50 protein-coding genes and 1 riboswitch (2 of these 51 running past the window's edge) are annotated in these 57671 nt (G+C 59.3%); of the genes, 37 read left to right on the top strand and 13 right to left on the bottom strand.

The features are described from left to right. Both JK621_RS22685 and JK621_RS22680 read left to right on the top strand, forming a co-directional pair. Positions 1 to 466 carry the 3' portion of an E3 ubiquitin--protein ligase gene (locus JK621_RS22685; protein WP_212557746.1) on the top strand. 50 nt of this gene lie to the left of the window's left edge, so only the last 466 of its 516 coding nucleotides appear in the window; its start codon lies off the left edge, out of view; its stop codon occupies positions 464 to 466. A gap of 38 nt (positions 467 to 504) precedes the next feature. Continuing rightward, positions 505 to 753, top strand: a complete 249-nt coding sequence (locus tag JK621_RS22680) for a GlsB/YeaQ/YmgE family stress response membrane protein (RefSeq protein ID WP_004941647.1) — start codon at positions 505 to 507, stop codon at positions 751 to 753. A 49-nt stretch (positions 754 to 802) separates the two neighbouring features. Here the strand turns inward: JK621_RS22680 and uraA are convergent, their stop codons facing one another. Both uraA and upp read right to left on the bottom strand, forming a co-directional pair. Beyond that, positions 803 to 2092 carry a uracil permease gene (gene uraA, locus JK621_RS22675; RefSeq protein ID WP_212557745.1) on the bottom strand — a complete coding sequence of 430 codons (1290 nt, stop codon included), beginning with the start codon at positions 2090 to 2092 and terminating at the stop codon, positions 803 to 805. 193 nt (positions 2093 to 2285) lie between these two features. Next, positions 2286 to 2912 (bottom strand): uracil phosphoribosyltransferase, encoded by a 627-nt coding sequence (upp, locus tag JK621_RS22670; protein WP_212560270.1) that lies wholly within the window; start codon positions 2910 to 2912, stop codon positions 2286 to 2288. Between the two features lie 263 nt (positions 2913 to 3175). Between upp and purM the strand changes: the two genes are divergently transcribed. The 4 genes from purM to JK621_RS22650 all read left to right on the top strand — a co-directional run bounded on the left by purM (position 3176) and on the right by JK621_RS22650 (position 5921). Further along, a complete protein-coding gene (gene purM / locus JK621_RS22665) occupies positions 3176 to 4213 on the top strand; it encodes a phosphoribosylformylglycinamidine cyclo-ligase (RefSeq protein ID WP_006316901.1) in 1038 nt (345 codons plus the stop codon). Beyond that, positions 4213 to 4851, top strand: a complete 639-nt coding sequence (gene purN / locus JK621_RS22660; RefSeq protein ID WP_006327217.1) for a phosphoribosylglycinamide formyltransferase — start codon at positions 4213 to 4215, stop codon at positions 4849 to 4851. The genes purM and purN overlap by 1 nt, the downstream gene beginning before the upstream one ends. A 114-nt stretch (positions 4852 to 4965) precedes the next feature. Beyond that, complete coding sequence (gene speG, locus JK621_RS22655; protein WP_212557744.1) at positions 4966 to 5517, top strand: spermidine N1-acetyltransferase; 552 nt, start codon at positions 4966 to 4968, stop codon at positions 5515 to 5517. A 188-nt stretch (positions 5518 to 5705) separates the two neighbouring features. After that, on the top strand, positions 5706 to 5921 hold the full coding sequence (locus JK621_RS22650) for a hypothetical protein (protein ID WP_212557743.1): 216 nt from the start codon (positions 5706 to 5708) through the stop codon (positions 5919 to 5921). 29 nt (positions 5922 to 5950) lie between these two features. Here JK621_RS22650 and JK621_RS22645 read toward each other — a convergent pair whose 3' ends face one another. From JK621_RS22645 to JK621_RS22630, 4 genes are all read right to left on the bottom strand, one after another. Beyond that, positions 5951 to 6553 (bottom strand): hypothetical protein, encoded by a 603-nt coding sequence (locus JK621_RS22645; protein WP_212557742.1) that lies wholly within the window; start codon positions 6551 to 6553, stop codon positions 5951 to 5953. Between the two features lie 469 nt (positions 6554 to 7022). Then, positions 7023 to 7835 (bottom strand): phosphate ABC transporter ATP-binding protein PstB, encoded by an 813-nt coding sequence (pstB, locus tag JK621_RS22640; protein ID WP_006316912.1) that lies wholly within the window; start codon positions 7833 to 7835, stop codon positions 7023 to 7025. Positions 7836 to 7863: 28 nt separating this feature from the next. Then, positions 7864 to 9516: a phosphate ABC transporter permease PstA gene (gene pstA / locus JK621_RS22635; protein ID WP_212557741.1), complete on the bottom strand. Its 1653-nt coding sequence runs from the start codon at positions 9514 to 9516 to the stop codon at positions 7864 to 7866. Next, positions 9513 to 11687, bottom strand: a complete 2175-nt coding sequence (locus JK621_RS22630; protein WP_212557740.1) for an ABC transporter permease subunit — start codon at positions 11685 to 11687, stop codon at positions 9513 to 9515. Before JK621_RS22630 ends, pstA begins: the two co-directional genes overlap by 4 nt. Positions 11688 to 12188: 501 nt before the next feature. On the opposite strand from JK621_RS22630, the gene ppk1 reads away from it, so the two are divergent. From ppk1 to JK621_RS22600, 6 genes are all read left to right on the top strand, one after another. Further along, the gene (gene ppk1 / locus JK621_RS22625; protein WP_212557739.1) at positions 12189 to 14252 is read left to right on the top strand and encodes a polyphosphate kinase 1; all 2064 of its coding nucleotides are present in this window, start codon (positions 12189 to 12191) and stop codon (positions 14250 to 14252) included. 10 nt (positions 14253 to 14262) lie between these two features. Next, positions 14263 to 15813 (top strand): exopolyphosphatase, encoded by a 1551-nt coding sequence (gene ppx / locus JK621_RS22620; protein WP_212557738.1) that lies wholly within the window; start codon positions 14263 to 14265, stop codon positions 15811 to 15813. Between the two features lie 188 nt (positions 15814 to 16001). Next, a complete protein-coding gene (locus JK621_RS22615) occupies positions 16002 to 16181 on the top strand; it encodes a YfgG family protein (protein ID WP_212557737.1) in 180 nt (59 codons plus the stop codon). A gap of 200 nt (positions 16182 to 16381) precedes the next feature. Next, positions 16382 to 17815, top strand: coding sequence for a magnesium transporter (gene mgtE / locus JK621_RS22610; RefSeq protein WP_212557736.1), 1434 nt, complete (start codon positions 16382 to 16384; stop codon positions 17813 to 17815). 164 nt (positions 17816 to 17979) lie between these two features. Continuing rightward, positions 17980 to 21318 (top strand): diguanylate cyclase, encoded by a 3339-nt coding sequence (locus tag JK621_RS22605; RefSeq protein WP_212557735.1) that lies wholly within the window; start codon positions 17980 to 17982, stop codon positions 21316 to 21318. A gap of 206 nt (positions 21319 to 21524) precedes the next feature. Then, on the top strand, positions 21525 to 21875 hold the full coding sequence (locus JK621_RS22600; RefSeq protein WP_212557734.1) for a DNA-binding protein: 351 nt from the start codon (positions 21525 to 21527) through the stop codon (positions 21873 to 21875). Positions 21876 to 21880: 5 nt separating this feature from the next. Here the strand turns inward: JK621_RS22600 and alkA are convergent, their stop codons facing one another. Then, a complete protein-coding gene (gene alkA, locus JK621_RS22595; protein WP_212557733.1) occupies positions 21881 to 23377 on the bottom strand; it encodes a DNA-3-methyladenine glycosylase 2 in 1497 nt (498 codons plus the stop codon). 180 nt (positions 23378 to 23557) lie between these two features. Here alkA and yegD point away from each other — a divergent pair, with 180 nt between their 5' ends. Genes yegD through JK621_RS22580 form a run of 3 tightly spaced genes read left to right on the top strand, consistent with a single transcriptional unit; the run spans position 23558 to position 26024 of the window. Then, on the top strand, positions 23558 to 24910 hold the full coding sequence (gene yegD / locus JK621_RS22590) for a molecular chaperone (RefSeq protein ID WP_212557732.1): 1353 nt from the start codon (positions 23558 to 23560) through the stop codon (positions 24908 to 24910). A gap of 47 nt (positions 24911 to 24957) precedes the next feature. Continuing rightward, entirely contained in the window at positions 24958 to 25521 is a 564-nt protein-coding gene (locus tag JK621_RS22585; RefSeq protein WP_212557731.1) for a GNAT family N-acetyltransferase, read from the top strand. Next, the gene (locus JK621_RS22580; protein WP_249337112.1) at positions 25515 to 26024 is read left to right on the top strand and encodes an AAA family ATPase; all 510 of its coding nucleotides are present in this window, start codon (positions 25515 to 25517) and stop codon (positions 26022 to 26024) included. Before JK621_RS22585 ends, JK621_RS22580 begins: the two co-directional genes overlap by 7 nt. Here the strand turns inward: JK621_RS22580 and JK621_RS22575 are convergent. Next, complete coding sequence (locus tag JK621_RS22575; RefSeq protein WP_212557729.1) at positions 26021 to 26638, bottom strand: pyridoxamine 5'-phosphate oxidase family protein; 618 nt, start codon at positions 26636 to 26638, stop codon at positions 26021 to 26023. The two genes, JK621_RS22580 and JK621_RS22575, sit on opposite strands and share 4 nt — an antisense overlap. Positions 26639 to 26706: 68 nt before the next feature. After that, a complete protein-coding gene (locus JK621_RS22570) occupies positions 26707 to 27660 on the bottom strand; it encodes an aldo/keto reductase (RefSeq protein ID WP_212557728.1) in 954 nt (317 codons plus the stop codon). A gap of 269 nt (positions 27661 to 27929) precedes the next feature. Between JK621_RS22570 and JK621_RS22565 the strand changes: the two genes are divergently transcribed. The 6 genes from JK621_RS22565 to baeR are packed head-to-tail and all read left to right on the top strand — an operon-like array spanning position 27930 to position 38903. Then, entirely contained in the window at positions 27930 to 29159 is a 1230-nt protein-coding gene (locus JK621_RS22565) for an MdtA/MuxA family multidrug efflux RND transporter periplasmic adaptor subunit (RefSeq protein WP_212557727.1), read from the top strand. Continuing rightward, positions 29159 to 32278 carry an MdtB/MuxB family multidrug efflux RND transporter permease subunit gene (locus tag JK621_RS22560; protein WP_212557726.1) on the top strand — a complete coding sequence of 1040 codons (3120 nt, stop codon included), beginning with the start codon at positions 29159 to 29161 and terminating at the stop codon, positions 32276 to 32278. The genes JK621_RS22565 and JK621_RS22560 overlap by 1 nt, the downstream gene beginning before the upstream one ends. Further along, a complete protein-coding gene (gene mdtC / locus JK621_RS22555; protein WP_212557725.1) occupies positions 32275 to 35355 on the top strand; it encodes a multidrug efflux RND transporter permease subunit MdtC in 3081 nt (1026 codons plus the stop codon). The genes JK621_RS22560 and mdtC overlap by 4 nt, the downstream gene beginning before the upstream one ends. A gap of 19 nt (positions 35356 to 35374) precedes the next feature. Then, the gene (locus tag JK621_RS22550) at positions 35375 to 36808 is read left to right on the top strand and encodes an MFS transporter (RefSeq protein ID WP_212557724.1); all 1434 of its coding nucleotides are present in this window, start codon (positions 35375 to 35377) and stop codon (positions 36806 to 36808) included. Further along, positions 36805 to 38187, top strand: coding sequence for a two-component system sensor histidine kinase BaeS (baeS, locus tag JK621_RS22545; RefSeq protein WP_212557723.1), 1383 nt, complete (start codon positions 36805 to 36807; stop codon positions 38185 to 38187). The genes JK621_RS22550 and baeS overlap by 4 nt, the downstream gene beginning before the upstream one ends. After that, positions 38187 to 38903 carry a two-component system response regulator BaeR gene (gene baeR, locus JK621_RS22540; protein ID WP_004951961.1) on the top strand — a complete coding sequence of 239 codons (717 nt, stop codon included), beginning with the start codon at positions 38187 to 38189 and terminating at the stop codon, positions 38901 to 38903. Before baeS ends, baeR begins: the two co-directional genes overlap by 1 nt. Positions 38904 to 38909: 6 nt before the next feature. Here the strand turns inward: baeR and JK621_RS22535 are convergent, their stop codons facing one another. After that, entirely contained in the window at positions 38910 to 39083 is a 174-nt protein-coding gene (locus JK621_RS22535; protein ID WP_212557722.1) for a hypothetical protein, read from the bottom strand. 351 nt (positions 39084 to 39434) lie between these two features. Between JK621_RS22535 and JK621_RS22530 the strand changes: the two genes are divergently transcribed. The 16 genes from JK621_RS22530 to gutQ all read left to right on the top strand — a co-directional run bounded on the left by JK621_RS22530 (position 39435) and on the right by gutQ (position 55439). After that, positions 39435 to 39773, top strand: a complete 339-nt coding sequence (locus tag JK621_RS22530) for a YegP family protein (RefSeq protein ID WP_126484534.1) — start codon at positions 39435 to 39437, stop codon at positions 39771 to 39773. Positions 39774 to 40062: 289 nt separating this feature from the next. Beyond that, positions 40063 to 41415 (top strand): tRNA 5-hydroxyuridine modification protein YegQ, encoded by a 1353-nt coding sequence (gene yegQ / locus JK621_RS22525; protein WP_212557721.1) that lies wholly within the window; start codon positions 40063 to 40065, stop codon positions 41413 to 41415. A gap of 491 nt (positions 41416 to 41906) precedes the next feature. Continuing rightward, entirely contained in the window at positions 41907 to 42806 is a 900-nt protein-coding gene (yegS, locus tag JK621_RS22520; RefSeq protein ID WP_212557720.1) for a lipid kinase YegS, read from the top strand. A 194-nt stretch (positions 42807 to 43000) separates the two neighbouring features. Further along, entirely contained in the window at positions 43001 to 44215 is a 1215-nt protein-coding gene (manD, locus tag JK621_RS22515; RefSeq protein WP_212557719.1) for a D-mannonate dehydratase ManD, read from the top strand. Between the two features lie 14 nt (positions 44216 to 44229). Next, positions 44230 to 45246, top strand: a complete 1017-nt coding sequence (locus JK621_RS22510) for a Zn-dependent oxidoreductase (RefSeq protein ID WP_212560269.1) — start codon at positions 44230 to 44232, stop codon at positions 45244 to 45246. Between the two features lie 84 nt (positions 45247 to 45330). Then, positions 45331 to 46620, top strand: coding sequence for an MFS transporter (locus JK621_RS22505; RefSeq protein WP_212557718.1), 1290 nt, complete (start codon positions 45331 to 45333; stop codon positions 46618 to 46620). Positions 46621 to 46666: 46 nt separating this feature from the next. Then, complete coding sequence (locus JK621_RS22500) at positions 46667 to 48139, top strand: mannitol dehydrogenase family protein (RefSeq protein ID WP_212557717.1); 1473 nt, start codon at positions 46667 to 46669, stop codon at positions 48137 to 48139. Between the two features lie 109 nt (positions 48140 to 48248). Further along, a complete protein-coding gene (locus JK621_RS22495; RefSeq protein ID WP_006327242.1) occupies positions 48249 to 48935 on the top strand; it encodes a GntR family transcriptional regulator in 687 nt (228 codons plus the stop codon). A 276-nt stretch (positions 48936 to 49211) separates the two neighbouring features. After that, complete coding sequence (fbaB, locus tag JK621_RS22490) at positions 49212 to 50261, top strand: class I fructose-bisphosphate aldolase (RefSeq protein ID WP_212557716.1); 1050 nt, start codon at positions 49212 to 49214, stop codon at positions 50259 to 50261. A gap of 234 nt (positions 50262 to 50495) precedes the next feature. Continuing rightward, positions 50496 to 51044 carry a PTS glucitol/sorbitol transporter subunit IIC gene (srlA, locus tag JK621_RS22485; RefSeq protein WP_004941528.1) on the top strand — a complete coding sequence of 183 codons (549 nt, stop codon included), beginning with the start codon at positions 50496 to 50498 and terminating at the stop codon, positions 51042 to 51044. A 15-nt stretch (positions 51045 to 51059) separates the two neighbouring features. After that, entirely contained in the window at positions 51060 to 52040 is a 981-nt protein-coding gene (srlE, locus tag JK621_RS22480) for a PTS glucitol/sorbitol transporter subunit IIB (protein ID WP_212557715.1), read from the top strand. Positions 52041 to 52063: 23 nt separating this feature from the next. Then, positions 52064 to 52426, top strand: a complete 363-nt coding sequence (gene srlB / locus JK621_RS22475; RefSeq protein WP_212557714.1) for a PTS glucitol/sorbitol transporter subunit IIA — start codon at positions 52064 to 52066, stop codon at positions 52424 to 52426. A gap of 10 nt (positions 52427 to 52436) precedes the next feature. Further along, on the top strand, positions 52437 to 53216 hold the full coding sequence (gene srlD / locus JK621_RS22470; protein ID WP_212557713.1) for a sorbitol-6-phosphate dehydrogenase: 780 nt from the start codon (positions 52437 to 52439) through the stop codon (positions 53214 to 53216). 45 nt (positions 53217 to 53261) lie between these two features. Continuing rightward, a complete protein-coding gene (gene gutM, locus JK621_RS22465) occupies positions 53262 to 53618 on the top strand; it encodes a transcriptional regulator GutM (protein ID WP_212557712.1) in 357 nt (118 codons plus the stop codon). An 83-nt stretch (positions 53619 to 53701) separates the two neighbouring features. Further along, complete coding sequence (gene srlR / locus JK621_RS22460; protein ID WP_004951988.1) at positions 53702 to 54475, top strand: glucitol operon DNA-binding transcriptional repressor SrlR; 774 nt, start codon at positions 53702 to 53704, stop codon at positions 54473 to 54475. Next, positions 54468 to 55439 carry an arabinose-5-phosphate isomerase GutQ gene (gutQ, locus tag JK621_RS22455; protein ID WP_212557711.1) on the top strand — a complete coding sequence of 324 codons (972 nt, stop codon included), beginning with the start codon at positions 54468 to 54470 and terminating at the stop codon, positions 55437 to 55439. Before srlR ends, gutQ begins: the two co-directional genes overlap by 8 nt. A 42-nt stretch (positions 55440 to 55481) precedes the next feature. On the opposite strand, the gene JK621_RS22450 is transcribed toward gutQ, so the two are convergent. From JK621_RS22450 to thiM, 3 genes are all read right to left on the bottom strand, one after another. Continuing rightward, positions 55482 to 55940 carry an inhibitor of vertebrate lysozyme family protein gene (locus JK621_RS22450; protein ID WP_212557710.1) on the bottom strand — a complete coding sequence of 153 codons (459 nt, stop codon included), beginning with the start codon at positions 55938 to 55940 and terminating at the stop codon, positions 55482 to 55484. Between the two features lie 86 nt (positions 55941 to 56026). Then, entirely contained in the window at positions 56027 to 56827 is an 801-nt protein-coding gene (gene thiD, locus JK621_RS22445) for a bifunctional hydroxymethylpyrimidine kinase/phosphomethylpyrimidine kinase (protein ID WP_212557709.1), read from the bottom strand. After that, the gene (gene thiM, locus JK621_RS22440) at positions 56824 to 57618 is read right to left on the bottom strand and encodes a hydroxyethylthiazole kinase (RefSeq protein ID WP_212557708.1); all 795 of its coding nucleotides are present in this window, start codon (positions 57616 to 57618) and stop codon (positions 56824 to 56826) included. The genes thiD and thiM overlap by 4 nt, the downstream gene beginning before the upstream one ends. 36 nt (positions 57619 to 57654) lie before the next feature. After that, a riboswitch (TPP riboswitch) is annotated at positions 57655 to 57671 on the bottom strand; it runs 75 nt beyond the window's last position.

Below are 57671 nucleotides of genomic sequence, written 5' to 3'. Positions count from 1 at the left end.
TGCCGGTTGTGATGATTCATCCAAAGTCGACGCCAATCTTGAGAAAGCTAAAGACGGCGCAGAGCAGATGAAAGACGCCGCGCAGAAAAAAGCGGACGATCTGACCGATAAAGCGGAAGCTACCGCCAAGGAAATCAAAAAAGAGGCCGCCACTCAGGCTGACCAGCTTAAAGACAAGGCTTCGGCCATTAAAGACGACGCCTCCAGACAGGCGGAAGCGATCACCAATGATGCCAAGGCCAAGGCCGACGCCATCAAGAATGACGCCACCCAACAAAGCCAACAGTTGGTCGATCAGGCTAAATCCATTAAAAACGATGCCATCAGTGGCGCCAAGGATCTGACCGCAGAAGCCAAAGCGAAAACCGAAGCGATTAAAAACAGCGCTGAGAAAAAAGCGGAAGAATTAAAAAATGATACCAACGCTGCCGGGACGCAAAACACCCCGCCAGCCAAACAGCAGTAATAAAAATCGAGTCTCAAAAGCAAAGTAAGGAGCAGTAAATGGGGATTATTTCCTGGATTATCTTCGGCCTCATCGCCGGTATTTTAGCCAAGTGGATCATGCCAGGCAAAGACGGCGGCGGTTTTATTCTGACCGTCGTGTTGGGTATTGTCGGCGCCGTGGTCGGTGGCTACATCAGCACCTTCTTTGGTTATGGCAAAGTTGACGGTTTCAACTTCGGCAGCTTCGTCGTGGCGGTGATCGGCGCTATCGTAGTGCTGTTCGTTTACCGTAAAATCCGCAGTTAACGGATAACGCATTAACGAAACGGGCAGCCCTTTGGCTGCCCGTTTTTATTTACTTCCGTGGTGCCGACTCGTCCGGCGCGTCGATCACCTCTTCTTCCTTGCGGTACAGGCTGATGACCTTGAACAGCAAGCTGAGGCCGATACCGACGATAGTCGCCAGCGCCATGCCCTTCAACTCCGCCGCGCCGATATGCACCTTGGCGCCGCTAACGCCGATAATCAGGATCACCGAAGTCAGGATCAGGTTCTGCGCCTTGTTGTAATCCACTTTGGATTCAATCAGCACGCGAATGCCGGAAGCCCCGATCACCCCGTACAGCAGCAGTGAAACGCCGCCCATCACCGGCACGGGCACCGCCTGAATGGCCGCCGCCAGCTTGCCGACGCAGGAAAGCAGAATCGCCAGAATGGCCGCGCCGCCGATCACCCAGGTACTGTAAACCTTGGTGATGGCCATCACGCCGATATTCTCGCCGTAGGTGGTGTTCGGCGTTGAACCGAAGAAACCGGAAATCACCGTCGAGATGCCGTTGGCAAACATCGAGCGATGCAGGCCCGGATCGCGGAGCAGATCTTTCTTCACGATATTTGCGGTCACGACCAGGTGCCCAACGTGCTCGGCGATCACCACCAGCGCCGCCGGCAAGATGGTGAAGATGGCGAACCATTCAAAACGCGGGGTGTAGAAGGTCGGCAGCGCAAACCAGTGCGCCTCGCGGATTGGCGTCAAATCCACCACGCCCATAAAGAACGACAGCGCATACCCGACCAACACGCCAATCAGGATCGGGATTATCGCCAGAAAACCACGGAACAGCACCGAACCCAGGATGGTCACGCCCAATGTCACCAGTGAAATGGTCACGGTAGTGGTATCCGCATTGGTGCCGTCGGCCGGCAGCAGGCCCGCCATATTGGCCGCCACGCCCGCCAGCTCCAGGCCGATAACCGCGACAATCGCCCCCATCGCCGCCGGCGGGAATATCACGTCCAGCCAGCCGGTGCCGGCTTTTTTGACGAGCAGCGCCACCAGGCAAAACAGCACGCCGCACATGATGAAACCGCCCAGCGCCACCTCATAACCCAGCGGCAACAGCAGCAGCACCGGTGAGATAAACGCAAAGCTGGACCCGAGATAGGCCGGGATCTTGCCCTTGCAGATAAACAGATACAGCAGCGTGCCGACGCCGTTGAACAGCAGCACCGTCGCCGGGTTGATCTTGAACAGGATGGGCACCAGCACAGTAGCGCCAAACATGGCGAAAAGGTGCTGGAAGCTGAGTGGAATGGTCTGCAGTAACGGTGGGCGTTCGCTGACGCCTATCACACGACGGGTCATGGATGTTTTTCCTCTGCTATCCCCGTCATACTTGCCGCTGCCTCTGCGTTGGCTACGCTCAATCACCCGAATCACTTACCTAAGTAAGCTCATCGGGATTCTGTCGCTTGCCGCCTTGATGCAACATCAATTATTTGGGGGATAGATATATTTTATGCAAAAAAAACCGACTGATTAAAGTCGGCTTATTTTTTTATTTGGTACCAAATATCTTGTCGCCGGCATCACCCAGGCCCGGCACGATGTACCCTTTATCGTTAAGACATTGGTCGATGGAGGCGGTGTACAACTCGACGTCCGGATGCGCTTTCTCCAGCGCGGCAATCCCTTCCGGCGCCGCAACCAGCACCAGCACCTTGATGCTGTTGCAGCCGGCTTTCTTCAGCAGATCGATAGTGGCGATCATCGAACCGCCGGTAGCCAGCATCGGGTCAACCACCAGCGCCAAACGCTCTTCGATATTGGAAACCAGCTTTTGGAAATACGGCACCGGCTCCAGGGTTTCTTCGTCACGGTAAACGCCAACCACGCTGATACGCGCGCTCGGGACGTGCTCCAGCACCCCTTCCATCATGCCCAGACCTGCGCGCAGGATCGGCACAACGGTAATTTTTTTCCCTTTAATCTGGTCTATCTCAACCGGCCCGCACCAGCCTTCGATGGTGACTTTTTCCGTCTCCAGATCGGCGGTCGCTTCATAGGTCAGCAAACTACCCACTTCTGATGCCAGCTCACGGAAGCGTTTGGTGCTGATGTCATTTTCACGCATCAGACCAAGCTTGTGTTTCACCAGCGGGTGTTTCACCTCAACGATCTTCATCATTTTTCTCCTATTAAGGTGGTTGACGGCCAAAAAAATCGCGGGATTATAACTCCTTTTACCGGCCGCGCCACCCACAATAGCCCGATCGGGATCAACTAAAGTCCGAATATTTGAATAACAGTATAGATGACGAAAAAACGGAGCCGGTTCACAAGCCACTCGCAAACGTTTGCCTGCGCTGTTAGAATTGCCGCGCCTTAATCCGGTATCAACGCCGGATGCACCGTATTCAAACCGCAAACCGTCGTGGGGATCGCGCAGTGACCGACAAAACCTCTCTCAGCTATAAAGACGCAGGTGTCGATATCGATGCTGGCAATGCATTGGTAGACCGCATCAAAGGTGTAGTTAAACAGACCCGCCGCCCGGAAGTGATGGGTGGTCTGGGCGGTTTTGGCGCCCTATGTGCGTTGCCGCAGAAATACCGCGAGCCGATCCTGGTTTCCGGTACCGACGGCGTAGGCACCAAGCTGCGTCTGGCGATGGACCTGAAACGCCACGACACCATCGGCATCGATCTGGTCGCAATGTGTGTGAACGACCTGGTGGTACAGGGCGCTGAGCCGCTGTTCTTCCTGGATTACTTTGCCACCGGCAAACTGGACGTGGACACCGCGGCCAGCGTCATCACCGGCATTGCCGAGGGCTGCAAGCAGTCCGGCTGTGCGCTGGTGGGCGGTGAAACCGCCGAAATGCCGGGTATGTACCACGGCGAAGATTACGATGTAGCCGGCTTTTGCGTCGGCGTGGTCGAGAAATCCGAAATCATCGACGGCAGCAAAGTGCAGTCCGGTGACGCGCTGATCGCGCTGGGCGCTTCCGGCCCGCACTCCAACGGCTACTCGCTGGTGCGCAAAATCCTGGAAGTCAGCAACACCGATCCGACCACCACCGACCTGGAAGGTAAACCGCTGGCTGACCACCTGCTGGAGCCGACCAAGATTTACGTGAAATCGGTACTGGAACTGATCGAGAAAATCGACGTGCACGCCATCGCTCACCTGACCGGCGGCGGCTTCTGGGAAAATATCCCGCGCGTGCTGCCGGAAGGCATGCAGGCGGTGATCGACGAATCAAGCTGGCAGTGGCCGGCGGTATTCAGCTGGCTGCAGCAGGCCGGTAACGTCAGCCGCCACGAAATGTACCGCACCTTTAACTGTGGCGTGGGCATGGTAATCGCACTGCCGGAAGAATCCGTTGAACAAGCCATCGCATTGTTGACCGCAGCCGGTGAAAAAGCGTGGAAGATCGGTAAACTGACCGCATCTTCCGACGAACAACAAGTGGTCATCAACTGATGAAAAAGATCGTGGTGTTGGTCTCCGGCCAGGGGAGCAATCTCCAGGCGCTGATTGACGCCTGCCAGCAGGGCCGGATTGCCGCCGAAATTGTGGCGGTGTTCAGCAACAAGGCGCAGGCTTACGGCCTGCAACGCGCAGAAGCGGCAGGCATTGCCGCCCATGCGCTGGATGCCAAGGCCTTTGCCGACCGCGCGGCGTTTGACGCTGCGCTGGCGGACGCCATCGACCGGTACCAGCCGGATCTGGTGGTGCTGGCCGGCTATATGCGCATTCTCAGCCCGCAGTTCGTGCAGCGCTATGCAGGCCGCATGCTGAATATCCACCCTTCCCTGCTGCCGAAATACCCTGGGCTGCATACTCACCGCCAGGCCATCGACAACGGTGACAGCGAACACGGCACCTCGGTGCACTTCGTGACCGAACAGCTCGACGGCGGCCCGGTGATCCTGCAAGCCAAGGTACCGATTTTCCCCGGCGACGAGGAAGATGAGGTGGTTGAACGGGTGCAGACCCAGGAACATACCATTTACCCGCTGGTGGTGAACTGGTTTGCCGAAGGCCGGTTGGCGATGCGTGATAACGCCGCCTGGCTGGACGGCGAACGCCTGCCGGAACAGGGCCACGCCGCCGATTAAAACGGCGCAGTCTGAACCTTGCCTAAACGGTGCCCATGCGGCGCCGTTTTTTTTCGCCGCCATTCATTCTCTGACGTTATACTTTGCACAATTTCACGACATAGAGGAACACACATGTCCAGCACTACCAGCGTCAGGCTGCGCCCATTGGAACGGGATGATCTGGCGTTCGTCCACCAGATGGACAACAACGCCAGCGTGATGCGCTATTGGTTTGAAGAACCTTACGAAGCCTTTGTCGAGCTTTCCGATCTCTACGACAAACACATCCACGATCAGAGCGAACGGCGTTTTATCATCGCCCACGAAGGCGCCAAGGTCGGGCTGGTGGAACTGGTGGAGATTGATCACATCCACCGCCGCGCAGAATTCCAGATCATCATAGATCCGGCCCATCAGGGCAAAGGCTACGCCAGCACCGCCGCCAAGCTGGCGATGGATTACGGCTTCTCGGTACTGAACCTGTACAAGCTGTACCTGATCGTCGACAAAGAAAACCCGAAGGCGATCCACATCTACAGCAAGCTGGGCTTCGAAGTAGAGGGCGAGCTGATCGACGAATTCTTCGTCAACGGCGAATACCGCACCGTGCTGCGCATGTGCATCTTCCAGCCGCAGTATCTGGCCAAGTTCAAAACCCCGAATGATAAGCCGCTGGTGAAGTGACGCTTACCGAGAAAAAAGAGAAAACCCGCACAGGCGGGTTTTTTATTGGGGTGACTGTATTAATGTGTTCACCCTGCATAACAAAAAATGACATATGAAATAAGTTTAGTGCTATAACGAGATACCCCATCATATTTTTCTATAGTCAGATTTAAACATGGAAATAACAAAACAAGAGGGATGAATACATGGGTAAAATATCAAGCCTGCTTATTTTTATCGGTCTGATTCTTTTCGCGATTGCTTTTTCCCTGAATCTTTACGGCAGTTATGCCGCCAACCATGCAAACGGCGCTCCCGTGTTTTCTGCACATTGGTGGGCGCGCTGGTTTCCGCTTTACGCCTCGGGAGCCGCTTTGCTGTTTATTGGGTTGGTATTGCGGCTGAGCGGTAACGCTCGTTAAGGGCCATATGCTGCTCTGGCCCGTACCGGTTATTTATCTTTCTTGCCCAGCATGCGCGTCAACCACCCACGCTGCGGCTTTTTGGCCGGCGGCAAATCGACCACGGTCTGCAAGGCGGTATCAGGTGCGCTCTCCTGCGCCGCCACGTTCCGCTCATGCCGGCAACGCGCCTCATACGCCGCTTCGCTTTGGCACAGGTGGGGCTGCCAGCTCAGCCAGAAAGCCTTGACGCGCAGCAGGGATTCCCATTCATTAATCGTCCAGGCCACGACGAACAACGCCATTATCAAATAGGCGAAAAAGAAGAATAAAAACCAAAAGGTGTTACTGGCAGTGGCTGCGCTTTCCCCTAACGGGGGCACGGTGATGGAAAAACCGTAGACGATAGCCAACGCACTGGCTATCAGGAAAAACAGCACAGAAAGGTGCTGATGGCGCAGCCGGCGGTCATCCAGGGTAAATGTTTCGTCCCTGATCGCGGTGAGTGAAGTGCGGCGCAAGAAGCAGTTCAGCGCAAGGTCGCTCAATGCCACCGGCGCGCGGCCCAGATAGTCCACCAGTTGATGCGCCACCCATACCGGCAAGCGGATCCCGATGCTTTCATACAGCGCCTTGATTTGCAGCAGCGTCATTCCATCCTGCGGCCTATCCCGAAGCGCCTGGATGCGGGACAGAACCGACAGGCGTTTCACGTCGCTGACCCGGTCAAACCGGCCATTTCTCCGGGCGTCATATCTCTTTAACCAACGAGAAAACCACCATGCCACCGCAGAAATCAGCATTGGCAATAACAAGAGAGATATTTCTTTAATATAATTACCATCAATATTCATGCTTATACCTTCCTTATATAAATAGGCATCCATTTATCGACCACGAAAATTAAATTATAATAAAAATCAATGATTGACGTGATAGGCAACAAAAAAACATATATATAGCACACCAGGAACCCGAGTCTTGGTAAGCACCAACTGTATAACATTAATAAAGCAGAGGCCGGAAGAAATATAAAAAATATTTTTATTCAGATGGCGAATCATGCCTGCTGAGTTTTATCGTAGTCAGCGGCGAAAACCAACCGATTTTCGCCGCCGAGCCTCAACCATACCGCCCGGTAATATAATCCTCGGTGCGGCGCTGGCGCGGTGAAGTAAAGATATCGTCGGTCGCGTTGTATTCCACAAGTTGCCCCTGGTGAATAAAGGCAGTGTAGTCGGACACGCGCGCCGCCTGCTGCATGTTGTGGGTCACCAGCACCACGCTGTACTGCTGTTTCAGCGCGGAGATCAGCTCTTCGATGGTCAGGGTAGAGATGGGATCCAGCGCCGAAGTCGGCTCATCGAGCAACAGCACTTCCGGCTCAATGGCTATCGCCCGCGCAATCACCAGTCTCTGCTGCTGGCCGCTGGACAGGCGGAAGGCGTTTTCGCGCAGCCGGTCCTTCACCTCATGCCACAGCGCTGCGGCGCGCAGCGAACGCTCCACCGCCTCGTCCAGGATCCGGCGGTCGCGCACGCCCTGTAGCCGCAGGCCATAGACCACGTTTTCATAAATCGACTTCGGGAACGGATTAGGGCGCTGGAACACCATACCAACCCGCCGCCGCAGCGCCGCTACGTCGATCTGCGTGCCGGAGATGCCCTGCCCGTTGAGTTGCAGCTCACCCTCGATCCGGCAGTTATCCACCAAATCGTTCATACGATTAAAACAGCGCAGCAGCGTCGATTTACCGCAGCCGGAAGGGCCAATCAGCGCCGTAACGCGGTGCTTTGGAATACGCAGCGAAATATTGTGCAGTACCTGCTTCTCGCCATAAAACAGGTTAAGGCCGTTCACCGCCAGCGCGGTATGTTCATCATCAAGATGCTGGACATCCAGCCGGGGCAAACTGCCTGGCGTCATCAAACCCATTACGCACTCCCCAGAAATAACGTCATTGTTACTGCGACCATGCTCTGTACCGCTCCCTCAGCGAATGGCGGATACCCATCGCCGCCAGATTCAACCCCACCACAATCGCCACCAGCAGAAACGCCGTGGCGAACACCAGCGGCCGGGCGGCTTCCACGCTCGGGCTCTGGAACGCCATATCGTAAATCTGGAAGCTCAGATGCATAAACTTCCGCTCCAGATGCAGATACGGGAAAATATCATCCACCGGCAGCACCGGCACGGATTTCACCACACCCACCAGCATCAGCGGCGCCGTTTCCCCGGCGGCGCGCGCCACGGCCAGGATCAGACCGGTCATCATCGCCGGGGCGGCCATCGGCAAAACGATACGCCACAGCGTTTCCGCACGGCTGGCGCCTAATGCCAACGATCCCTGGCGCAGCGCAGCGGGAATGCGCGACAGCCCCTCCTCGGTAGCCACGATCACCACCGGCAGCGTCAACAACGCCAGCGTCAACGCCGCCCACAGCACGCCGGGCGTACCGAAGGTCGGGTTGGGCAGCGACTCCGGGTAAAACAGCTGATCCAGGGTACCGCCAATCATATAAACGAAGAAACCCAGGCCAAACACGCCGTAAACAATCGAGGGCACGCCGGCCAGATTGACCACCGCAATGCGGATCAGCCGCGTAAGCCAATTATTGCCGGCATACTCGTGCAGATAAACGGCGGCGATCACGCCAAACGGCATCACCACCATCGACATCAGGATCACCATCAGCACGGTGCCGAAAATCGCCGGGAACACGCCGCCTTCGGTATTGGCCTCACGCGGGCTGTCGCTGAGGAATTTCTTCACCTGTTCGGCCCAATGCGTCAGCTTTTGAGTGGTGTTCATCGCATTGGGATACCAGGCATCACGCACCTGGCTGAGCGCAATGGTATGAACCTGCCCGTGCATGTCGCGCAGCAACAGCGCATCGCGCTGGCGATCGCGGTTCAACCCTTCCAGCCGCTCGGACAACTGCCGATACTGGCGTTGCAACTCCAGCCTTTCAGCCCTGATGGATGCCTGCGAACGAGCGTCCAGTTTGTCATCGCGTTGCAGGCGCTTTTCGCGCAGGCGCAGCGTATCGAACCTTTGGTTGATGCGCGCCATATCGCGAAATTGAATGTCATGCGCCTGCCGCGAAAGCGCGGCAATCTGCGGCAAACGCTGCTGCAGCGCCTGGTTGATGTTGCGCCCGGTCAAGGGTTGGCCATCTTCCAGCATCCCCGCCAAATAGCCATAAGCGGTGCCGTTGCTGTTGCGCTCCAGCACCAGCAGATCGCGCGGCGTGCTCTGCCGCAGGATGTCGCTGGCCAGCAGCGTGCGGAAATCCTGCCCTTCGCTCTCGCGGTTGCCGACTTTGATCAGATAGCGTTCGACGTTCTGCGCATTCCCCTGCGGCAGCGCAACGCCGGACTCCTGCAACTGGCGGCGGGAAATGCTTTGTTGTTGGTACAGCTCGCCGATCATCATTACCGGGCCGGCCGCGCTCTGATTCAGCTCAAACTGGTACACCGGGCTGGGCCAGAAATAGCGCATCCCCTGCCCGGCCAGCAGCAGCATGATGCCGATCAGCGCCAGCAGGCTGAGGGCCACCGAACCGGCGGTCAGCCAGATCCACGGCGAGCCGCTCCTCACCCAGCGCTTCATGGCGCCTCCTGATTCAGGGTGTAGCGTTTACGCAGGCGCAGACGCACCGCCTCCGCCAACGTATTGAACACGAAAGTGAAAATAAACAACACCAGCGCGGTAAGGAACAGCACCCGGTAATGGCTGCTGCCGGCTACCGCCTCGGGCATTTCTATCGCGATATTGGCCGCCAGCGCGCGCAGGCCCTGGAACAGGCTGCCGTCGATAATCGGCGTATTGCCGGTGGCCATCAGCACAATCATGGTCTCGCCCACCGCCCGACCAAAACCGATCATCAGCGCGGAGAAAATACCGGCGCTGGCCGAAGGCAACACCACCCGCATCACGGTTTGCCACTGGGTCGCCCCCAACGCCAGCGAGCCCTGGCCGAGGGTAGCCGGTACGCTGAACAAGGCGTCTTCCGCCAGTGAGAAGATAATCGGCACCAGCGCAAACCCCATCGCCACACCGACCACCAGCGCGTTGCGCTGGTCATAATCGTCACCCAACCAGAAATGCAGCGGTTCGCCGAACAGTTTAACTTCCAGCCACGGCCCAACGCTGAACGCCAGCCAGATAACCAACAGCATCAACGGCAGCAGGATCAACAGATCGAAACCTGGCGGTAACCGCCGCGGCGCAAAGCGGTTCACCCCTGCGCCACAGGCCAACACCGCTACCGCCAGCAGCACCGGCAGCGACAGCACCGCCAGCAAATAATGTTCAATCACCGGTGCCAGCCAGATGCCGGCCACCAACCCGATAACCACCGTCGGCAATGCGCCCATCACCTCGATAGCCGGCTTGATCACCCGCCGCAGCCCGGGCGACATGAAATAAGCGGTGTAAATCGCCCCGGCCAAGGCCAGCGGGATAGCGAACAGCATCGCGTAGCTCGCCGCCTTGAAGGTGCCAAAAATCACCGGCATCAGGCTGAATTTGGCCTGATAGCTGTCCTCACCGGAGGTCGATTGCCACACGTAGGCCGGCTCAGGGTAATTCTCATACCACACCTTGTGCCACAGCGAACGCCAGGTCACGTCAGGGTAAGGGTTATCAATCGCATAATGCTGCCAGCCCTGCGCCGTTTCCAGCAGCAGGCCATCGCCGCTCGGGGCGAACGCCAACTGCTGAACGCCGCTGCTCAGCCTGCCGTTGAGCAGCGGCTGCGGCTGAATGCTGGAAAACAGCGAGAAACCGCCATCGGGCCGCAGGGTAGCGAATACCCGGCGATAAGGCTCGGCCACCAGCAAATCTTGCGGTTCGGCACTGTGTTCGAAATGCTGCACCGGCGTCAATTGCCAGCGCTGGTTCTTTTCCACGTCGAACCATTCGCGCACGCTGCCGTCGGCCGCTGCAATCAACAGCGCACTGCCGCCGGGCAACGCCGTCAGCCGATAAGGGGAATGCTCGCCGAGGGTACGGGTTTCTTTCAGTTGCAGCTGGGTGTCGTTAATCTGGTAGCGAGCCAGGCGGTTGCCCGCCAGCAGGTACAGCTGGCGGCCGTCCGGAGTCAGTACGATCTGCTGCGGCGCGCTCTCCAGCACGTTTTCGCTCAACTGCGGCGGGTGGTCGTTACCGAAACGGCCAAACACCAACCGGTTATCGTCGGTGACGCCGGCCAGCAAGTACTGGCCCCGCCGCGCCTCAGAGAGCGTCAGCAGCGTCAGCGGGCGGCCCCGTTGATCCAGCGCCTGCGGCCGCTGCCCGAGTGGAAACGCCCACTGCGGCACCGCCGTTCCCGCAGCCGCGAAGTCCGCGCTGGCGACAATAAACCGGCCATCGGCCTGCGCCAAAGCAAACAGGTCGCGTTCGCCCGCAGCCTGGGTGAGCAACGTCGGCCTGGCCAGCAGCGGTTGTTGCGCCAGCGGTTCGCCGGCCTTCGCGCCCTCTTGCGGCGTCAGGCGGTAAAACTGGCCCGCGCCCTGCGCGTCAATGCGATAACCGATGCGCTGTTGCACGTCCATGCCCAACGCCAGCGCCGGTGCCGTAGCAGCGATCGTCAGCGGCTGCGCCTTGCTCATCGCTGCGGGTTTGAACAGCGGCAGCACCGCAAACAGCAGGTAAACGAAGATCAGCATGAGCGTCATCAGCACCAGCAGCCCGCTGACGGTTACCGCCGCCTGCACGCTATGGTCGATGCGCGCGCGCAGGCGATCCCGGGGATGTTGGTTTACCGTAGTCTGTGCCATGTCTCTCGCTGTCGCTGATATGATCAGGCTTGCGCCATAGAATAACCGGGCATCTTATGTCAGTTTTATGACGTTTGCATGACAAAGTTACCCATCAATCAATTGGATTCTTCCTCTACCAATTCCCACTATATACTCCCTATATTGCTGAAAAATTATGGCAATACTGGTCATATAGCAAAGAATCACACCCCATAATCGCGATTTTATATCGGGCAACATTGCCCCGCGGCTTCACCGCCACAAAAATATTTTTTATACCGCAAAATGCCCCGCGCCAACGCAATGGATATGTTGGACTTTCCTGTCAATCTCTCGCAATAATGATCAAGGACAATAGGTTGTGTCCCGAAATAGGTCGTGGCAACGTCGCAGACCCAAAAACCCGTAATCGAGACGGGGGGACTGAACATAACGGACCTACGTTCAAGCCCGGCAACGCAGAGCACGGGCTTCTGGGGCACGTCTCGGGTCCTTTTCTAAAATTGAACTGGAGTGGCAATGGGTCAGGAAAAGCTCTACATCGAAAAAGAATTAAGCTGGTTATCCTTTAATGAACGCGTGTTGCAGGAAGCCGCAGATAAGAGCAATCCCCTGATTGAGCGCATGCGTTTTCTGGGCATTTATTCCAATAACCTCGACGAGTTCTATAAGGTCCGCTTTGCCGATCTCAAACGACGCATCCTGATCAGCGAAGAGCAAGGGTCTGGCGGCGCCTCACGCCATTTACTGAAGAAGATCCAGGCCAAGGTATTAAAAACCGATCAGGAATTCGACAGCCTGTATAACGATCTGCTGCTGGAAATGGCGCGCAACCAGATCTTCCTGATCAACGAACGTCAGGTGTCGGAGAACCAGCAGACCTGGCTGCGCCAATACTTCAAGCAGCATCTTCGCCAACACATCACTCCGATCCTGATCAACCACGACACCAATCTGGTGCAGTTCCTGAAAGACGATTACACCTATCTGGCGGTAGAGATTATCCGCAGTGCGCGCATCGAATATGCGCTGCTGGAGATCCCGTCCGATAAAGTGCCGCGCTTCGTCAACCTGCCGCCGGAAGCGCCGCGCCGCCGCAAGCCGATGATCTTGCTGGACAACATTTTGCGTTACTGCCTGGACGATATCTTCAAGGGCTTCTTCGACTACGATGCGCTCAACGCCTATTCGATGAAAATGACGCGCGACGCCGAATATGACCTGGTGACAGAAATGGAATCCAGCCTGCTGGAACTGATGTCCTCCAGCCTGAAACAGCGCCTCACCGCCGAACCGGTGCGCTTCGTTTATCAGCGCGACATGCCGAACGAAATGGTGGAACTGCTGCGCGGCAAGCTCGGCATCTCCAACTATGATTCGGTGATCGCCGGCGGCCGTTACCATAACTTTAAAGATTTCATCAGTTTCCCGAATGTCGGTAAGGCCAACCTGGTCAATAAGCCACTGCCGCGCCTGCGCCATATCTGGTTCGATAAATTCCGCAACGGCTTTGACGCCATCCGCGAACAGGACGTGCTACTCTACTACCCATACCATACCTTTGAGCACGTGCTGGAGCTGGTGCGCCAGGCATCGTTTGACCCCAGCGTGCTGGCGATCAAAATCAATATTTACCGCGTCGCGAAAGACTCGCGCATTATCGAGTCGATGATCCACGCCGCGCACAACGGCAAAAAGGTCACGGTGGTGGTGGAACTGCAGGCGCGCTTTGACGAAGAGGCCAATATTCACTGGGCCAAACGCCTGACCGAAGCCGGCGTGCACGTTATCTTCTCTGCGCCAGGGCTGAAAATTCACGCCAAACTGTTCCTGATCTCGCGCCGTGAAGGCGACGATATTGTGCGCTATGCTCATATCGGCACCGGTAACTTTAACGAGAAAACCGCGCGCATTTACACCGACTATTCACTGCTGACCGCCGACTCGCGCATCACCAATGAAGTGCGCCGGGTGTTCAACTTTATCGAGAACCCATACCGGCCGGTGACCTTCGACAATCTGATGGTATCGCCGCAAAACTCGCGCCTGAAACTGTACGAATTGATCGACCAGGAAATCGCCAACGCCCAGGCCGGGCATTCGGCCGGCATTATGCTGAAAATCAACAATCTGGTGGATAAAGGCCTGGTAGATCGGTTATATACCGCCTCCGGCGCCGGCGTAAAAATCCGCCTGTTGGTCCGGGGTATGTGTTCTTTGATTCCCAACCTGCCGGGGATCAGTGACAATATTCAGATAATCAGCATCGTCGACCGCTATCTGGAACACGATCGGGTTTACGTTTTCGACAACAAAGGTGACAAACTGGTCTATCTGTCCTCTGCCGACTGGATGACCCGTAACATAGATTACCGTATAGAAGTGGCGGTCTCGCTGTTGGATCCAACGCTGAAACAACGGGTTCTGGATATTCTGGAAATCCTGTTCAGCGACACGGTCAAGGCCCGTTACCTCGATAAAGAACTGAGCAACCAGTACGTGCCGCGCGGCAATCGCCGTAAAGTGCGCGCTCAGGTTGCCATTTATGAGTATTTAAAAGCTCTGGAACAACCAGGACAGTAGGCCAGCCACTATGCCGCTAAAAAGCACTGCAACGAACAAACCGCAGGAAATCGCCGCCATCGACCTTGGGTCGAACAGTTTCCACATGGTGATCGCCCGCGTCGTCAACGGCGCCTTACAGGTGTTGGGCCGTTTAAAACAGCGGGTCCACCTCGCCGATGGATTGGACAGCAACAATGTGCTCAGTGAAGAGGCAATAGAACGCGGCCTTGCCTGCCTGGCGCTGTTCGCCGAACGGCTGCAAGGCTTCCCGGCGGATAACGTCACCATCGTCGGCACCCATACCTTGCGCCAGGCGATTAACGCGGAAGTGTTCCTCAAACGCGCGGCCAAAGTGATCCCCTATCCGATTGAAATCATCGCCGGGCAGGAAGAGGCGCGTCTGATCTTTATGGGCGTGGAGCACACGCAGCCGGAAAAAGGCCGCAAGCTGGTGATCGACATCGGCGGCGGCTCCACCGAGTTGGTGATCGGCGAAGACTTTGAGCCGCTGCTGGCGGAAAGCCGCCGCATGGGCTGCGTCAGCTTCGCTCAGCTGTTCTTCCCCGGCGGCGAAATCAGCAAGAACAACTTCAAGCGCGCACGCCTGGCGGCGGCGCAAAAGCTCGAGACCCTGGCCTGGCAATACCGCATTCAGGGCTGGCAGTATGCACTTGGCGCGTCCGGCACCATCAAGGCCGCCCATGAAGTGCTGGTGGAGATGGGCGAAAAAGACGGCCTGATCACCCTGGATCGGCTGGATATGCTGGCGGAACAGGTGCTGCAGTTTAAAAACTTCAGCGCACTGAGCCTGCCGGGGTTATCCGAAGACCGTCAGTCGGTGTTTGTGCCGGGTCTGGCGATCTTGTGCGGCGTGTTCGATGCGCTGGCGATCCGCGATCTGCGCCTTTCCGACGGCGCGCTGCGCGAAGGCGTGCTGTACGAAATGGAAGGCCGTTTCCGCCATCAGGATATTCGTAGCCGCACCGCCAAAAGCCTGGCCGATCACTACAATATTGACCGTGAACAGGCTAAACGGGTGCTGGAAACCACCGAGCTGCTGTATGCGCAGTGGACGGCGCAAAACCCCAAGCTGGCGAATCCGCAGTTGGAAGCGCTGTTGAAATGGGCCGCGATGTTGCATGAAGTGGGGTTGAGCATCAACCATAGCGGCATGCATCGTCACTCGGCCTATATTCTGCAGAACACCAACCTGCCGGGTTTCCATCAGGAACAGCAATTGCTGCTGGCGGCGCTGGTGCGTTTCCACCGCAAGGCTATCAAGCTCGAAGAGCTGCCGCGCCTGAACCTGTTCAAGAAAAAGTATTATCTGCCGCTGATCCAGTTGCTGCGCCTGAGCACCCTGCTCAACAACCAGCGCCAGTCGACCACTACGCCGGAGACGTTGCGCCTCAGCACCGACGATAACCACTGGACGCTGCGCTTCCCGGCCGGCTATCTGGCGCAGAATAACCTGGTACAGCTGGATTTCGAACGTGAGCAGGCCTACTGGAACGACGTCGTGGGCTGGAAACTGATGATTGAAGAAGAAGGCTCGCAGGACGAGAAACGCTCAGCCTGAGTCCGTCGCCCCCCCCTGCGGTGGGGGCGCGTTAAACGCCGAAGCGGCGCCCCCCTATCCTAAACGACGATGAAATGCCCGGCGGCTTACGCCGGAAATAAATGGACAACTTTTGTCATACCCTCCTAAAATTCCGGTTACAATTTCCAACACCAGATGGCACAGGAAACCGGCATGCCGGGTGATATATGCGTAAAAAAACCACCGGACAAATGACAAAGATAGTGCTGTTGATCAGCTTTATCATTTTAGTCGGCCGATTGCTGTATGCCGCCGTGGTTGCGGTGCCCCATCATCAGGAAAAAAAGCTCGCCCCCGTTCAGAGCGCCACGGAGATCCGCGAAGAAAACCGGGACGGCTCCCCCTGAAACGACAAGATGCCATCAACACTCAGGCCAACCGAATAGTTAAGCAGCCTGCCGCCGGCCAACGCCCGTTAGGTATGCCAGGCCCCTTACTTATTCCTCAGCGCCTGCATCCATTTCATAAAAATGACGCCTGCATTCACTATGCTCTATCTTGGGTAGAGATTGTCCGTGAGGAGCTCTGAGTGCCAGTAAGGAATACCATGTCAGTCGCAACGCATAACGTTAAAAAAGTCGCTGAATATCGCCAGCGCATTCTTTCACTGCTGCTAAACAATAAAGACCTGATCGATGGCATTCTGGGTCGGCCGGGGGATGAAAATGCGCTCAGCAAAACCGAATTGCTGAACCAGACCGCCGAAATCACCGCCCTGCTGGACGATATGCACGCCGCTGACCTGGCGGATCTGCTGGAAGCCCTGCCGCAGGACGAACGCCTGGCGCTGTGGCGGTTGGTAGGCAACGGCAAGCGCGGCCAGACGCTGGTGGAAGTGGCCGAACCTGTGTGGGACAGCCTGATCGAAGAGATGAGCGATAAAGACCTGCTCAAGGCGATCAAAACGCTGGACGTCGATGAGCAGGCCTATCTGGCGCAGTATCTGCCGCGTAACCTGATGGGCCGCCTGTTGACCTCGCTCGAGCCGGATCAGCGTGCGCAGGTGCGTGAGATGATCCACTACGGCAAGGACACCGTAGGCTGGATGATGGATTTTGAGCTGGTCACGGTGCGCCCGGACGTCACGCTCGGGGCAGTGCATCGTTTCCTGCGTCTGCGTAAAACCATCCCGGCGGCTACCGACAAACTCTTTGTCACCGATCGCAAGAATACCCTGCTGGGCGAGTTGCCGCTGACCGCCGTGCTGCTGAACGACCCGGAAACCCCGGTGCAGGCAGTGATGGACAGCGATCCCACCCGTTTCCTGCCGGAAGACAAGGCCGAGGCGGCGGCCGGCGCGTTCGAACGTTATGACCTGATCAGCGCCCCGGTGGTCGACGCCAAGGGCAAGCTGATGGGCCGCCTGACCATTGAAGAGATCGTTGACGTGGTCAACGAGGAAAGCGACACCACCCTGCGCCGCATGGGGGGCTTGAGCCCGGATGAGGACGTCTTTGCCCCGGTCAGTAAAGCGGTAAAAACGCGCTGGGCGTGGCTGGCCATCAATCTGTGCACCGCGTTTATCGCCTCACGCGTCATCGGCATGTTTGAACACACCATTTCGCAGTTGGTGGCGCTGGCGGCGTTGATGCCGATCGTCGCCGGTATCGGCGGTAACACCGGCAACCAGACCATCACCATGATCGTCCGCGCGCTGGCGCTGCACCAGATCGAGGTTGGCAATATCTCCCGCCTGATGTTGAGGGAGCTGGGGGTGGCGATTATCAACGGTGTGGTCTGGGGCGGCATTATGGGGGTGGTCACCTGGCTGCTGTACGGTGACTGGGCGATGGGCGGCGTGATGACGCTGGCGATGATCCTCAACCTGCTGGTAGCGGCGCTGATGGGGGTGGTGATACCGATGACCATGATCAAGCTGGGCCGCGATCCGGCAGTGGGTTCCAGCGTCTTGATCACCGCGCTGACCGACACCGGCGGCTTCTTTATCTTCCTTGGCCTGGCGACGCTGTTCCTGCTTTGACCCTTTATCGCCGGCGCCTGCGCCGGCTTTTGCGTTCGCTCACTAAAGCCGTATGATTCGGTAGGTTTTATTGCCGAGCTGTACTACCCTTTGCCAATAAATCGTCTCATTCTATCCGCGTCATGACCTCGCTCAGTGACAGAGATGCCGCGAAAAGGTTATCTATGGATATTAGCTCACCCAATCACGTCACCCCGCGTAAAGGCACCTGGCTGACACAGACGCTGCTGGCGACGCTGGCGGTTTTTGTCCTGGCGCTGCTGAGCTTGTTGCTGTCCCGCGAATCCAGCCATTTTACCCCGCTGTGGTTCCCGACCGCCGCCATTATCGTTGCACTCTACCGGCAACCGACGGCGCAGTGGGGATTGTCGCTGTTGGCATTTTGGGTGGCCATCGTCGCCGCCAGCATTATTTTGTTCGGCTACAGTTGGCTGCCGGTCAAACTGGCGCTGCTCAACCTGCTGGAAGCCGTGGTCAGCACATTGCTGCTGCGCCGCCTGCTGCTGGCGGACGACCCGCTGAACGGCCTGGTCAGTTGGCTTAAATTCGTGGTCTGCGCGGTGATTTTCACCCCCTTGTTCAGTGCCCTGCTGGCAGCCTGGTGGGCACCTGAACCCGGACAACCGTTCTGGTACCCATTCAGTACCTGGTTTATTTCGGAAGCGGTTGGCGTGCTGTCGCTGACGCCGATTGGGCTGGTGTATCGCCGCCGCATGCTGGAAACGCTTAACCTGTTCTCGCTGTTGCTGGCGCTGATGATGACGCTGGCCTTCAACTATCTGGCGCTGAGCTATCTGCCCTTTCCCTTCACCTTCGTTATTCTGCCGCTGTTGTGGGCGGCAATCGCGCTGCTGCGGCTGGAAACCTTCATCATCTGTTTTTGCACCACGCTGCTGGTCACAGTGATGATTACGTTCGGGTTGCTGCAAGCCCATACGTCCGTAATCCCCCTCAGCAACATAGATATTTACCTGCCGATTTTGCTGATCTTGATCCCGGCGCATTCGATGGCGATGGTGATGCACGCCTTCCGCGAGGAAAAACGGCATATCGTCGAAAGCGAAACCCGTTTTCGCAATGCGCTGGAGTATTCCGCCATCGGCATGGCGTTGGTTTCCCCGCAGGGGAACTGGTTGCAGGTCAACCAGGCGCTGTGCAAACTGCTGGGTTACACGCCAGAGGCGCTGCAACGGCTGACGTTCCAGGAAATCACCCACCCGGACGATCTGGACGCCGATCTGTCCCAGGTGCGCGATCTGCTCGACGGCCATATCAGCAGCTATACCCTGGAGAAACGCTATATTCGCAGCGACGGCGAACTCGTCTGGGCGCTGCTGGCCGTATCGCTGGTACGCGATCCCGAAGGTCTGCCGCTGTATTTTATTTCTCAGGTGGAAGACATCAGCGAACTGAAGCACACCGCAGCGGAAAACCACCGGTTGGTGGAACGCATCACGCTGGCCAATCAGGTGGGTGGCGTCGGCGTTTGGGAATGGATGATGAACGACGACGTCCTTACCTGGGATAAGCGGATGTACGAGCTGTATGACCTCAGCCCGGACCAGACGCCGACGCTGTCGCTGTGGCGCACGCTGCTGCTGCCGGAGGACCGCGAACGCACCGACCTTGAGATGGCCTCCTTGCTGGAACACCCGCGGCCGTTCATTCTGGAATTCCGGCTGCTCACTCGCCAGGGGAAAGTGCGCCACATTCGTGGCCAGGGCAACGTCATTCTGGACGAACAAGGCCGCCCCTTGCGCATGATCGGCACCAACATCGACATGACGGAAGTCAGAAACCTCACAGGAGCGCTGCACGAAGAGAAAGAGCGCCTGCACATTACGCTCGACGCCATTGGCGAAGGCGTGATCTCCACCGACGACGAAATGCGTATCACCTTTATGAACCCGGTGGCCGAACAAATGTGCGGCTGGTCGCTGAGCCTGGCGATCGGCATGCCTATCGCCGGCGTGGTGCGCCTGACCAACGGCAAAGACGGCGAAGAAGTGGAAAACCCGATCCAGTGCTGCCTGCAGGAAAACCGGCCGCTTTCGGCGGATTATGCCCTGGTGCTGCACAGCCGTGACGGGCGCCATTTCGACATTCAGCAGTCGGTATCGCCGCTGAAAACGGTGGACGGCGAAGTAATGGGCGCAGTGATTGTCTTGCAAGACGTCACCGCCTCCCGCGAACTGATGAAAAAACTGAGTTACAGCGCATCGCACGATGCGCTGACCGGCTTGCCAAACCGCGCCAACTTCGAGAAACGCCTGAAAGCCACCCTCGCCGGAACCGGTGAAAAACAGCAGCATGCGCTGGTATTTCTCGATCTCGACCGCTTCAAGGCGGTCAATGACAGTGCCGGCCATGCCGCAGGCGACGAGCTGTTAAGAGAGATCGCTCAGTTGATGCTGCACCATCTGCGCAACAGCGACTGCCTGGCTCGGCTCGGCGGCGACGAGTTCGGATTGATCCTGTTTGACTGCGCGCGGGAACAGGCCAAATCACTGACGCAGCAACTGATTAACCACATCAGCCAATACCCGTTTTTTTGGGAAGGGAAGATTTATCACGTCGGCGCCAGTGCGGGCATCACCCGCATCGATGCCGCCGGCGGCAAAAGCGGCGAACTGCTGGCGCAGGCGGATATCGCCTGTTATACCGCCAAACATCGCGGCCGCGGCCAGGTTTATCTCTACGAAACGCGCCAGAAAATGATGCTGGAACGCCAGCATCAACGGTTGACGAGGCAGGAAGTGGCAGACATCATCGCCGACGGGCAGTTGGCGTTGCACGTCAAAGCGGCGGCACCGCCCAAAACGCCGCAGGCGGTCTGTTTTTATCAATTGAAACTACAGGTTATGGCGCTGGACGACCGGTCGTTTACCCGCGACGAGTTTATCGCCGCCGCGCAAATGTATAGCCTGCAGCCTGATCTGGATCGTTGGATCGTCGGGCAGGTTTTGACGCAGAGCGCCGGAGACATTAGCCGCAAGGGGATATCCGTGGCGCTGCCGCTGGCGACCGACAGCCTGCTCGATGCGCAATTCCAGCGCGACCTGCTGACAACTCTCGACGCTTCCCCATTGCAGCCCGAAGCCCTGTTGTGGATGGTCGATGACACGGCGCTACTCGAGCACGCGGCCATCTGCAGGCCATTTATCCATCAGCTGCAACAACGGGGTTGCAAGCTGATCGTCAACGGTTTTGGCCACAACCTCAATGCCTTCGACGAGTTGCAAGGCCAGATGATTGACTATATTCGCATCGACGAACGCTTTATCACCAACGTGCATTGCAATCAGATGGATGAACTGATGGTGTCTATGCTCAACAGTGCGGCTCACCGGGTACATGCCCAGACGCTGGCCGGCCCGGCGCACCAGCAGATCACGCTCACTACGCTGCAGACCATCGGCGTCGCTCTGGCCGACGGCGACACCGTGGCGCTGGAACAGCCGCTGTCGGAGCTGCTCAGCGGCGGTTACTTCGGCGTCCGCTAACCCCAGCCTTTCCCCCTGCCTTTCAGACTGCGGCCTTATCAGCGGCCGCACGCCCCCTGCCGATCTTTTTTGCTTAGCCAATCTTGAGTTAATGGTATAACTAACGAGTAAAGATTAATCGTTTGAATAACATGATATCGCCGGACGGCGCCAGTCAGGCTGTTTTACAAACCGTCTTTGTACGCGATTGCCCAGGGATAATGGCTATGAAAAATGAGTGGTTCGCCGCCAGGGAGCTTACAGGCATTGCAGGATTACCTACCTCGCCACAGGGAATAAATTTGAAGGCCCGGCGCGAAGGCTGGATCAGCCGCCGCCGGGAAGGCGTACAAGGCAGGGCCGTGGAATACCATATCGACAGCCTGCCCATCGGGGCGCGCAGCCTGCTGACGCTGCAAGAGGAGCCGGCATTTTACCAACTGGAACGCCAGCCGCCGCTGACCTTGTGGATTGAGTATTACTACCACCTGACGGAAAGCGAACGCGAAAAGCTGCTGAGCTTTCTGATGCGCGAAGGCATCAGCAGCCTGCTGGCGCGGCTCCCCTCTGAAGAATAACCCCTCTACCCGGCGGCATTCTCTGAGGGTGCCCAGACGCCGTTATGCCACAGATGCAACGTGGCGTAGGAACGCCATGGCCGCCAGCGTTCGGCATAGCGTTCAATCTGGCGCGGCGTCATGCCGGGGAAACGCTGTTTGATCAGATAATCCCCCGCCAAAAATACGTCCGGCCATGACCAGGCGCGCATGGCGATGTAGCTTGCCGTCCAGTTGCCGATACCCGGCAGCGCGGTCAGCGCCTTGATCCCCTGCTCAATATCCAGCACGTTATCTAGCTGCAATCGCCCTTCGGTGACCGCCTGCGCAATGGCGATCAGCGCCGCCGCGCGTTTGAGCTGCACCCCCAGCGGGCGCAAATCTTCGGGCCGCAATTGCGCCACCCGTTCGGCTGCGGGAAACACATGGGTAATGCCGCCGTAGGGCTGTTCCAGCGGGGTTCCCCAACGTTCGGCCATGCGCCCGGCAAAGGTGGCCGCCATCTTCACGCTGACCAATTGCCCCAGCACCGCGCGGGTCGCCTGTTCGAAACTGTTGACGCAGCCAGGCAGCCGCAGGCCCGGCGCATCGGCGGCTAATGTCCCTAACGCATTGGCGATAAGATCCGGCGCCGCGTCCAAATCAAACAGCTGGCGAATGCGCCGCAGCACCTCGGTGGCCGCCCGGCTCAGCGTCGGCGCAATTTCCACCCGCACCCGGTTATGCGCCTCCTCCGGCTGCACGCTGACCCAGCCGCGATACTCCACCCCGCCCAGAGTGACGGCGATCGACCGCAAATACTGTTGATCCTGCACTTTTTCCACGCCGCTCACCGCGCGCATCTGTAAAAAACCCAGCATGCGCGGCCAGTCATACGGCGGACGATAAGCCAGATGAAACACCAGCCCGCTGGCGACGGTGCGCTCATTGCGGCCACTGTTGCTGCGCAGCGCTGAGGGGATCAGCCGATAGCGCGCCTTGAACAACTCGTTAAACCGCCGCAGGCTGCCGAAACCGGCGGTAAACGCCACCTCGCTCAACGGCAGGTCGGTATCCGCCAGCAGCCGCTTGGCCTGCAACAACCGGTGCGACTGAGCGTAATCAATCGGGGATGCGCCAAACTGATCGGCAAAGATACGGCGCAGGTGGCGATCGGAAATCCCCAGCCGCGTAGCCAGTTGCTCACAGCTGTGTTCGGACAAATAGCCCTGCTCAATCAGTTGCACCGCCACCTGTGCATAGCGGTTGCCGAGGTCGATCAGCGCCAGTCCCGGCGCCAGTTCCGGCCGGCACTTCAGGCAGGGGCGAAACCCCGCCAGTTCCGCCGCCGCCGCGCTGGGATAAAAAGTGCAGTTTTCGATTTTCGGCGTACGGGCGCTGCACACCGGCCGGCAATAGATGCCGGTCGAGGACACGCCGACGAAAAAGCGGCCGTCAAATTTGCGATCGCGCGCACTCAGTGCGTCATACAGGGCCTGTTGCTGGTTTTTCATGGCAACGCTCGGGGTCAGTTTTTTGTTCATTATGCGACTCGGCTGGCGCGCTGACGTGCGGGATTCGGACATTAAGACAGGAAGCCTAAGTTAAGCATAGCGCCGCCCGCCGCGCTAAATTTTTCGTCAGTTAAGCGCGCATACGTTGCCCAGGGGCCGGGACTCGGGTAAAGTCGCCCCCCTTCATTGGCATGGGGAGAGAGAGAAGACATGTTTATTGGATTTGACTACGGAACGGCCAACTGTTCCGTCGCAGTGATGCGAGATAACGGCCCCGAGCTGCTGACGCTGGAAAACAACGAACCTTACCTGCCGTCGATGCTGTGCGCACCGACGCGCGAAGCGGTGAGCGAATGCCTGCACCGCCACTGGCAGGTGCCGACCGGCAGCGAAGAGAACCAGCAGTTGCTGCGCCGGGCGATCAACTACAACCGCGAAGAAGACATTCCGGTCGGCAACGACAGCGTGCAGTTTGGCCTGCAGGCACTGGCGCACTACGTTGAAGATCCGGAAGAAGTCTATTTTGTCCGCTCGCCGAAATCCTTCCTCGGCGCCAACGGCCTGAAGCCGCAGCAGATCGCGCTGTTCGAAGATCTGGTGTGCGCCATGATGTTCCACATCAAACGCCAGGCGGAAAACGTGCTGCAGAGCAGCATCAGCCAGGCGGTCATCGGCCGCCCGATCAACTTCCAGGGCATCGGCGGTGAAGACGCCAACCGACAGGCGCAGGGCATTTTGCAGCGCGCCGCCGAACGCGCCGGGTTTAAGGATATTGAATTCCAGTTCGAGCCGGTAGCGGCGGGTCTGGACTTCGAAGCCACGCTGGGCGAAGAGAAAACCGTGCTGGTGGTGGATATCGGCGGCGGCACCACGGACTGTTCGGTGCTGTTGATGGGGCCGCAATGGCGCGATCGCGCCGATCGCCAGCAGAGCCTGTTGGGGCACAGCGGTTGCCGCGTCGGCGGTAACGATCTGGACATCATGCTGGCGTTCAAACAGCTGATGCCGCTGTTCGGCATGGGCGGCGAAACCGAAAAGGGCATCGCTCTGCCTGCGCTGCCTTACTGGAACGCGGTGGCGACCAACGACGTGCCGGCGCAAATCGATTTCTACAGCGCCGCCAACGGCCGTATGCTGCGGGATCTGATCCGCGACGCCGCCGAGCCGGAAAAGGTCAAGCGCCTGTTGAAAGTACATCAGCAGCGGCTGAGCTACCGTTTGGTACGCGCGGCGGAGGAGAGTAAAATCGCCCTGTCCGCACAGCAAACCACCCAGGCGCCGCTGGCGTTCGTTCAGCCGGAACTGGCGGAAATCATCAGCCAGGATCAGTTGGCCGACGCTATCTCTCAGCCGCTGTTGCGCATTCAGGAGCAGGTCAGCGCCGCGCTGGCCAGCAGCCAGACCGCGCCGGAAGTGATTTATCTCACCGGCGGCAGCGCACGCTCGCCGCTGCTGCGCGCCGCGCTGCAACAGCAGTTGCCTGGCATTCCTATCGTCGGCGGCAACGACTTCGGCTCGGTTACCGCCGGGCTGGCGCGTTGGGCGCAAACGCTGTTCCGTTAATTGCCCGTGGGCGCGGCCTGCCGCGCCCCGGTCATTGGAGGCCAGTGATGCCTGAAATCCTCCCACCTGACAGCGCTCGGCTGCGGTTGCGTGCCTGGCGCGACGAGGATCTGCCGGCCTTTGCCGCCCTCAACGCCGATCCGCAAGTCATGCGTTATTTCCCCTCAGTGATGACGGCCGAGCAAAGCCACGCCCAGGCCGACGACATCCGCCGGTTCATGCGCCTGCACGGCTGGGGCTTTTGGGCGCTGGAAGTGAAAGGCAGCGCGCCTTTTATCGGCTTTGTCGGGCTGGCGATGCGGGCGGACGATCTGCCCTGCTCCCCCTGCGTGGAAATCGGCTGGCGGCTGGCGGCCCCCCACTGGGGCAACGGCTACGCCAGCGAAGCGGCCAGGGCGGTGCTGGCTACCGCCTTCAACGCGCTGCAACTGGATGAAGTGGTGTCTTTTACCGCTGCCGTCAACCAACCTTCGCGTCGGGTTATGGCGCGTATTGGCATGGCGTTCGACGGCGAAAGCTTCCTGCACCCGCGCTTACCGCAGGGCCATCCGCTGCAAAATCATGTAGTGTATCGGCTGGGACGGCAACAATGGCGGGCACAGCAATGCTGATCGTTTTTTCCGGGCTGCCGGGCAGCGGTAAAACCACACTGGCGCGGGCGCTGGCAGCCACGCTGCCGGCCATCCATCTGCGCATAGACACTCTTGAACAGGCGATCCGCAACAGCGGCATGCTGGCGAGCGACATTGGGCCGGCCGGTTACTTTGCCGCTTATGGCGTGGCGGAGGATAACCTGCGTTTGGGCCATCGGGTGATTGCCGACTCGGTCAACCCGTTGCCGGTGACGCGAGCCGCCTGGCACAGCGTCGCGCAACGGGCCGGCACCGCTTGCTTTGATATTGAAGTCTGCTGTTCCGACAGCGCCGAACACCGCCGCCGGGTGGAAACCCGCAACGGGGATATCGCCGGGCTGAAACTCCCCGATTGGCAGAGCGTTATCGACCATGACTATAGGCCCTGGGCCACGCCTGTGGCCCGCATCGATACCGCCGGCCAACCGATGGAAAACGCCCTCGCCCGGCTACTGGCGTTGTTAAACGCCGCGCCGCGCTAATACAGCGTATCCCGCAGCCGCTGCGGCAGTGCGCTGTCGTACTCGTCGCCGTCAAACTGCGTTTTGCTCACCTCGGCCAGAATGTTGCCGGTGCTGGGCAGCGCCGAACGTTCAAGGTGGCTGGCTTCGTCCCACAGCCCTGAGCGCAATATCGCCCGGCTGCACTGGAAAAACACCGCCTCAACATGAATGCGCAACACCGAACGCGGCAACATATTGCGGTGGGCAAAACGTTGCAGCACCTCCTGGGCGACAACAATCTCCGCGCGGCCGTTAATCCGCAGCGTTTCGCCGATACCGGGGATCAGCAACAGCAGCGCCACCCGGTTGTCATGCAGGATATTGCGCAGGCTGTCGATGCGGTTGTTGCCGCGTCGGTCCGGCAGCAGCAGGGTTTTCTCGTCTTCGATATGAATAAAACCGGCCGGATCGCCGCGTGGGGAGACGTCCATCCCGTCAGGCCCAACGGTGGACAATGCGGCAAAGGGGGCGGCTTCGATAAAGGGGCGGTAGACCGGATGAATGTAACTGACTTCTTTAAATACCGACGGCGCGGCGGGTTTGCCATACAGCTGTTCCAGCGTGGCAAGGTCGTTGATAATATCGCTTTGCATTGCGGTTCCCTGAATGGATCACATTGACCCATTCAGGATAGAGCAAAATTACCGCCCGGCAATACGAATTACCAGGCGCTGGCTTCGTTCAGCGCCTTGATATCATCGGCGTCCAGTTGCAGCCGGGTCGCGGCGATCAGCTCGTCCAACTGCTTTAACGACGTGGCGCTGACGATCGGCGCAGTGATGCCCGGCCGGGCGATCAACCAGGCCAGCGAGACTTGCGTCGGCGAGGTACGGTGTTTTTCCGCTACCCGATCCAACGCCGCCAAAATGCGGAAACCGCGCGGGTTGAGATATTGCGCCACAATACGGTCCCCGCGCTGGCTTTTGCCTTCATCCTGCGCGCTGCGGTATTTGCCGGTCAGAAAGCCGCTGGCCAGCGAGAAGAAGTTGATCACCCCCAGGCCGTGGCGTTGCGTCACCGCCGCCAGCTCTTTTTCGAACCCTTCGCGCGCATACAGGTTGTATTCCGGTTGCAGGGTTTCGTAACGCGCCAGCCCTTCCCGCTCACTCACTTTCAGCGCCTCTTCCAGGCGCTCGGCCTGATAGTTGGAAGCGCCTATCGCCCGCACCTTACCGGCCTTGATCAGCGCATCGAACGCGGCCAGGGTTTCCGCCAGCGGCGTGTCCCGGTCATCGTCGTGCGATTGATAGAGATCGATATAGTCGGTCTGCAGGCGGCGCAACGAGTCTTCCACCGCCCGTTGGATGTAGCGCGGCGACAGCCCCTGTTTGCCTTCGCCCATCGGCTTGCCCACCTTGGTGGCGATAATCACCTGGTCGCGTTTACCGCTTTTTTTCAGCCATTCGCCAATCGTGGCTTCGGACTCCCCACCCTGATTACCCGGCGCCCAGCTCGAATAGACGTCGGCGGTATCGATGAAATTGAGCTGGTTTTCCACCAGCGCGTCCAACAGGCTGAATGAAGTCTCGCGGTCCGCCGTCCAGCCAAACACATTGCCGCCGAAGGTTAATGCCGGCACCTGAATGCCCGAACGGCCCAATTCTCTTTTGCTCATTGCATGCTCCATGGGATAAATGATTCGCAGGGTAATTATTAGCGCAAAAACAAGGGATCGTTAAAACCTATTGGCTATAAGCCGGAATAAATCACTTATAAAGATAGCAGGATAAAATTGACACTCTATTCGGATAATGCTGACGCTTCCTCCATATTTCCTTCATTTTTATGCCGTCTTTACTGGCTAAACTAGTATTCTGTAAGGAGTGTAATTTTTGTGGCAATGAGTGCCCGCGCCCCTGCCCTTTGGAGAGAATTTTCGCCACCATGAATGCAAAAACCCAACGTCGTTCACTGCTGCCGCGCCTGCTGGTTGTGGTGATAGTGGTCATTGCCGCCGTTCTGATTTGGCGTCACTTCAATGCCGCCGCTCCCGCAGCCGATACAGCCTCTGCCGCACGTCACGCCGCTGGCGGCAAAGCCGCAGCGGGCGGCCGACGCGGCGCGCCGATGTCGCCGGTACAGGCGGCAACCGCCACCGAACAGACGGTACCGCGTTATCTCTCCGGCCTGGGCACCGCCACTGCCGCCAATACCGTTACCGTCACCAGCCGGGTCGACGGCCAACTGATGGCTATCCACTTTACCGAAGGCCAGCAGGTCAAAGCCGGCGATCTGCTGGTCGAAATCGACCCGCGCCCGTTTGAAGTGCAACTGACGCAGGCTCTGGGACAATTGGCCAAAGATCAGGCAACGCTCGCCAATGCGCGGCGGGATCTGGCGCGCTACCAGCAACTGGCGAAAACCAACCTGGTTTCACGTCAGGATCTGGATACCCAGCTCTCGCTGGTGCAACAGACCGAAGGCGCGATCAAAGCCGATCAAGGTTCGGTCGACAGCGCCAAACTGCAAATCACCTACAGCCGCATCACCGCGCCGATTGACGGCCGCGTCGGCCTGAAACTGGTCGATGTCGGCAACTACATCACCAGCGGCAGCACCACCGGCATCGTGGTGATCACCCAGACCCACCCTATCGACGTGGTGTTCACCCTGCCGGAAGGCAATATCGGCGATTTGCTCAAGGCGCAAAAAGCCGGTCCGATCGGCGTAGAAGCCTGGGACCGCACCAACCAGACTCAACTGGCGACCGGTTCGCTGCTGAGCCTGGACAACCAGATTGACACCACGACCGGCACCATCAAGCTGAAGGCGCGGTTTACCAATGAAGACGATGCGCTGTTCCCGAACCAGTTCGTCAACGCCCGGTTGAAGGTAGATACCCTGCATAACGCGATTGTCATCCCGACCGCCGCGCTGCAAATGGGCAACGAAGGCAACTTCGTCTGGACCCTGAGCGAAGACAACAAGGTCAGTAAACACCGCGTGACCACCGGCGTGCAGGACAGCCGACAAGTGGTCATCAGCGCCGGCCTGAACGCCGGTGACCGGGTGGTAACCGACGGCATAGATCGCCTGACCGAAGGCATGCAGGTTGAAGTGGTGACGCCGCAGGCCACCCCGGGCAGCAAGCCGCTCGCACAGGGGAAATCCTGATGCAGGCGATGCCACCTAACGCCGGCGGCGGCCCCTCCCGCCTGTTTATTCTGCGCCCGGTCGCCACCACGTTGTTGATGGTGGCTATTTTGCTGGCGGGGATTATCGGCTACCGCTCCCTGCCGGTTTCCGCCCTGCCGGAAGTGGATTACCCGACCATTCAGGTGGTCACGCTGTATCCCGGCGCCAGCCCGGACGTGGTCACCTCGGCCATCACCGCCCCGCTGGAGCGCCAGTTTGGCCAGATGTCCGGCCTGAAACAAATGGCGTCGCAAAGCTCCGGCGGCGCGTCGGTGGTAACGCTGCAGTTCCAGCTTGAGCTGCCGCTCGACGTCGCCGAGCAGGAAGTGCAGGCGGCGATCAACTCCGCCACCAACCTGCTGCCGAGCGATCTGCCCTACCCGCCGATTTACAGCAAGGTCAACCCTGCGGATCCGCCGATCATGACGCTGGCCGTCACCTCGACCGCCATGCCGATGACCCAGGTTGAAGACATGGTGGAAACCCGCGTCGCGCAAAAAATCTCCCAGGTGACCGGCGTAGGTCTGGTTACCCTCTCCGGCGGCCAGCGGCCGGCGGTGCGCGTGAAGCTGAACGCCGCGGCGGTGGCCGCCTACGGTCTGGACAGCGAAACAATCCGCACCGCCATCGGCAACGCTAACGTCAACTCCGCCAAAGGCAGCCTGGATGGGCCGACGCGCTCGGTGACGCTTTCCGCCAACGATCAGATGAAATCCGCCGACGACTATCGCCAACTGATCGTCGCCTACCAAAACGGCGCGGCAATTCGGTTGCAGGATATCGCCACCATCGAGCAGGGGGCGGAAAATACCCGCCTGGCCGCCTGGGCCAACAAACAGCCGGCGATCGTGCTGAACATTCAGCGCCAGCCGGGCGTGAACGTGATCACCACCGCCGACAGCATTCGCGAAATGCTGCCGCAGCTGATAAAAAGCCTGCCGAAGTCGGTGGACGTCAAGGTGCTGACCGATCGCACCACCACCATTCGCGCTTCGGTCAACGACGTACAGTTTGAATTGTTGCTGGCGGTCGCGCTGGTGGTAATGGTGATTTACGTGTTCCTGCGCAACCTGCCGGCCACCATTATCCCGAGCGTCGCGGTGCCGCTGTCGCTGGTCGGCACCTTTGCCGCCATGTATTTTCTCGGTTTCTCGATCAATAACCTGACGCTGATGGCGCTGACCATCGCCACCGGTTTTGTCGTCGATGACGCCATCGTGGTGATCGAAAACATCTCGCGCTATATCGAAAAGGGTGAAAAACCGCTCGACGCGGCGCTGAAAGGCGCCGGCGAAATCGGCTTCACCATCATCTCGCTGACCTTCTCGCTGGTGGCGGTATTGATTCCGCTGCTGTTTATGGGGGATATCGTTGGCCGGCTGTTCCGCGAGTTCGCCGTCACGCTGGCGGTGGCGATCCTGATTTCCGCCGTGGTGTCGCTGACGCTGACGCCGATGATGTGCGCACGCATGCTGAGCCACGAATCGCTGCGCAAGCAGAACCGGTTTTCCGCCGCCTCCGAGCGCTTCTTCGACCGGGTGATCGCGCAATACGGCAAGTGGCTGAAAATCGTGTTGAATCACCCGTGGCTGACGCTCGGCGTGGCGCTGAGCACCCTGGCGCTGACGGTGCTGCTGTATCTGCTGATCCCGAAAGGCTTCTTCCCGCTGCAGGACAACGGCATCATTCAGGGCACGGTGGAGGCGCCGCAGACGGTGTCGTTCAGCAATATGGCCGAACGCCAACAGCAGGTCGCGGCGGAAATCCTCAAAGATCCGGCGGTGGAAAGCCTGACGTCGTTCGTCGGCGTCGATGGCAGCAACGCCACGCTCAACAGCGGCCGTTTGCAAATCAACCTTAAACCGCTGAGCGAGCGCAGCGAACGCATTCCGGCAATCATCGCCCGCCTGCAACAGCAAAGCGCACAATTCCCCGGCGTGAAGCTGTATCTGCAGCCGGTACAGGATCTGACCATCGACACCCAGGTCAGCCGCACGCAATACCAGTTCACCTTGCAGGCGATGTCGCTGGACGATCTCAGCCTGTGGGTACCGCAACTGATGGCCGAGTTGAAGCAAACGCCGCAGTTGGCGGACGTGACCAGCAACTGGCAGGATCAGGGGCTGGTGGCCTACGTGAATGTCGATCGCGATTCCGCTTCGCGCCTCGGCATCAGCATGAGCGACGTGGACAACGCGCTGTACAACGCCTTCGGCCAGCGGCTGATCTCCACCATTTACACTCAGGCCAACCAGTACCGCGTGGTGCTGGAGCACGATGTCAGCACCACGCCGGGGCTGGCGGCGCTGAACGATATCCGTCTGACCAGCAGCAACGGCACCACGGTGCCGCTGAGCACCCTCGCCAAAATCGAAGAGCGCTTCGGGCCGCTGTCGGTCAACCATCTCGATCAATTCCCGGCGGCGACCATCTCGTTTAACGTGGCGGGCAACTATTCGCTCGGCGAAGCGGTGGACGCCATTACCCTGGCGGAAAAAAACCTCAACATGCCGAAAGACATCACCACCCAGTTCCAGGGCGCAACGCTGGCGTTCCAGGCGGCGCTGGGCAGCACGCTGTGGCTGATCCTGGCGGCGGTAGTGGCGATGTATATCGTGCTGGGTGTGCTGTACGAGAGCTTTATTCATCCGGTGACCATTCTCTCCACCCTACCGACCGCCGGGGTCGGCGCGCTGCTGGCGCTGATGATGGCCGGCAGCGAGCTGGACGTGATTGCCATTATCGGCATCATCTTGCTGATCGGTATCGTGAAGAAAAACGCCATCATGATGATCGACTTCGCGCTGGCCGCCGAGCGCGAACAGGGCATGACGCCGTACGACGCGATTTATCAGGCCTGCCTGCTGCGTTTCCGGCCAATCCTGATGACCACGCTGGCGGCATTGCTTGGCGCGCTGCCGCTGATGCTCAGCACCGGCGCCGGCGCGGAACTGCGTCACCCGCTCGGAGTTTGTATGGTCGGCGGGCTGGTGATGAGCCAGATCCTGACGCTGTTCACCACGCCGGTGATCTACCTGCTGTTTGACAAACTGGCGCGCAATACCCGCCGCCAGCCCGATGCGCAGGAGCTGCCGTGAAATTCTTCGCCCTGTTCATCTACCGACCGGTCGCCACCACGCTGCTGACGTTGGCGATAGCCATCAGCGGCGTGATTGGCTTTAGCCTGCTGCCGGTCTCGCCGCTGCCGCAGGTCGATTACCCGGTGATTTCGATCAGCGCCTCGCTGCCGGGCGCCGACCCGGAAACCATGGCCTCGTCGGTGGCGACGCCGCTGGAGCGTGCGCTGGGGCGGATTGCCGGGGTCAATGAAATGACCTCGATGAGCTCGCTGGGCAGCACGCGGGTAATCCTGCAATTCGATCTCAATCGCGATATCAACGGCGCCGCCCGCGACGTGCAGGCGGCGATCAACGCCGCGCAAAGCCTGCTGCCCACCGGCATGCCGAACCGCCCCAGCTACCGTAAGGTCAACCCGTCCGACGCGCCGATCATGATCCTGACGCTGACCTCGGAAACCTACAGCCAGGGCCAACTGTACGATTTCGCCTCCACCCAACTGGCGCAGAAAATCGCCCAGACCGAAGGCGTAGGCGACGTCTCGGTCGGCGGCAGCTCGCTGCCTGCGGTGCGGGTGGAGTTGAACCCGACCGCCCTGTTCAACCAGGGCGTCTCGCTGGACGCCGTGCGCCAGGCCATCAGCGGCGCCAACGTGCGCAGGCCGCAGGGATCGGTGGAAAGCCCGCAACAGCGCTGGCAGATCCAGGCCAATGACGAGTTGAAAACCGCCGACGCCTATCGGCCGTTGATTATCCACTACAACAACGGCTCGGCGGTGCGGCTGGGGGATGTGGCCGAGGTCAAAGACTCGGTACAGGACGTACGCAACGCCGGCATGACCAATGCCAAACCGGCGATTATTCTGGCGATCAGTCGTGCGCCGGACGCCAACATCATTGAAACCGTCGATCGCATTCGCGCCGAGCTGCCGACGTTGCAGGACAGCATTCCGGCGTCAATCCAGTTGAATATCGCCCAGGATCGTTCGCCGACCATTCGCGCCTCGCTGGCGGAAGTGGAGCAGTCGCTGGCGATCGCCATAGGTTTGGTGATCCTGGTGGTGTTCATCTTCCTGCGCTCCGGCCGCGCCACGCTGATCCCGGCGGTCGCGGTGCCGGTGTCGCTGATCGGCTCTTTCGCCGCCATGTACCTGTGCGGCTTCAGCCTGAATAACCTGTCGTTGATGGCGCTGACCATCGCCACCGGCTTTGTGGTCGATGACGCCATCGTGGTGCTGGAGAATATTTCGCGCCACGTCGAGACCGGCATGAAACCGCTCAACGCGGCATTGCAAGGGGTGCGGGAAGTCGGCTTTACCGTGCTGTCGATGAGCGTGTCGCTGGTGGCGGTGTTTATCCCGTTGCTGCTGATGGACGGCCTGCCCGGGCGGCTGTTTCGCGAGTTCGCCGTCACCCTGTCGGTGTCGATAGGGCTGTCGCTGATCGTCTCGCTGACGCTGACGCCAATGATGTGCGCCTACCTGCTGCGCCACCAGCCGGCGCGCGCCCAGCGGCGCATTCGCGGCTTCGGCAGAATGTTGCTGGCCTTGCAACAGGGCTACGGCCGCTCGCTGAACTGGGTGCTCGGCCACTCGCGTTGGGTGCTGGCGATATTCTTCGCCACCATCGCGCTCAACGTCTGGCTGTATGTCAGCATCCCGAAAACCTTTTTCCCCGAACAGGATACCGGCCGCCTGCTGGGCTTTATCCAGGCTGATCAGAGCATTTCTTTTCAGGCGATGCGCGTCAAACTGGAAGATTTCATGAAGATCGTGCGTGAAGACAAGGACGTGGAAAACGTCACCGGTTTTACCGGCGGTTCGCGCACCAACAGCGGATCGATGTTTATCTCGCTGAAGCCGCTTTCGGAACGCAGCGATGACGCGCAAAAGGTGATAGCCCGGTTGCGCGCCCGGCTGGCGAAAGAGCCGGGAGCCAGCCTGTTCCTGATGGCGGTGCAGGATATCCGCGTCGGCGGCCGGCAATCCAACGCCAGCTACCAGTACACGCTGCTGGCAGACGATCTCGCCGCGCTGCGCGAATGGGAGCCGAAGATCCGTACCGCGTTGGCCGCGCTGCCGGAGCTGGCGGACGTCAACTCCGATCAACAGGACAAAGGCTCGGAGATGGATCTGATCTACGACCGCGAAACCATGTCGCGGCTCGGCATTTCGGTCTCCGATGCCAACGCCCTGCTGAACAACGCCTTCGGCCAGCGGCAGATCTCCACCATCTATCAGCCGCTCAATCAGTACAAGGTGGTGATGGAAGTGGCGCCGCCCTATACCCAGGACGTCAGCTCGCTGGACAAAATGTTCGTGATAAACAAAGACGGCAAGGCGATCCCTCTGGCCTATTTCGCCCGCTGGCAGCCGGCCAATGCGCCGCTGTCGGTCAACCATCAGGGGCTGTCGGCGGCTTCGACCATCTCCTTTAACCTGCCGGACGGCGGCAGCTTGTCAGACGCCACCGCCGCGGTCGAACGCGCCGTGACGACGCTCGGCGTACCGTCCACGGTACGTGGCGCCTTTGCCGGTACCGCGCAGGTATTCCAGGATACGCTGAAATCCCAGCTGTTCCTGATCGCCGCCGCGATCGCCACGGTGTATATCGTGCTCGGCATGCTCTACGAGAGCTATATTCACCCGCTGACTATCTTGTCGACCCTGCCTTCCGCCGGGGTCGGCGCGCTGCTGGCGCTGGAGCTGTTCGGCGCCCCGTTCAGCCTGATCGCGTTGATCGGCATTATGCTGCTGATCGGCATCGTGAAGAAGAACGCCATCATGATGGTCGATTTCGCCCTCGATGCGCAGCGCAACGGCGGCATCGGCGCGCGAGAAGCCATTTTCCAGGCCTGCATGCTGCGTTTTCGGCCGATCATGATGACCACGCTGGCGGCATTGTTCGGCGCACTGCCGCTGGTGCTGACCAGCGGTGACGGCGCGGAGCTGCGCCAACCGCTCGGCATCACCATCGCCGGCGGTCTGATCATGAGCCAGTTGCTGACGCTGTACACCACGCCGGTGGTGTATCTGTATTTTGACCGGCTGCAGATGAAGTTCCGGCGCGGCAAGAAGTTGGATCCGCTGCCTCACTAATGATTAACCCGGTTGACTGATGATCATGAAACGCACCGCCTCAGTACAGTGGCAACTCTGGATCGTGGCGTTCGGCTTCTTTATGCAGACGCTGGACACCACCATCGTCAATACCGCCCTGCCGTCGATGGCCGCCAGCCTGGGGGAGAACCCGCTGCGCATGCAATCGGTGATCGTCTCCTACGTGCTGACGGTCGCCGTGATGCTGCCCGCCAGCGGCTGGCTGGCGGACCGGGTTGGGGTGCAGCGGGTGTTCTTCAGCGCCATAGTGCTGTTCACCCTCGGCTCAATCCTGTGCGCCCGTTCGGAAACCCTGAATGCGCTGATCGCTTCGCGGGTGATCCAGGGCATCGGCGGCGCGATGATGGTGCCGGTCGGCCGCCTGACGGTGATGAAGATCGTGCCGCGCGAGCAATATATGGCGGCGATGACCTTCGTCACCCTGCCCGGCCAAATCGGCCCGTTGATGGGGCCGGCGCTGGGCGGTTTTTTGGTACAGTACGCCAGCTGGCACTGGATTTTCCTGATCAATATCCCGGTCGGCATCGCCGGCGCCATCGCCACGCTGCTGCTGATGCCCAACTACCGCATGCAGACCCGGCGCTTCGACGTCAGCGGTTTTATCATGCTGGCTGTCGGTATGGCGACGCTGACGCTGGCGCTTGACGGTCACAAGGGCATGGGGCTGTCCATCGCCACCATCGCCGGGCTGGTGGCGATGGGCATTGCGGCGCTGGCCGGTTACTGGTGGCATGCGCGCGGTAACAGCCGGGCATTGTTCTCCCTGCGGCTGTTCAGGACCCCAACCTACAAGGTGGGGCTTAGCGCCAGCCTGCTTGGCCGCATCGGCAGCGGCATGCTGCCGTTTATGACCCCGCTGTTCATGCAGGTGGGCATGGGGTTTTCACCGTTCCACGCCGGGCTGATGATGATCCCGATGATTATCGGCAGCATGGGGATGAAGCGTATCGTGGTGCGGGTAGTTAACCGTTTCGGTTACCGCAACGTGCTGGTGGCCGCCACGCTGATGCTGGCGTTGATCAGCCTGAGCTTCCCGCTGGTGGCGATGATCGGCTGGATCTGGCTGCTGCCGGTGGTGCTGTTCTTCCAGGGCATGGTCAACTCGCTGCGCTTCTCGGCAATGAATACCCTGACGCTGAAAGATTTGCCGGACCGGCTGGCCAGCAGCGGCAACAGCCTGCTGTCGATGGTGATGCAGCTGTCCATGAGCCTCGGCGTCAGCATCGCCGGGATCCTGATTGGCAGCTTTGCCCATCACCAGGTGGTCACCGACAGCCCGGCGATACACAGCGCATTTATTTACAGCTACGGCTGCATGGCGTTAATCATTGCCCTGCCGGCGCTGGCCTTTGCCCGCGTGCCGCCGGACAGCGCGCCGAACCGTACGCTGACCAAAGAGCCGGGCACCGGTTCAACGAGGTTACCAAAATGAGAATAGGCATCACCGGGAAACTGTTCCTGGCCATCTTCGCCACCTGCATGCTGGTGCTGATCACCATGCACTGGGGCGTGCGCGTCAGCTTTGAACGCGGTTTCATCGACTACATCAAGCACAGCAACGAGCAGCGCACCAACATGTTGAGCGAAGCGCTGGAAGAGCAGTACAGCCAACACGGCAATTGGGCTTTCCTGCGCAATAACGATCAGGTGGTTTTCCAGATCATGCGCTCGTTCGAACAAAACAGCGACAGCAGCCACAATCTGCCCCCCAAAGGCTGGCGCACTCAGTTTTGGGTGGTGGACAACCAATTCAACCGGTTGGTGGGGCACTCCGGCCCGGTGCCCAAAGAAGGCCCGCGCCATCCGATCCGCTACAACAACGAAATCGTCGGCTGGGTGATCACCACGCCGGTCGAGCGGCTGACCCGCAATGCCGATATCAATTTCGATCAGCAGCAAAAGCGCACCAGTTGGATGATAGTCGCACTCTCCACGCTGCTGGCGGCGGCGGTGACCTGGTTGATGTCGCGCGGGCTGTTGGCGCCGGTCAAACGTTTGGTCGCCGGCACCCACCGGCTGGCGGCCGGTGATTTCAGCACCCGCGTGACCGTCGACAGCCAGGATGAGCTCGGCCGCCTGGCGCAGGATTTCAATCAGCTCGCCACCTCGCTGGAAAAGAACGAGCAGATGCGGCGCGCTTTTATGGCCGACGTGTCGCACGAGCTGCGCACCCCGCTGGCGGTGCTGCGTGGCGAACTGGAGGCCTTGCAGGACGGCGTGCGCCAGCCGACGCCGGCGTCGCTCAGCTCGCTGCAGGCGGAAGTCACCACCCTGACCAAACTGGTGGACGATCTGCATCAGCTTTCGCTGTCCGATCTCGGCGCGCTGGCCTACCGTAAATCGACGGTGGACTGCGTGCATTTGCTGCAAATTGCGGTCGCCGCCTTCCGCGAGCGTTTTCGCGCCAAAGGGCTTGAGATCGTCACCCTGCTGCCGGAACAGGCGCCGCTGTTCGGCGATCCCGATCGTCTCAATCAGTTGTTCAACAACCTGCTGGAGAACAGCCTGCGCTACACCGACGCAGGCGGTAAGCTGGAGATTGGCGCGGAGCAGTTGCCGGGCCAGCTGCGGCTTTACTGGCGAGACAGCGGGCCGGGCGTCAATGACGAACAGCTGGCGCGTATTTTCGAACGCTTCTACCGCACCGAAGGCTCGCGCAACCGCGCCAGCGGCGGTTCCGGCCTGGGGCTGTCGATCTGTCAAAACATCGTGGAAGCCCACAACGGCCGGATCTTTGCCGCGCACTCGCCTTTGGGCGGCGTGCAGATTACAGTAGAATTTACCACCCCGATAATGAATAAGGCGCCATGATGGAATCCCAGAATCAGCCGTTGCAAATCATGATTGTTGAAGATGAACCCAAGCTGGGCCAACTGCTGGTGGACTATCTGCAGGCCGCGGGATACGCCACCCGTTGGCTGACCAACGGCAGCGAGGTAGTGCCGGCGGTGCATGAACACTCCCCGGCGCTGATCCTGCTGGATTTAATGCTGCCGGGCAGCGACGGGCTGACGGTATGCCGCGAATTGCGCCGCTTTACCGATGTCCCGGTGGTGATGGTGACGGCGAAGATTGAAGAGATCGATCGCCTGCTGGGGCTGGAAATCGGCGCGGACGATTACATCTGCAAGCCCTACAGCCCGCGAGAAGTGGTGGCTCGGGTGAAAACCATTTTGCGCCGCTGCTACCGGCCGCTGGAAAACCAGCAGGAAGAAACGCAGCTGCATATCGACGAACCGCGCTTTCAGGCCAGCTATCAAGGCCAGATGCTGGATCTCACCCCGGCGGAATTCCGTCTGTTGAAGACCCTGGCCAGCCAGCCGGGCAACGTCTTCTCGCGCGAGCAGTTGCTGAATAATCTGTATGACGACTACCGGGTAGTGACCGACCGAACCATCGACAGCCATATCAAAAACCTGCGGCGCAAGCTGGAGCTGATCGACGGCGAAAAGTCGTTTATTCGCTCGGTATACGGCGTGGGTTATCGCTGGGAATCCGAGCCCTGCCGGCTGATAAACGGGCTATAGAGAGGGTTAACTGACTGCGCTCCGAAAAGGGTCGCGGTCAACAACCTCCTGCCGGCGTTCCTCAGCCGTCAGAGAATCATGGGGCATCTCTATTTTGGCGATCGTTGCCAACAATGACTCCCAATTATCCGGGTTAGCCTGGCTTTTACCGTCGCTAAACTGCTTTGCGTTTCTTTCCATCCCTGACTCCTTTTGACAAATTTCTTTCCGCGAATATGCCTGTACAGCGTCGATGCCAAGTGCTTCGCTTGTTTTTTAATCGCATTGCTTTGCGATGCGGCAAACCTTAGCGCGCAATCCCCTGCAGCGGAATACCGCGTTATCCAATGTGCGGCAAGCTACGCAATTTGGAACATCGGGATCGCCATTAGCTTCCCGTGCTTTGTCGCCCTTGGCTGACGAAATTCAACGCCAACGCAAAAAAATTGCGTCTTTTTTAAGCTACTCTGCGCAAGGGATGTTTATTAGCCGCCCAATTTCAAGCTATTGGCTACACTTACATCACTTATCGGAACCCACAGGAGAGGAACCATGGCAATCGGTCACTATGAGCTGAAAAAAGCAAAGAATGGGCAATACCACTTCAACCTGAAAGCCAGTAATGGCGAAATCATTTTGGGCAGCGAGATGTACGCCAGCAAAGCCTCGGCGGAAAACGGTATTGCCTCGGTGCAAACCAACTCGCCGCACGAAGCGCAGTATGAATTGAAACACAGCACCAGCAATCAACCTTACTTTGTCCTGAAAGCCAAGAACCATCAGGTGATCGGCGTCAGTGAAATGTACAGCTCTGAAACTGCCGCGAAAAATGGCATTCAGTCGGTGATCAAGAACGGCCCGAGCACCGACGTGCGCGATTTAAGCGCGTAGCTTCGTTACCCGGCGCGCGATGATCGCCATCGCGCGTTTTTCTTATCCGGGATCAATCCCCCTGTAATAAATCCGGTTAGCTGCTGATTTTTTGCCGCGCTGCCGCTACAATCCCCCGCTTTTACTGCGCCATTTAGTGGTGCGTTATACCCACAGGCTTTCATGTTGCAGCCAGGCGGCCAGCTCGCTCATCCCCAGGCGCTTACTTAAGGGTGCGCGAGTGCAGTCGACAACGCTGCGGCTTGAAAGACAGAGAGTATACTGACCTGAAATCAGACCGAGACTCATTATGTTTACACCGGAACTTCTCTCCCCGGCCGGAACGCTGAAAAACATGCGTTACGCCTTTGCCTATGGCGCCGATGCGGTTTATGCCGGCCAGCCGCGTTACAGCCTGCGGGTGCGTAACAACGAATTCAATCACGAGAATCTGGCGCAGGGGATCAACGAAGCGCACGCGCTGGGCAAGAAGTTCTATGTGGTGGTGAACATCGCTCCGCACAACGCCAAGCTGAAAACCTTCCTGCGCGATCTTAAGCCGGTGATCGATATGGGCCCGGATGCGCTGATCATGTCCGATCCGGGCCTGATCATGATGGTGCGCGAAGCCTTCCCGCAGATGGATATCCATCTGTCGGTGCAGGCCAATGCGGTTAACTGGGCGACGGTGAAGTTCTGGCAGCAGATGGGGCTGACGCGCGTGATCCTGTCGCGCGAGCTGTCGCTGGAGGAGATCGCCGAGATCCGCGCCCAGGTACCGGAGATGGAGCTGGAAATCTTCGTCCACGGCGCGCTGTGCATGGCCTACTCCGGCCGCTGCCTGCTGTCCGGCTATATCAACAAGCGCGATCCCAACCAAGGCACCTGCACCAACGCCTGCCGCTGGCAGTACAAGGCGGAAGAAGGCAAAGAGGATGACACCGGCAACATCGTGCATCTGCACGAGCCGATCCCGGTGCAGACCGTCGAGCCGACGCTGGGTATCGGCGCGCCGACCGACAAGGTGTTCATGCTCTCCGAAGCGCAAAAGCCGGATGAATACATGAGCGCCTTCGAAGATGAACACGGCACCTACATCATGAACTCGAAGGATCTGCGTGCCATCCAGCACGTAGAGCGTCTGACTCAACTCGGCGTGCATTCGCTGAAAATTGAAGGCCGCACCAAGTCCTTTTACTACTGCGCGCGTACCGCACAGGTTTACCGTCGCGCCATCGACGATGCGGTCGCAGGCAAGCCGTTCGACCCCACGCTGCTTACCACGCTGGAAGGCCTGGCGCACCGCGGCTACACCGAAGGATTCTTGCGCCGCCACGTGCATGAAGCCCAGCAAAATTACGATTACGGCTCCTCGTTGTCCGAACGCCAACAGTTCGTCGGCGAATTCACCGGCGCAAGGCGCGACGGCTGGGCGGAAGTGGACGTGAAAAACAAGTTTAGGGTCGGCGACAGTGTGGAGATGATGACCCCCGGCGGTAACGTGTTGTTTACCCTGGAGAGCATGCAAAATAAAAAAGGCGAAGCGATCGACGTGGCACCCGGCAACGGGCATATCGTTTATTTGCCGATCCCACAGGATATCGATCTCAATTACGCATTGCTGATCCGCAATTTGTCGGACGCCCAGAGTCCCACCGCGTAAAAAACATCTAACGTCACCCTTGGGTGGCGTTTTTTGGCAAATATTAGAATTGGATCACATCAATTACTGCGCAGCTTGGTTACCATCAGGCTGCTTAAAACCAAGAATGAAAAATATTTGCATAGCAATACTAGGAACCACCTCCTTAGCCGGTCCAATCTCCCTTGGGCTGGCTTTTTCTTTGGTGCCTTCACAATACCCGCCAATAATTCCCCTTATTTTTTCGATATTTAAAACTGTCGAGTTATCTATTTTAATAACAGGTCGCTCCGCACTTCTATATAAATAAAACGCCAAGGGCAGAGATTAATTAAACCATTAACGAAAACCCATCACTGACACAGTGTCCATATCTTAAATTAAGTCAAACATGCAGAAATAATCACTGGCCCGCTGCCGATAATCAGAATTAACTGAATATTCTGATGGCCTGCTCCCCGCTTGTAGTTTATGGTTTCAGTCCAACGCATTTGTCAGCCGGGAGAGAGGGAATGAGTCAACACACGTCAGCGCTTCTTATCATTAATGGCAAAGGCGCCGGCAACGAAGAAGTTCGCCTTGCGGTACAAAAGCTGCGGGATGAGGGGCAAACCCTGCACGTTCGCGTGACCTGGGAGCAAGGTGACGCTGCGCGCTATGTGAAGGAAGCTTGCCAACTGGGGGTCGCCACCCTGATCGCCGGCGGCGGCGACGGGACCATCAACGAAGTGGCCGCCGCGCTGACGGCACTGCCTGCGGGAAGCCGCCCGGCACTGGGCATACTGCCGCTGGGTACCGCCAATGACTTTGCCGTGGCCTGCAATATCCCGCTGATGCCGGAACAGGCGCTGCAGTTGGCGACGAAAGGCCGTGCGGTGCCGATCGACCTGGCGAAGGTCAATGACGAACGCTACTTTATCAACATGGCGACCGGCGGTTTCGGCACCCGCATCACCACCGAAACGCCGGAAAAACTAAAGGCCGCACTGGGCGGCGTTTCTTACTTTATTCATGGCCTGCTGCGCATGGATACGCTGAAGGCCGACCGCTGCGAGATCCGCGGGCCGGATTTCCAGTGGTCCGGTGACGCACTGGTGATTGGCATCGGCAACGGCAAGCAGGCCGGGGGCGGCCAGCAGCTGTGCCCGGACGCGTTAATCAACGACGGGCTGCTGCAACTGCGGCTGCTGATCGCAGACGAACTGCTGCCGGCGTTGGTGGCCAGCCTGTTTAACGGCGAGGAAAACAAAAATGTGGTTAGCGCTGCGCTGCCTTGGCTGGAAATCGATGCGCCGCACGAGATCACTTTTAACCTCGACGGCGAGCCGCTGAAAGGCATGCATTTCCGCATCGAAGTGCTGCCGAACGCCATTGAATGCCGCCTGCCGCCAAACTGCGAACTGCTGGGCTAAGGCCGCCCTTTCTCTGATCCCTGGGCGCAGCCGGCCTGCTGCGCCCCCCTTGCCGGTTCCCCCTCCTCTCTTGCCTCATTACGCGATGAAATGTGATCTTCCCCGGCAAATCCTTTAAATCATACTTGTATGGTAGTTAGTTCATAACGTATTTTCCCCCTATTAATGACCCGTGGGAACAGGATGTAGACGTTATGAAAATTGTTAACGCAGAGGTGTTTGTCACTTGCCCAGGCAGGAATTTTGTCACGCTGAAGATCACCACCGACGACGGCATTACCGGCATTGGCGACGCCACCCTCAACGGCCGCGAACTGCCGGTCGCCTCCTACCTGAAAGATCATGTCTGCCCGCAGTTGATCGGCCGCGATGCCCACCAGATCGAAGACATCTGGCAATTCTTCTATAAAGGCGCCTACTGGCGGCGCGGCCCGGTTACCATGTCCGCCATCTCCGCCGTCGATATGGCGCTGTGGGACATCAAGGGCAAAGCCGCCAATATGCCGCTGTATCAGCTGCTGGGCGGCGCATCGCGCACCGGCGTAATGGTTTATTGCCACACCACCGGCCATTCCATCGACGAAGTGCTCGACGACTACGCCAAACATAAAGAACTGGGCTTTAAAGCCATCCGCGCCCAGTGCGGCGTGCCGGGCATGAAAACCACCTACGGCATGGCCAAAGGCAAAGGGCTGGCCTACGAGCCGGCCACCAAAGGCAACTGGCCGGAAGAGCAACTGTGGTCCACGGAGAAATACCTCGATTTCACCCCAAAACTGTTCGAGGCGGTGCGCGACAGGTTCGGTTTTGACGAACATCTGCTGCACGACATGCACCACAGATTGACGCCGATCGAGGCCGCGCGCTTTGGCAAAAGCATTGAACAGTACCGGTTGTTCTGGATGGAAGATCCGACCCCGGCGGAGAACCAGGAATGTTTCCGTCTGATCCGCCAGCATACCGTTACGCCTATCGCCGTCGGCGAAGTCTTCAACAGCATCTGGGACTGCAAACAGCTGATCGAAGAACAGCTGATCGACTATATCCGCACCACCCTCACCCACGCAGGCGGTATCACCGGCATGCGCCGCATCGCCGATTTCGCCTCGCTGTATCAGGTGCGTACCGGTTCGCATGGCCCTTCCGACCTGTCGCCTATCTGCATGGCGGCGGCGCTGCACTTTGATCTGTGGGTGCCGAACTTTGGCGTGCAGGAATATATGGGTTACTCCGAGCAAATGCTCGAGGTGTTCCCGCACAGCTGGACCTTCAACGATGGCTACATGCACCCGGGCAACAAACCGGGGCTGGGCATTGAGTTCGACGAAAAACTGGCCGCACGCTATCCGTACGAGCCGGCCTATCTGCCGGTCGCGCGCCTGGAGGACGGCACCTTATGGAACTGGTAACGGGAGAACGCGCAATGCAAAGCGTGGTGATTGAACAACCTGGCCGGCTGGTTATCCAGCAGCGCCCGCTGCCGCAGCCGGCCGCCGGCGAAGTGCGGGTCAAGGTGAAGTTTGCCGGCATCTGCGGCTCAGACGTGCACATTTATCATGGGCATAACCCGTTCGCCCGCTACCCGCGCGTGATCGGCCATGAGTTTTTCGGCGTGATTGACCAGGTGGGCAGCGACGTCGACCCGCAACGTATCGGCGAACGCGTTTCGGTGGATCCGGTGGTGAGCTGCGGCCATTGTTATCCTTGTTCCATCGGGCGCCCCAACGTCTGCACCGAGCTGCAGGTGATCGGCGTGCACCGCGACGGCGGCTTCAGCGACTATGCCTGCGCCCCGGCGCGCAACGCTTACCGCATTCCTGAAAGCATCAGCGATCGCCACGCCGCGATGGTCGAACCTTTCACCATTGCCGCCAACATCACCGCCCATCTGCAGCCAAGGGCCGATGATATCGCGCTGATCTACGGCGCCGGGCCGATGGGGCTGACGGTGATCCAAACGCTGAAAGGGGTCTACGGCGTGAAGCAGGTGATTGTCACCGACCGCATCGCTGAACGGCTGGCCATGGCGCAAGAAAACGGTGCCGACTGGACGTTCGATAACGCCGAGGCGTCGCTGCCGGCCGAGCTGGAACGACGCGGCATCCGCCCGACGCTGATCGTCGACGCCGCCTGCCACCCGGCCATTTTGCAGGAAGCCATTAACCTTGCCTCACCGGCGGCGCGCATCGGCATCATGGGTTTCTCCGGCGATGCCTGCACCGTCACCCAGCAAAGCATCACCAGCAAGGAGCTGTCGATTTTCTCCTCGCGCCTCAACAGCGCCCGCTTCCCGCAGGTTATCGACTGGATGGCCGGCGGAAAAATCGACCCGCAGCGGTTAATCACCCATTGCGTAGCCGCCAGCGAAGTGGAACAGGCAATGCTGATGTTCGAAAAAGACCAGCGCACCTGCTGCAAGGTGTTACTGCAATTCAGTTAGTTTTGTTAACACCGGGGCATAGGGCGGCCTGGCTGCCCTTGCAGAAAATAAAGCATCAAAACCAGAAATATATGGAGTGCTTTTATGTTTAAAAACCTGCGTTGGACCATAGTATTCCTGCTGTTCATGGTCTTTATGATCAACTACCTCGACCGCGTCGCACTGTCGATTACCGTGCCGATGATCGAAAAAGATCTGATGCTGAACGCCGAGCAGTTCGGCCTCATCTTCGGCAGCTTCTTCTTCGGCTACGCCATCTTCAACTTTATCGGCGGGCTGGCGGTCGACAAGTACGGCCCGACGCTGGTGCTCGGCACCGCCGTGGCCTTATGGTCAATCTTCTGCGGCATGACGGCGTTCGCCACCGGTTTCTATTCCATGCTGATCCTGCGCATTCTGTTCGGCATGGCCGAAGGGCCGATCAGCTCTTCCGCCAACAAGATGATCAACGGCTGGTTCCCGAAGAAACAGGCGGCCACCGCCATGGGCCTGCTCAGCGCCGGTTCACCCTTGGGCGGCGCGGTAGCCGGGCCGATCGTCGGCTATCTGGCGCTGGCGTTCGGCTGGCGGGCGGCGTTCATGATCATCTGCTCGATCGGCATCGTCTGGATGCTGGTGTGGTTCTTCGTGGTGGCGGATAACCCGGCCAAGAGCAGGCACGTCAGCGAAAACGAACGGGCGTTGATCAACAAACTGAAAGAGGAAAAAATCAGCGAAGAAGAAGAGCTGAGCGACGCCGCGCATGGGCTAGGTTACTACCTGAAGCAGCCGATCATCCTGGTCACCGCCTTCGCCTTCTTCTGCTACAACTACATCCTGTTCTTCTTCCTGAGCTGGTTCCCGGCGTATCTGGTGCAGGCGCACAACCTGAACATCAAGGAAATGAGCCTCACCACCATGATCCCGTGGATTGTCGGCTTTGTTGGACTGGCGCTCGGCGGCTATATCTCCGACAAGATTTTCAATATCACCGGCAAGCTGCTGCTGTCGCGCAAGATCGTGTTGGTGACCAGCCTGCTGGCGGCGGCCATTTGCGTCGCATTGGCGGGCACCGTCAGCAGCGTGGTGCCGGCGGTAATGCTGATGTCGGTCTCTATCTTCTTCCTGTATATCACCGGGGCCATTTATTGGGCGATCATTCAGGACGTGGTGCATAAATCCCGCGTCGGCGGCGCCAGCGGCTTTGTTCACATGATCGGCAGCGTGTCGGGGATCATTGGCCCGGTCGTGACCGGTTATATCGTGCAGAACACCGGCAAGTTCGACAGCGCCTTTATCCTGGCCGGCGGTGTGGCCGCACTCGGCGCCGTGCTGGTGTTGCTGGTGATCAAGGCACCGCGCAATGCCGCACAACCGCAAATCTCGAAACACTAACCCTGCGGGGCGGCCGACGTCGCCCCGCTCTTTCAGGGATTTCAGCATGACACTTTCCAGCAACAGCGCGCTGCCGGCGGCAATTGCCCGGCCAGGTTACGCCCGTGAACGAATAAAACCCCGCATTGTCCACCTCGGCTTTGGCGCATTTTTCCGCGCACATCAGGCCGTGTATGCCGAGCAGTTGGCCAACGATCGCGCCGGCGACTGGGGCTACTGCGTGATCAGCATGCATAACGGCCGGCAAAAAATCGCCGATCTGCAACAGCAGGATTTGCTGTACACGGTGGCCGAAATGGACGGCGACGGCTGGCACGGCCGGACGATCGGCGTGATCAGGCAGGCGCTGCACTTGCAGGTTGACGGGTTGGAAGCGGTGCTCGACGCCATGGCTCAGCCAGAGATTGCCATAGTTTCATTGACCGTCAGCGAGAAAGGCTACTGCTATCAACCTGCCAACGGCCAGTTGATGCTCGATCACCCGGATATTCAACACGACATCGCCAACCCGCTGCGGCCGCACTCCGCGCTGGGGCTGATCCTGGCTGCACTGCGCTTGCGCCGGGAGCGCGGCCTGCCAGCATTTAGCCTAATGTCCTGCGACAACATGCCGGCCAACGGCCAGGTAACCCGCAACGTCGTCACCCAGTTGGCGCAGCGGCAGGATGCCGGGCTGGCCGACTGGGTGCGGCAAAACGTCCGCTTTCCTTCCACCATGGTAGACCGCATTGTCCCGGCGGTGACGCCGGAAACCCAACGCCAGTTGCAGGCGTTGCTGGGCGGCGTGAGCGATGCGGTCGGCGTGGCCTGCGAACCCTTTCGCCAATGGGTAATAGAAGACGACTTCCCGCAGGGGCGGCCTGAATGGGAGCGAGCGGGCGCCGAGCTGGTCGGCGACGTGCTGCCCTATGAGGAAATGAAGCTGCGGATGCTGAACGGCAGCCACTCGTTCCTTGCCTATCTCGGCTATCTGGCCGGTTATCCGCACGTCAGCGACTGCATGCAGGATGAAGACTTTGTGCGCGCCGCTCGCCATTTGATGTTGGCGGAACAGGCGCCGACGCTACAGGTAAGCGGTGTCGATTTGGCGCATTACGCCGACTCGCTGTTGCGGCGCTACCGTAACGGCGCGTTGAAACACCGCACCGGGCAAATCGCCATGGACGGCACGCAAAAATTGCCGCAGCGCCTGCTGGATCCCATTCGCCACCATCTGGCGCACGGCAGCCGTTTTGACGCCCTGGCATTGGCCGTGGCCGGTTGGATGCGCTATGTCGGCGGCCTGGATGAACAAGGCCGGCCGATAGAAATCAGCGATCCGTTGCGCGAGCCTATCGCCGCGCTCGTGGCGGGCAGCGAACAAGGCCAGCCGCGCGTGCTGGCGCTGCTCCAGTTGGAAACGGTATTCGGCCGCGACCTGCCGGGCAACCCGCGCTTCGTCGGCGCAGTGACCCAGGCTTATCTGGCGCTGTTGGATAAGGGAACAAAAGCCGCCGTCGCCGGATTAACGGTTAGTTGATGGATTGATTGAAATTCATCAGGCTGCGGAGGGATTTATCCGCCCGCAGCCCCAAGATAATCTGCTAGTATGGTGGCATTCACAGCAAGTCGGGTCACTGATTGTCGCCATGTCTGAATCCTACAGCCTCACCAACACCCTTCCGGTCAACCAGCAAATTTACCGCTTCCTGCGTAAAGACATTGTCGACTGCACCATTCCGCCCGGCACGCTGCTTTCCGAGAAAGAGATTTCCACCCGTTTTAGCGTTTCGCGCCAACCGGTTCGCGAGGCGTTCATCAAGCTGGCGGAGGCCGGGTTGGTGCAGATACTGCCGCAGCGCGGCACTTTCGTGATGAAGATCTCCGCCAAGCGGGTGGCCGACGGGCGCTTTATCCGCCAGGCGGTGGAATGCGCGATCGTCCGCCGCGTGGCGCAGCGGATCACGCCGGAACAGCTGATGACGCTGGAGCACAATTTGCATCGTCAGGAGCTGGCAGCGCAAAACCAACAGACGCGCGAGTTTTTGGCGCTGGACGATGAGTTCCACCAGTTGCTGACCCAGTTCGCCGACTGCCCCCTGGCCTGGGAAACCATCGAAACCATCAAGGCCACCATGGACCGGGTGCGTTTTCTCAGCCTGAGCGAGGTGTCGCCGCCGGAAAGCCTGATCCAGCAGCATTATCGGATCTTTGCCGCACTCAAGGCCCAGGATGCGGACGCCGCCGAGCGCGCCATCCATGAGCATCTGCAGGAGATGATCTACTCCATTACGCCGATCGCCCTGCAAAACACCGAGTGGTTCGATATCGAGTAATCAGCCAGTTACCGCGCCGGGGGCGATCGCCCTCGCGTATTTGCCCCCGCAAATGGAATTTCCTCTCAATCGCATCTATTGTTTCTCCTTGCCAAAGGAAATTCAGTAGTCTCGTTCTTTCAGCTTTAATCACCGCTTTCTGCTATGCCGGTGACAAAATATCCCCTATGGCCTTCACGTTGCAGCCAGGTGGCCAGCGCAGGTAACAAGGCTGCAGCCTGGAAGACGACGGGATGGCATTGCCGGTGTATGAGGAAGCTTAATCGGGAGTTAATCATGACTGATATCGCGCAGTTGTTAGGAAAGGAAGCGGAAGACCTGTTGCAACACCGCTGTACCACCATCCCTGCTGAGAATCTGTACCTGCCGGGCGCCGACTTTGTTGACCGGATAATGATCGATAACAACCGTCCCAATACCGTCCTTCGTTCCATGCAAACCCTGCTCAACCACGGCCGCCTGGCCGGTACCGGTTACCTGTCGATTCTGCCGGTCGATCAGGGCATTGAACACTCGGCCGGCGCTTCTTTCGCCGCCAACCCCTTGTATTTTGATCCGAAAAATATCGTCGAACTGGCTATCGAGGCCGGCTGTAACTGCGTCGCCTCCACCTACGGGGTATTGGCGTCGGTATCGCGCCGCTACGCCCACAAAATTCCGTTCCTGGTCAAACTGAACCATAACGAAACCCTGAGCTACCCGACCCAATACGACCAGACGCTGTACGCCAGCGTCGAGCAGGCTTTCAATATGGGGGCGGTCGCGGTCGGCGCAACGATTTACTTCGGCTCCGAGCAATCTCGCCGCCAGATCGAGGAGATCTCTGCCGCCTTCGAACGCGCGCACGAGCTGGGCATGGTCACCGTGCTCTGGGCCTATCTGCGTAACCCGGCGTTCACCAAAGACGGCGTGGATTACCATTCCAGCGCCGATCTCACCGGCCAGGCCAACCATATTGCCGCCACCATCGGCGCCGATATCGTTAAGCAAAAAATGGCGGAAAACAACGGCGGCTACCGCGCGGTAAAATTCGGCTACACCGATGACCGCGTCTACAGCAAGCTGACCACCGACCACCCGATAGATCTGGTGCGTTACCAGCTGGCCAACTGCTATATGGGCCGCGCGGGCTTGATCAACTCCGGCGGCGCCGCCGGTGAAAACGACCTGCAGGAATCGGTGCGTACCGCCGTCATCAACAAACGTGCGGGCGGCATGGGCCTGATCCTGGGGCGCAAGGCGTTCAAAAAATCGATGAAAGAAGGCGTGGCGCTGATCAACGCCGTGCAGGACACCTATCTGGACAAAAACGTTACCATCGCCTGACCCCTTCCCCTGCCTCCACAGCCCGGTACGCCGGGCTTTTTTGTGCCTGTTTTCCGCCAATCCTTTCGTTTTATTCTTATTTTTCTTTCATTTTTAACTTTCACAATAAAATATTTATCTTTCAAAATGTGATCTATTTAAAACAAATGAATCCATAAAGTGATTAGTGTAAGGCCCATGGCGACAGAGCCGCTTTTCGCTCCAGGCCATACCGTCCATCACAGGAGAGCAATAATGATTGAGCTAATCACCCACGGTGCCGAGTGGTTTATCGGCCTGTTTCAGAAAGGTGGTGAAGTGTTTGTCGGCATGGTGACCGGCATTTTACCTTTGTTAATCAGCCTGTTGGTTATCATGAATGCGCTGATCAAATTTGTAGGCCAGGAACGTATCGAACGATTGGCGCAGCGCTGCGCGGGCAACCCGGTATCGCGCTATCTGCTGCTGCCGCTGATCGGTACCTTTGTTTTCTGTAACCCGATGACCCTCAGTCTCGGGCGCTTTATGCCGGAGAAATACAAGCCCAGCTACTATGCGGCGGCGTCCTACAGCTGCCATTCGATGAACGGCCTGTTTCCGCACATCAACCCCGGCGAGCTGTTCGTATACCTCGGGATCGCCAGCGGGCTGACGACTCTCGGCCTACCGCTTGGGCCACTGGCGGTGAGCTATTTCCTGGTCGGGTTGTTCACCAACTTCTTCCGTGGCTGGGTAACCGACCTCACCACCAGTTTGTTCGAACGCAAGATGGGCATCCGCCTGGATCGCCAGGTGCAACTTTAATCCGTGGAGTGCAGCATGAGTGCTTATATCCGTATTGAGAAAGGCGCCAGCGGCTGGGGTGGCCCGTTGGAGATTGCGATCGAACCCGGCAAGAAAGTGGTGTACATCACCGCCGGCACCCGCCCTTCGATCGTCGATCGGCTCAGCGAGCTGACCGGCTGGCCGGCAGTCGACGGCTTTAAAGAGGGCGAACCGCCGGCGGAAGAGATTGGCGTGATGGTGATCGACTGCGGCGGCACCCTGCGCTGCGGGTTGTATCCGAAGCGCCGCATCCCGACGGTCAATATCCACGCCACCGGCCAGTCCGGCCCGCTGGCGCAGTTTATCCTCGAGGACATTTACGTCTCCGGCGTACGCGACAACAACATCAGCCTGGTGGCGTCGGCAACAGGTACGGCGCAAAAGCCCCCCGCGCCACAGCCAAAAGGGTGCGATTACGACACCAGCAAAAAAATCACCGAACAGAGCGACGGCCTGCTTGCCAAAGTCGGCATGGGCATGGGTTCGGTGGTGGCGGTGTTCTTCCAGGCCGGGCGCGACACCATCGACACGGTGCTGAAAACCATCCTGCCGTTTATGGCGTTCGTCTCGGCGTTGATCGGCATCATCATGGCCTCGGGTCTGGGTGATTTTATCGCCCACGGCCTGACGCCGCTGGCCAGCAGCCCAATCGGCCTGGTGACGCTGGCGCTGATCTGTTCCTTCCCGCTGTTGTCGCCCTTCCTCGGCCCCGGCGCGGTGATCGCCCAGGTGATTGGCGTGCTGGTCGGGGTGCAGATCGGTCTCGGGCATATTCCGCCGCAGCTGGCGCTGCCTGCGCTGTTTGCGATTAACGCGCAGGCTGCCTGCGACTTTATTCCGGTCGGCTTGTCGCTGGCGGAAGCCAAACAGGACACCGTGCGGGTCGGCGTGCCGTCGGTACTGGTCGGGCGTTTCCTGACCGGCGCGCCAACGGTACTGATCGCCTGGGCCGCTTCGGCCTTCATCTATCAATGACACTGTTTTGCAGGGAAAAGATCATGCACACCATTTACCACACCACCATTACGCAGATTGGCGGCAGCGCCCGCGAGGCATTGCAGGATGACATGCTGATCACCTTCCGCGAAGGCGCGCCGGCGGACATTGAAGAGTTTTGCTTTATCCATCGGCACGGCGACACCGCCGGTGAACTGCAGGTCGGCGGCTGGATGGAGCTGGCGGAGCAGCGTTATCCGATCACCGCCGTCGGCAGCGTCGCGACGCAAAACCTGCGTGAGCTGGGTCATGTCACCGTGCGCTTCGACGGCGTAACCCAGGCCGAGTTTCCGGGTTCGATCCACGTTTCCGGCGCCACGCCGGCTGATATCCCGTTAGGCAGCACGCTGAAATTTATTGCATAAGGAGTAGACCATGTCTGAAGTAGCGGTAGTGATTGGCGGCGGCCAAACCTTAGGTGCGTTTTTATCTCATGGCCTGGCGCAGGCGGGTTACCGGGTCGCGGTGGCCGATTTGAATGCGGACAATGCCCATCAGGTGGCGCAACAGATTAACCATGAGTTCGGTGCGGGCCGCGCCCAGGCCTTCCAGGCCGACGCCACCGACGAGCAGAGCGTCATTGCGCTGGCGGCGGCGGTTGATCAGGCGTTCGGCCAGGCCAATCTGCTGGTTTACAGCGCCGGTATCGCCAAGGCGGCGCCGATCACCGATTTCCTGCTGGGGGATTTTGACCGCTCGTTGCAGGTCAATCTTGTCGGCTATTTTCTGTGCGCCCGCGAGTTTTCCCGCCTGATGATCCGCGACGGCGTGGCCGGCCGCATCATCCAGATCAACTCCAAATCCGGCAAGGTGGGCAGCAAGCACAACTCCGGTTACAGCGCGGCCAAGTTCGGCGGCGTGGGGCTGACCCAGTCGCTGGCGCTCGATCTGGCGGAATACGGCATTACCGTGCATTCACTGATGCTCGGCAATCTGCTGAAGTCGCCGATGTTCCAGTCGCTGCTGCCGCAATACGCGCAAAAGCTGGGGATCGAGCCGGATCAGGTCGAAAAATATTACACCGACAAGGTGCCGTTGAAACGCGGCTGCGACTATCAGGACGTGCTGAACACCCTGCTGTTTTACGCCAGCGACAAGGCGTCTTACTGCACCGGCCAGTCGATCAACATCACCGGCGGCCAGGTGATGTTCTGATGTGGTAGCCTCCCCCTCCACCCGGAGGGGGATTAAGGAGGCATTATGACTCAAGCATTGGTTATCTTCGCCGTACTGGCCTGGCTGCTGCAAATCGGCCTTGGCGGGTGGCAAATCCGCCATTTCAACCGCGCCTTCGACAGCCTGTGCCGGCAGGGCACCGTCGGCGTCGGGCGCTCCGGCGGCCGTTTTCGGCCACGGGTGGTGCTGGCGCTGGCTTTCGATGCCGAGCGGCGAGTCTGCGGCAGCCTGATGATGCGCGGCCTGACCATCTTCGCCCGGCCGCAGCCGCTCACGCATTTGCACGGCCTGCATCAACAGGATTTGCGCCCGGATGTGATCTTCCCCGAGGATCGTGCATGCCGGACTGCACTATCGTTAGCGATTGCCCCTAAATCATGATATTTTCACATTAAAAGACATTACCTTTCATATTGAATTATTCGCTGACGGGAAATGCTCACCTCTTGTGAACGGGAATCGCGATGAAACCAAAGCAGCGGCAGGCCGCTATCCTTGAATATCTGCAGCGGCATGGCAAAACGGCAGTGGACGCCCTGGCCGAACATTTTTCCACTACCGGCACCACCATCCGCAAAGACCTCACCCTGCTGGAAGACGAAGGCGAGGTGATCCGCACCTACGGCGGCGTGGTGCTCAGCCGCGACGACGGCGACCAGCCGATCGACCGTAAAACCCATATCAACAGCGAAAAGAAACGCCAAATCGCTTATGCCGCCATCAAGCTGATTAACGACGGCGACTCGCTGATTTTCGATGCCGGCAGCACGGTGCTGCAAATGGTGCCGCATCTGGCGCAGTTCAATAACATCACGGTGATGACCAACAGCCTGCATATCGTCAACGCGCTGGTGGAGCTGGACAACGACCAAACCATCCTGATGCCCGGCGGCACCTACCGCAAAAAATCGGCCTCGTTCCACGGCAGCCTGGCGGAGTCGGCGTTCCAGAAGTTCAGCTTCGACAAGCTGTTTATCGGCGCGGACGGGGTCGATCTCAACGCCGGCGTCACCACCTTCAACGAGGTGCACAACGTCAGCAAGGCGATGTGCGAGGCCGCCAGCCGCATTATCCTGCTGGTGGACTCGTCAAAATTCGGCCGCAAAAGCCCGAACGTGGTGTGCGATTTGAGCGCCGTGGATACGCTGATTACCGATAAAAACATCAATCCGGATTACCTCGCCGCGCTGCAAGCGAAAGGCATCAATATCATTCTGGTAGGAGATTCCGATGAGTAACGCGACTGCCCTGCTGGCTTTTGCCCGCGAAACGCTGGAAATTGAACTGACCGAAGCGCAGCGCCTGCTGGCGCGCCTGGACGACAATTTCGTCCGTGCCTGCGAACTGCTGTTGAACTGCCGGGGCAAGGCGGTGATTTCCGGCATCGGCAAATCCGGCCACATCGGCAAAAAGATTGCCGCCTCGCTGGCCAGCACCGGCACGCCGTCGTTCTTCGTCCATCCTGCGGAGGCGCTGCACGGCGATCTCGGCATGATCGGCGCCGACGACGTGGTGGTGTTTATCTCCTATTCCGGCCGCGCCAAGGAGCTGGATTTGATCCTGCCGCTGCTGGCGGAAAATAACATCCCGGTGATCGCCATTACCGGCGGCAAAGAGTCGCCGCTGGCGCTGGCCGCCGCCTGCGTGCTGGACATCAGCGTCGAACGCGAAGCCTGCCCGATGGGGCTGGCGCCCACCTCCAGCGCGGTCAATACGCTGATGATGGGCGACGCGCTGGCAATGGCATTGATGCGCCAACGCGGGTTCAACGCCGAAGACTTTGCCCGCTCCCATCCGGGCGGCAGCCTGGGCGCACGCCTGTTGAACCGGGTACACCACCTGATGCGCATCGGCGATCGCCTGCCGCAGGTCAGTGAAAACGCCAATGTGATGGAAGCGATGCTGGAACTGAGCCGCACCGGGCTGGGGTTGGTGCCGGTGTGCGATGCGCAGCAAAAAGTGGTGGGGGTGTTTACCGACGGCGACCTGCGCCGCTGGCTGGTAAAAGGCCATAGCCTGCAGGATGCGTTGGGCCCGGCGATTACCCGCCCCGGCTACCGCTTGCCGGAACAGTGGCGCGCCGGAGAAGCGCTGGAAGCACTGCACGAACAGCACATCAGCGCCGCGCCGGTGGTCAATCTGGACGGCGTGCTGGTGGGCGCCATCAACCTGCACGATCTGCATCAGGCCGGTGTTGGCTGAGTGCGTTGCCTCAGGGCGCAGGCAACTGCGCCCCAGGTCGTTTTATTTCCAGTCGGGATTGCTCTCGAACTGCTTTTTCAGCAGCGCCTTCATGTCTTCGTCCGGCTTGCCCAGCCATTGGTATTTGGCGTATTTCTTCGGATGATCAATCGCTTCCGGCTTATTCGGGACCTCAACACGCACGGCCCAGGCCTGGGATTTGTCTTCTTTAAACGCCACGATCAAAAAGTTGTTGGCGCAGTCGTGCGGCTTGCACAGATTGCCCACCAGGTAGTTCTGCCCCTTCCAGCTCAGGCTTTGCGCCGGAGTGGACGTGCCCACCCCTTTGCGCGCCCAGCCCGGCAGGCGAGCCTGCCCCTTCACCATGTTCTGCCAGCCGGTTTGATAACCCGGCTGCTGGATCACGTCCGAGGTGGTAACAATCTGCTGGGCAACGCTGCCCGCACTGAGGCTGAGTAACGCGCCAAAGATGGCGCTGCGAAGTGCGTTTTGTCCTGTCATGGCCTTCTCCCTTGGTTAAACCCGCTCGTACCCGGCGAACGCCGGGCATGGATCCAGTCTGACCACAACGACGGCAAAAAGTTGAATCACCACCACGCGTGAAAATGATGCACCGGCCCGATGCCGTGCCCTACTTCCAACGTATCCGCCTGCTGCAAGGCCTTTTGCAGATAGTCCTTGGCGGCGGCGACCGTGCCGGCCCAGTCTTCATAGCGCGGGCGCAACGCAGCCAATGCGGCGGAGAGCGTGCAGCCGGTGCCGTGCGTATGACGAGTCGCTACGCGCGGTGCGCTGAAGCGCAGTTCCTGCTCGGCGCTGAACAACCAGTCCGGGCTTTCGTTTTCGCTGAGGTGGCCGCCCTTCATCAGCACCGCCTGGCAACCCATGGCCAGCAACGCCCGGCCCTGTTCGCGCATCTGCTGCTCATTTTCCGCCGGAGCGCACGCCAACAGGGCCGCAGCCTCCGGCAGGTTCGGCGTGATGATCGACACCTGCGGCAACAGTTCGCGGCGGATAGACTCTACCGCCTCCGGCGCCAGCAAGGGATCGCCGCTTTTCGCCAGCATCACCGTATCCAGCACCACGAACGGCGGCCGGTAGTGGCGCAGGCGTTCGGCCACCGCCTGCACGATATCTGCGTTGGCCAGCATGCCGATCTTGGCGCTGTCGATGCGCACGTCGCTGAATACCGAATCCAACTGGGCGGCGACAAACGCCGGATCGATGTTATATACCGACTGCACGCCACGGGTATTTTGCGCCACCAGCGCGGTGATCACGGAAGTGCCGTAAGCCCCCAGGGCAGAAAAGGCTTTCAGATCGGCCTGGATGCCGGCGCCGCCGCTCGGATCGGTGCCGGCGATGGTCAAAGCGTTAATCCGTTTCATTGCAGCTCCTCCGCACGCAGTTGATACAGGGCGTCGAGGAACGCCGGGGTAAAGCTGCCCGGCCCGGCAGCCCGGTGCGTGGCCCGTTCGCCGCAAAGCGACATCACCCGGCAAGCGGTCGCGACGTTGTCCAGCCGATCGCCCGGCAGGCTGCAAAATGCCGCCACCACCGCCGAAAGCGCGCAGCCGGTGCCCACCACCCGCGTCATCAGCGCATCGCCACCGGCGACCGCCCAGTCGCGCCGGCCATCGGTGATGTAATCCACCACGCCGGTGACCGCCACCACCGCGCCGCTGAGCTGCGCCAGTTCCCGTGCCGCCGGCAAAGCCGCCAGCGAGTCGTCGGTGCTGTCTACGCCGCGCCCGGCGCTCTGCCGGCCGCTCAGCGCCATAATTTCAGACGCGTTGCCACGGATCGCCGCCGGCTTCTCGCCCAGCAAACGCCGGGCAAAGGCGGTGCGATACGCCAACCCGCCTACCGCCACCGGATCCAGCGTCCAGGGCGTTCCCGCCACATTGGCGGCTTCTACCGCCGCCAGCATGGATTCGGCGCGCGAGGCATTGAGAGTGCCGATGTTGATTAACAGGGCACCCGCCAGTTGGCTGAACTGCGCCGCTTCGGTCGGTTCCACCACCATCGCCGGAGAAGCGCCAAGCGCCAGCAATACGTTAGCCGTCAGCTCCTGCACCACTTCGTTGGTCAGGCAGTGAATCAGCGGGGGCTGTTGTTTGAATTGGGTCAGACAGGCCGCGGCGCGGGCGCCGGGTAAAGCATCAGGTCGAGCGAACATATTCCTCCCAACCGGCGTTCAAGAAGGCGGGTACCGGTTGGGGCACCGAGACT

It is taken from the genome of Serratia plymuthica (assembly GCF_018336935.1).
Taxonomy (GTDB): domain Bacteria; phylum Pseudomonadota; class Gammaproteobacteria; order Enterobacterales; family Enterobacteriaceae; genus Serratia; species Serratia plymuthica_B.
Note: the sequence above shows the minus strand (reverse complement) of the source record. Positions and strands in the feature narration are given on the sequence as shown.

Coding starts and splice junctions, on each gene's coding strand:
- srlE (WP_212557715.1), top strand. CDS start 51,060: ATGAGTGCTTATATCCGTATTGAGAAAGGCGCCAGCGGCTGGGGTGGC.
- uraA (WP_212557745.1), bottom strand. CDS start 2,092: ATGACCCGTCGTGTGATAGGCGTCAGCGAACGCCCACCGTTACTGCAG.
- JK621_RS22600 (WP_212557734.1), top strand. CDS start 21,525: ATGAAAAATGAGTGGTTCGCCGCCAGGGAGCTTACAGGCATTGCAGGA.
- baeR (WP_004951961.1), top strand. CDS start 38,187: ATGGAATCCCAGAATCAGCCGTTGCAAATCATGATTGTTGAAGATGAA.
- yegD (WP_212557732.1), top strand. CDS start 23,558: ATGTTTATTGGATTTGACTACGGAACGGCCAACTGTTCCGTCGCAGTG.
- JK621_RS22575 (WP_212557729.1), bottom strand. CDS start 26,638: ATGCAAAGCGATATTATCAACGACCTTGCCACGCTGGAACAGCTGTAT.
- JK621_RS22500 (WP_212557717.1), top strand. CDS start 46,667: ATGACACTTTCCAGCAACAGCGCGCTGCCGGCGGCAATTGCCCGGCCA.
- thiM (WP_212557708.1), bottom strand. CDS start 57,618: ATGTTCGCTCGACCTGATGCTTTACCCGGCGCCCGCGCCGCGGCCTGT.
- mgtE (WP_212557736.1), top strand. CDS start 16,382: ATGTCAGTCGCAACGCATAACGTTAAAAAAGTCGCTGAATATCGCCAG.
- yegQ (WP_212557721.1), top strand. CDS start 40,063: ATGTTTACACCGGAACTTCTCTCCCCGGCCGGAACGCTGAAAAACATG.
- JK621_RS22505 (WP_212557718.1), top strand. CDS start 45,331: ATGTTTAAAAACCTGCGTTGGACCATAGTATTCCTGCTGTTCATGGTC.
- JK621_RS22580 (WP_249337112.1), top strand. CDS start 25,515: ATGCTGATCGTTTTTTCCGGGCTGCCGGGCAGCGGTAAAACCACACTG.
- JK621_RS22605 (WP_212557735.1), top strand. CDS start 17,980: ATGGATATTAGCTCACCCAATCACGTCACCCCGCGTAAAGGCACCTGG.
- srlD (WP_212557713.1), top strand. CDS start 52,437: ATGTCTGAAGTAGCGGTAGTGATTGGCGGCGGCCAAACCTTAGGTGCG.
- upp (WP_212560270.1), bottom strand. CDS start 2,912: ATGAAGATCGTTGAGGTGAAACACCCGCTGGTGAAACACAAGCTTGGT.
- JK621_RS22615 (WP_212557737.1), top strand. CDS start 16,002: ATGCGTAAAAAAACCACCGGACAAATGACAAAGATAGTGCTGTTGATC.
- JK621_RS22680 (WP_004941647.1), top strand. CDS start 505: ATGGGGATTATTTCCTGGATTATCTTCGGCCTCATCGCCGGTATTTTA.
- ppx (WP_212557738.1), top strand. CDS start 14,263: ATGCCGCTAAAAAGCACTGCAACGAACAAACCGCAGGAAATCGCCGCC.
- JK621_RS22645 (WP_212557742.1), bottom strand. CDS start 6,553: ATGACGCTGCTGCAAATCAAGGCGCTGTATGAAAGCATCGGGATCCGC.
- JK621_RS22550 (WP_212557724.1), top strand. CDS start 35,375: ATGATCATGAAACGCACCGCCTCAGTACAGTGGCAACTCTGGATCGTG.
- speG (WP_212557744.1), top strand. CDS start 4,966: ATGTCCAGCACTACCAGCGTCAGGCTGCGCCCATTGGAACGGGATGAT.
- alkA (WP_212557733.1), bottom strand. CDS start 23,377: ATGAACAAAAAACTGACCCCGAGCGTTGCCATGAAAAACCAGCAACAG.
- pstB (WP_006316912.1), bottom strand. CDS start 7,835: ATGGGTTTGATGACGCCAGGCAGTTTGCCCCGGCTGGATGTCCAGCAT.
- ppk1 (WP_212557739.1), top strand. CDS start 12,189: ATGGGTCAGGAAAAGCTCTACATCGAAAAAGAATTAAGCTGGTTATCC.
- JK621_RS22495 (WP_006327242.1), top strand. CDS start 48,249: ATGTCTGAATCCTACAGCCTCACCAACACCCTTCCGGTCAACCAGCAA.
- manD (WP_212557719.1), top strand. CDS start 43,001: ATGAAAATTGTTAACGCAGAGGTGTTTGTCACTTGCCCAGGCAGGAAT.
- gutM (WP_212557712.1), top strand. CDS start 53,262: ATGACTCAAGCATTGGTTATCTTCGCCGTACTGGCCTGGCTGCTGCAA.
- purN (WP_006327217.1), top strand. CDS start 4,213: ATGAAAAAGATCGTGGTGTTGGTCTCCGGCCAGGGGAGCAATCTCCAG.
- JK621_RS22530 (WP_126484534.1), top strand. CDS start 39,435: ATGGCAATCGGTCACTATGAGCTGAAAAAAGCAAAGAATGGGCAATAC.
- thiD (WP_212557709.1), bottom strand. CDS start 56,827: ATGAAACGGATTAACGCTTTGACCATCGCCGGCACCGATCCGAGCGGC.
- JK621_RS22585 (WP_212557731.1), top strand. CDS start 24,958: ATGCCTGAAATCCTCCCACCTGACAGCGCTCGGCTGCGGTTGCGTGCC.
- baeS (WP_212557723.1), top strand. CDS start 36,805: ATGAGAATAGGCATCACCGGGAAACTGTTCCTGGCCATCTTCGCCACC.
- fbaB (WP_212557716.1), top strand. CDS start 49,212: ATGACTGATATCGCGCAGTTGTTAGGAAAGGAAGCGGAAGACCTGTTG.
- JK621_RS22565 (WP_212557727.1), top strand. CDS start 27,930: ATGAATGCAAAAACCCAACGTCGTTCACTGCTGCCGCGCCTGCTGGTT.
- srlR (WP_004951988.1), top strand. CDS start 53,702: ATGAAACCAAAGCAGCGGCAGGCCGCTATCCTTGAATATCTGCAGCGG.
- yegS (WP_212557720.1), top strand. CDS start 41,907: ATGAGTCAACACACGTCAGCGCTTCTTATCATTAATGGCAAAGGCGCC.
- srlB (WP_212557714.1), top strand. CDS start 52,064: ATGCACACCATTTACCACACCACCATTACGCAGATTGGCGGCAGCGCC.
- JK621_RS22630 (WP_212557740.1), bottom strand. CDS start 11,687: ATGGCACAGACTACGGTAAACCAACATCCCCGGGATCGCCTGCGCGCG.
- gutQ (WP_212557711.1), top strand. CDS start 54,468: ATGAGTAACGCGACTGCCCTGCTGGCTTTTGCCCGCGAAACGCTGGAA.
- JK621_RS22535 (WP_212557722.1), bottom strand. CDS start 39,083: ATGGAAAGAAACGCAAAGCAGTTTAGCGACGGTAAAAGCCAGGCTAAC.
- pstA (WP_212557741.1), bottom strand. CDS start 9,516: ATGAAGCGCTGGGTGAGGAGCGGCTCGCCGTGGATCTGGCTGACCGCC.
- srlA (WP_004941528.1), top strand. CDS start 50,496: ATGATTGAGCTAATCACCCACGGTGCCGAGTGGTTTATCGGCCTGTTT.
- JK621_RS22510 (WP_212560269.1), top strand. CDS start 44,230: ATGCAAAGCGTGGTGATTGAACAACCTGGCCGGCTGGTTATCCAGCAG.
- JK621_RS22450 (WP_212557710.1), bottom strand. CDS start 55,940: ATGACAGGACAAAACGCACTTCGCAGCGCCATCTTTGGCGCGTTACTC.
- JK621_RS22570 (WP_212557728.1), bottom strand. CDS start 27,660: ATGAGCAAAAGAGAATTGGGCCGTTCGGGCATTCAGGTGCCGGCATTA.
- JK621_RS22650 (WP_212557743.1), top strand. CDS start 5,706: ATGGGTAAAATATCAAGCCTGCTTATTTTTATCGGTCTGATTCTTTTC.
- JK621_RS22560 (WP_212557726.1), top strand. CDS start 29,159: ATGCAGGCGATGCCACCTAACGCCGGCGGCGGCCCCTCCCGCCTGTTT.